Source organism: Pseudomonas sp. ASL4 (genome assembly GCF_056680395.1).
In genome coordinates this window covers 3,427,457-3,485,127 of sequence record NZ_CM155280.1, presented here as the reverse complement: position 1 = coordinate 3,485,127, position 57,671 = coordinate 3,427,457, and the positions used below count along the sequence as shown (strand labels likewise).

Annotated in this window: 47 protein-coding genes and 1 pseudogene (2 of these 48 running past the window's edge); 28 read left to right on the top strand and 20 right to left on the bottom strand. The window is 59.0% G+C overall.

Annotation, left to right across the window (positions count from 1 at the left end):
• Together AC1MEW_RS15655 and AC1MEW_RS15650 are read right to left on the bottom strand one after the other, a co-directional pair.
• Window positions 1–625 carry the 5' portion of a nuclease-related domain-containing protein gene (locus AC1MEW_RS15655; RefSeq protein ID WP_207204082.1) on the bottom strand. Its footprint begins 122 nt before the window's first position, so 625 of the gene's 747 nt are visible here — the first part of the coding sequence; the start codon lies at window positions 623–625; its stop codon lies off the left edge, out of view.
• A 428-nt stretch (window positions 626–1,053) separates the two neighbouring features.
• Entirely contained in the window at window positions 1,054–1,653 is a 600-nt protein-coding gene (locus tag AC1MEW_RS15650; protein ID WP_480426885.1) for a hypothetical protein, read from the bottom strand.
• Window positions 1,654–1,801: 148 nt separating this feature from the next.
• Between AC1MEW_RS15650 and msrA the strand changes: the two genes are divergently transcribed.
• Window positions 1,802–2,308, top strand: coding sequence for a peptide-methionine (S)-S-oxide reductase MsrA (msrA, locus tag AC1MEW_RS15645; RefSeq protein ID WP_201197187.1), 507 nt, complete (start codon window positions 1,802–1,804; stop codon window positions 2,306–2,308).
• A 65-nt stretch (window positions 2,309–2,373) separates the two neighbouring features.
• Window positions 2,374–2,757, top strand: a complete 384-nt coding sequence (locus tag AC1MEW_RS15640) for a hypothetical protein (RefSeq protein WP_201255011.1) — start codon at window positions 2,374–2,376, stop codon at window positions 2,755–2,757.
• A 33-nt stretch (window positions 2,758–2,790) separates the two neighbouring features.
• Here AC1MEW_RS15640 and AC1MEW_RS15635 read toward each other — a convergent pair whose 3' ends face one another.
• Together AC1MEW_RS15635 and AC1MEW_RS15630 are read right to left on the bottom strand one after the other, a co-directional pair.
• A complete protein-coding gene (locus AC1MEW_RS15635) occupies window positions 2,791–3,171 on the bottom strand; it encodes a RidA family protein (RefSeq protein ID WP_480426882.1) in 381 nt (126 codons plus the stop codon).
• Between the two features lie 221 nt (window positions 3,172–3,392).
• Complete coding sequence (locus AC1MEW_RS15630; RefSeq protein WP_480426879.1) at window positions 3,393–4,292, bottom strand: LysR substrate-binding domain-containing protein; 900 nt, start codon at window positions 4,290–4,292, stop codon at window positions 3,393–3,395.
• Window positions 4,293–4,507: 215 nt separating this feature from the next.
• On the opposite strand from AC1MEW_RS15630, the gene AC1MEW_RS15625 reads away from it, so the two are divergent.
• Complete coding sequence (locus tag AC1MEW_RS15625; protein ID WP_480426876.1) at window positions 4,508–5,587, top strand: extracellular solute-binding protein; 1,080 nt, start codon at window positions 4,508–4,510, stop codon at window positions 5,585–5,587.
• A gap of 8 nt (window positions 5,588–5,595) precedes the next feature.
• Complete coding sequence (gene speB, locus AC1MEW_RS15620) at window positions 5,596–6,549, top strand: agmatinase (RefSeq protein WP_323570164.1); 954 nt, start codon at window positions 5,596–5,598, stop codon at window positions 6,547–6,549.
• Between the two features lie 357 nt (window positions 6,550–6,906).
• On the opposite strand, the pseudogene AC1MEW_RS15615 reads toward speB (AC1MEW_RS15620), so the two are convergent.
• From AC1MEW_RS15615 to AC1MEW_RS15575, 9 genes and pseudogenes are all read right to left on the bottom strand, one after another.
• Window positions 6,907–8,340: pseudogene (locus AC1MEW_RS15615) on the bottom strand (IS1182 family transposase).
• 260 nt (window positions 8,341–8,600) lie between these two features.
• Window positions 8,601–8,861, bottom strand: a complete 261-nt coding sequence (locus tag AC1MEW_RS15610) for a hypothetical protein (protein ID WP_480426873.1) — start codon at window positions 8,859–8,861, stop codon at window positions 8,601–8,603.
• Between the two features lie 260 nt (window positions 8,862–9,121).
• Window positions 9,122–9,559 (bottom strand): GNAT family N-acetyltransferase, encoded by a 438-nt coding sequence (locus tag AC1MEW_RS15605; RefSeq protein ID WP_480426870.1) that lies wholly within the window; start codon window positions 9,557–9,559, stop codon window positions 9,122–9,124.
• A gap of 307 nt (window positions 9,560–9,866) precedes the next feature.
• On the bottom strand, window positions 9,867–10,205 hold the full coding sequence (locus tag AC1MEW_RS15600; protein WP_480426868.1) for a DUF7668 domain-containing protein: 339 nt from the start codon (window positions 10,203–10,205) through the stop codon (window positions 9,867–9,869).
• 178 nt (window positions 10,206–10,383) lie between these two features.
• Window positions 10,384–10,656 carry a hypothetical protein gene (locus AC1MEW_RS15595; RefSeq protein ID WP_480426865.1) on the bottom strand — a complete coding sequence of 91 codons (273 nt, stop codon included), beginning with the start codon at window positions 10,654–10,656 and terminating at the stop codon, window positions 10,384–10,386.
• 25 nt (window positions 10,657–10,681) lie between these two features.
• Window positions 10,682–15,580, bottom strand: coding sequence for a polymorphic toxin type 46 domain-containing protein (locus AC1MEW_RS15590; protein ID WP_480426863.1), 4,899 nt, complete (start codon window positions 15,578–15,580; stop codon window positions 10,682–10,684).
• Window positions 15,577–16,362: a DUF4123 domain-containing protein gene (locus tag AC1MEW_RS15585; RefSeq protein WP_207200319.1), complete on the bottom strand. Its 786-nt coding sequence runs from the start codon at window positions 16,360–16,362 to the stop codon at window positions 15,577–15,579. The genes AC1MEW_RS15590 and AC1MEW_RS15585 overlap by 4 nt, the downstream gene beginning before the upstream one ends.
• Window positions 16,307–18,349 (bottom strand): type VI secretion system Vgr family protein, encoded by a 2,043-nt coding sequence (locus AC1MEW_RS15580; RefSeq protein WP_480426859.1) that lies wholly within the window; start codon window positions 18,347–18,349, stop codon window positions 16,307–16,309. The genes AC1MEW_RS15585 and AC1MEW_RS15580 overlap by 56 nt, the downstream gene beginning before the upstream one ends.
• Window positions 18,350–18,483: 134 nt before the next feature.
• Window positions 18,484–18,999: an Hcp family type VI secretion system effector gene (locus AC1MEW_RS15575; protein ID WP_017338154.1), complete on the bottom strand. Its 516-nt coding sequence runs from the start codon at window positions 18,997–18,999 to the stop codon at window positions 18,484–18,486.
• A gap of 820 nt (window positions 19,000–19,819) precedes the next feature.
• On the opposite strand from AC1MEW_RS15575, the gene AC1MEW_RS15570 reads away from it, so the two are divergent.
• Window positions 19,820–20,584 carry a methyltransferase domain-containing protein gene (locus AC1MEW_RS15570; protein ID WP_480426856.1) on the top strand — a complete coding sequence of 255 codons (765 nt, stop codon included), beginning with the start codon at window positions 19,820–19,822 and terminating at the stop codon, window positions 20,582–20,584.
• 65 nt (window positions 20,585–20,649) lie between these two features.
• On the opposite strand, the gene AC1MEW_RS15565 is transcribed toward AC1MEW_RS15570, so the two are convergent.
• Window positions 20,650–21,423, bottom strand: coding sequence for an AraC family transcriptional regulator (locus AC1MEW_RS15565; RefSeq protein ID WP_201255015.1), 774 nt, complete (start codon window positions 21,421–21,423; stop codon window positions 20,650–20,652).
• Between the two features lie 279 nt (window positions 21,424–21,702).
• On the opposite strand from AC1MEW_RS15565, the gene AC1MEW_RS15560 reads away from it, so the two are divergent.
• The 14 genes from AC1MEW_RS15560 (at window position 21,703) to AC1MEW_RS15495 (ending at window position 36,996) form a co-directional block, all read left to right on the top strand.
• Window positions 21,703–23,349: an APC family permease gene (locus AC1MEW_RS15560; protein ID WP_480426853.1), complete on the top strand. Its 1,647-nt coding sequence runs from the start codon at window positions 21,703–21,705 to the stop codon at window positions 23,347–23,349.
• Window positions 23,350–23,379: 30 nt separating this feature from the next.
• Window positions 23,380–24,306 carry a 4-hydroxyproline epimerase gene (locus tag AC1MEW_RS15555; protein ID WP_201202773.1) on the top strand — a complete coding sequence of 309 codons (927 nt, stop codon included), beginning with the start codon at window positions 23,380–23,382 and terminating at the stop codon, window positions 24,304–24,306.
• Between the two features lie 56 nt (window positions 24,307–24,362).
• Window positions 24,363–25,310 carry a dihydrodipicolinate synthase family protein gene (locus AC1MEW_RS15550; protein WP_201202771.1) on the top strand — a complete coding sequence of 316 codons (948 nt, stop codon included), beginning with the start codon at window positions 24,363–24,365 and terminating at the stop codon, window positions 25,308–25,310.
• Between the two features lie 77 nt (window positions 25,311–25,387).
• Complete coding sequence (locus AC1MEW_RS15545) at window positions 25,388–26,977, top strand: aldehyde dehydrogenase (NADP(+)) (protein WP_480426850.1); 1,590 nt, start codon at window positions 25,388–25,390, stop codon at window positions 26,975–26,977.
• Entirely contained in the window at window positions 26,970–28,244 is a 1,275-nt protein-coding gene (locus AC1MEW_RS15540; protein WP_322268970.1) for an NAD(P)/FAD-dependent oxidoreductase, read from the top strand. The genes AC1MEW_RS15545 and AC1MEW_RS15540 overlap by 8 nt, the downstream gene beginning before the upstream one ends.
• A 399-nt stretch (window positions 28,245–28,643) precedes the next feature.
• On the top strand, window positions 28,644–29,504 hold the full coding sequence (locus AC1MEW_RS15535) for a CAP domain-containing protein (protein ID WP_480426848.1): 861 nt from the start codon (window positions 28,644–28,646) through the stop codon (window positions 29,502–29,504).
• A gap of 204 nt (window positions 29,505–29,708) precedes the next feature.
• Window positions 29,709–31,025 carry an MFS transporter gene (locus AC1MEW_RS15530; RefSeq protein ID WP_480427243.1) on the top strand — a complete coding sequence of 439 codons (1,317 nt, stop codon included), beginning with the start codon at window positions 29,709–29,711 and terminating at the stop codon, window positions 31,023–31,025.
• Between the two features lie 247 nt (window positions 31,026–31,272).
• On the top strand, window positions 31,273–32,049 hold the full coding sequence (locus AC1MEW_RS15525; RefSeq protein WP_480426846.1) for an ABC transporter substrate-binding protein: 777 nt from the start codon (window positions 31,273–31,275) through the stop codon (window positions 32,047–32,049).
• Between the two features lie 92 nt (window positions 32,050–32,141).
• Window positions 32,142–32,831 (top strand): ABC transporter permease, encoded by a 690-nt coding sequence (locus AC1MEW_RS15520; protein WP_201255999.1) that lies wholly within the window; start codon window positions 32,142–32,144, stop codon window positions 32,829–32,831.
• 16 nt (window positions 32,832–32,847) lie between these two features.
• Window positions 32,848–33,543: an ABC transporter permease gene (locus tag AC1MEW_RS15515; RefSeq protein WP_416350754.1), complete on the top strand. Its 696-nt coding sequence runs from the start codon at window positions 32,848–32,850 to the stop codon at window positions 33,541–33,543.
• A gap of 9 nt (window positions 33,544–33,552) precedes the next feature.
• Window positions 33,553–34,665, top strand: a complete 1,113-nt coding sequence (locus AC1MEW_RS15510) for a succinylglutamate desuccinylase/aspartoacylase family protein (RefSeq protein ID WP_480426843.1) — start codon at window positions 33,553–33,555, stop codon at window positions 34,663–34,665.
• A gap of 19 nt (window positions 34,666–34,684) precedes the next feature.
• Window positions 34,685–35,449, top strand: coding sequence for an ABC transporter ATP-binding protein (locus tag AC1MEW_RS15505; protein ID WP_201255996.1), 765 nt, complete (start codon window positions 34,685–34,687; stop codon window positions 35,447–35,449).
• An 85-nt stretch (window positions 35,450–35,534) separates the two neighbouring features.
• Window positions 35,535–36,443 (top strand): MurR/RpiR family transcriptional regulator, encoded by a 909-nt coding sequence (locus AC1MEW_RS15500; protein WP_201255995.1) that lies wholly within the window; start codon window positions 35,535–35,537, stop codon window positions 36,441–36,443.
• Window positions 36,444–36,471: 28 nt separating this feature from the next.
• Window positions 36,472–36,996 (top strand): GNAT family N-acetyltransferase, encoded by a 525-nt coding sequence (locus tag AC1MEW_RS15495; protein ID WP_480426840.1) that lies wholly within the window; start codon window positions 36,472–36,474, stop codon window positions 36,994–36,996.
• Here AC1MEW_RS15495 and AC1MEW_RS15490 read toward each other — a convergent pair.
• Complete coding sequence (locus AC1MEW_RS15490; protein ID WP_201255993.1) at window positions 36,984–37,727, bottom strand: SDR family NAD(P)-dependent oxidoreductase; 744 nt, start codon at window positions 37,725–37,727, stop codon at window positions 36,984–36,986. The two genes, AC1MEW_RS15495 and AC1MEW_RS15490, sit on opposite strands and share 13 nt — an antisense overlap.
• A 139-nt stretch (window positions 37,728–37,866) precedes the next feature.
• Between AC1MEW_RS15490 and AC1MEW_RS15485 the strand changes: the two genes are divergently transcribed.
• Together AC1MEW_RS15485 and AC1MEW_RS15480 are read left to right on the top strand one after the other, a co-directional pair.
• Window positions 37,867–38,760: an AraC family transcriptional regulator gene (locus AC1MEW_RS15485; protein WP_201255992.1), complete on the top strand. Its 894-nt coding sequence runs from the start codon at window positions 37,867–37,869 to the stop codon at window positions 38,758–38,760.
• A gap of 26 nt (window positions 38,761–38,786) precedes the next feature.
• A complete protein-coding gene (locus AC1MEW_RS15480; RefSeq protein ID WP_480426837.1) occupies window positions 38,787–40,193 on the top strand; it encodes a M15 family metallopeptidase in 1,407 nt (468 codons plus the stop codon).
• A gap of 185 nt (window positions 40,194–40,378) precedes the next feature.
• Here the strand turns inward: AC1MEW_RS15480 and betA are convergent, their stop codons facing one another.
• From betA to speB (AC1MEW_RS15460), 4 genes are all read right to left on the bottom strand, one after another.
• Complete coding sequence (gene betA / locus AC1MEW_RS15475) at window positions 40,379–42,067, bottom strand: choline dehydrogenase (protein ID WP_201255990.1); 1,689 nt, start codon at window positions 42,065–42,067, stop codon at window positions 40,379–40,381.
• Window positions 42,068–42,069: 2 nt separating this feature from the next.
• Window positions 42,070–43,638: a purine-cytosine permease family protein gene (locus tag AC1MEW_RS15470; RefSeq protein WP_201255989.1), complete on the bottom strand. Its 1,569-nt coding sequence runs from the start codon at window positions 43,636–43,638 to the stop codon at window positions 42,070–42,072.
• 172 nt (window positions 43,639–43,810) lie between these two features.
• Entirely contained in the window at window positions 43,811–45,319 is a 1,509-nt protein-coding gene (locus AC1MEW_RS15465; protein WP_201255988.1) for an aldehyde dehydrogenase family protein, read from the bottom strand.
• Between the two features lie 27 nt (window positions 45,320–45,346).
• Window positions 45,347–46,351, bottom strand: a complete 1,005-nt coding sequence (speB, locus tag AC1MEW_RS15460) for an agmatinase (protein ID WP_201255987.1) — start codon at window positions 46,349–46,351, stop codon at window positions 45,347–45,349.
• Window positions 46,352–46,503: 152 nt separating this feature from the next.
• Between speB (AC1MEW_RS15460) and AC1MEW_RS15455 the strand changes: the two genes are divergently transcribed.
• From AC1MEW_RS15455 to lipA, 6 genes are all read left to right on the top strand, one after another.
• The gene (locus AC1MEW_RS15455) at window positions 46,504–47,418 is read left to right on the top strand and encodes a LysR substrate-binding domain-containing protein (protein ID WP_201255986.1); all 915 of its coding nucleotides are present in this window, start codon (window positions 46,504–46,506) and stop codon (window positions 47,416–47,418) included.
• Window positions 47,419–47,474: 56 nt separating this feature from the next.
• The gene (locus tag AC1MEW_RS15450; RefSeq protein WP_323570615.1) at window positions 47,475–48,983 is read left to right on the top strand and encodes a sigma-54-dependent transcriptional regulator; all 1,509 of its coding nucleotides are present in this window, start codon (window positions 47,475–47,477) and stop codon (window positions 48,981–48,983) included.
• Window positions 48,984–49,331: 348 nt separating this feature from the next.
• Window positions 49,332–49,709 carry a glycine cleavage system protein GcvH gene (gene gcvH / locus AC1MEW_RS15445; protein ID WP_323570614.1) on the top strand — a complete coding sequence of 126 codons (378 nt, stop codon included), beginning with the start codon at window positions 49,332–49,334 and terminating at the stop codon, window positions 49,707–49,709.
• A 10-nt stretch (window positions 49,710–49,719) separates the two neighbouring features.
• On the top strand, window positions 49,720–52,575 hold the full coding sequence (gene gcvP, locus AC1MEW_RS15440; RefSeq protein ID WP_480426832.1) for an aminomethyl-transferring glycine dehydrogenase: 2,856 nt from the start codon (window positions 49,720–49,722) through the stop codon (window positions 52,573–52,575).
• Between the two features lie 154 nt (window positions 52,576–52,729).
• On the top strand, window positions 52,730–53,986 hold the full coding sequence (gene glyA / locus AC1MEW_RS15435) for a serine hydroxymethyltransferase (protein ID WP_480426830.1): 1,257 nt from the start codon (window positions 52,730–52,732) through the stop codon (window positions 53,984–53,986).
• 195 nt (window positions 53,987–54,181) lie between these two features.
• A complete protein-coding gene (gene lipA / locus AC1MEW_RS15430) occupies window positions 54,182–55,174 on the top strand; it encodes a lipoyl synthase (protein ID WP_480426827.1) in 993 nt (330 codons plus the stop codon).
• On the opposite strand, the gene AC1MEW_RS15425 is transcribed toward lipA, so the two are convergent.
• On the bottom strand, window positions 55,165–56,610 hold the full coding sequence (locus tag AC1MEW_RS15425; protein ID WP_480426825.1) for a SulP family inorganic anion transporter: 1,446 nt from the start codon (window positions 56,608–56,610) through the stop codon (window positions 55,165–55,167). The genes lipA and AC1MEW_RS15425 overlap by 10 nt on opposite strands.
• 813 nt (window positions 56,611–57,423) lie before the next feature.
• On the opposite strand from AC1MEW_RS15425, the gene AC1MEW_RS15420 reads away from it, so the two are divergent.
• On the top strand, window positions 57,424–57,671 hold the 5' portion of the coding sequence (locus AC1MEW_RS15420) for a DUF6124 family protein (protein ID WP_480426823.1). It continues 112 nt past the right edge of the window; only the first 248 of its 360 coding nucleotides appear in the window; it begins with the start codon at window positions 57,424–57,426; its stop codon lies beyond the right edge, outside the window.

Below are 57,671 nucleotides of genomic sequence, written 5' to 3'. Positions count from 1 at the left end.
GGCGCAACGCCATCGGATCACTGCGCTGCTTAAGTCGTTGCACATGTTCCCGCCCGGTCGCCAGCGTTGGCGCTCGACGCCCGGTTTGCAAGGCTAGCAGCATCGCCCTCACCTCCTCCTCGCTGAACACCGGTTGCTGGAAGGATTTGATGTAGCGGATGAAGCGCATGCCTTGGGTGACGTTGGCGGGCATCTCGGTCTTGAAGGTGCTCGCGCCGACAAAGGCAATGACCGAATGCAGATGTTCTGGCCCGATACCCAGTGCTACCTCCAATGCCTTCAAGTGCTTGTAGTTCTGCCGCGTCGGGTTCTGGAATTTGAAACGCTGCTTGAAGATCTGTTGCGTCCACTGCGCCTGGTTTTCGCTGCCAAAGATCCAGCCGCGCATGTTCTTGGTCTCCAGCACGAAGACGCCGAAAGGTGAAAGGAACACATGGTCGATCTGCGTGGTGCCATCCGGAGTGTCGAGTGTCACGTTATGCAAGCGGCGGTAGATCTGGCGATCCAGACAATAGCGTGCAAAAAAAACTACCAATAGTTCACCGAACCAGCCTTTAAACCAGGGCGTTTTCAGCAGTTTTATCAGAACCCAGATCAGCAGCACCGGCGGTAGCAGCCACTTCAGGGTGTCGAATAGCGGTTTAAAAACAACGAGGGTATTCACAGGGCCGTCCTTTGCGTTGGGGCCGAAATGGATACTTGGCCCGAGTCAGCGTCGCGTCAGCATTGTGCGCGTAAATGCAGACCCAATGCGTGTGGATCGAGTAGGACATCCCCTGTGCGGCGATTCTCTCGATGCTGATTACCGAAGCGCGCGATGTCCGATGGTCACCGGTTCAGGCCAGTCGCCACTGGCGATCTATACTATTGAGTTGGTTATCTGTGTGTCATGCAACACGTCGACACCTGTGCGCTGTGCGGCGCACCCGTGCCAATCGCCAACGTAATCAGTCCGAGCCCGTGCGTCGTGTCTCCCTGGATCAAACGACCGGCCGTGCTCAATGGCTTTGTGGCTGATGGGTTATGGAGAACATCATGAAACATAAGCTTTTTTCAGGCGTTGTATTGGCGCTCGCGGCGGCGGTGGTAATGCCCGGAGCCTGGGCTGCGCAGGCGCGAGCCTTGGCGGCGGATGGGGCTGATCATGTGGGTGCCGGGGCCGTCGCGGCAGATGGAGCCGATCATGTCGGGGCCGGCGCAGTCGCGGCGGATGGTGCCGATCACGTCGGGGCCGGGGCCGTCGCTGCGGATGGTTCCGACCATGTCGGTGCCGGCGCAGTCGCGGCGGATGGTGCCGATCACGTCAGGGCCGGCGCAGTCGCGGCGGATGGTTCCGATCACGTCGGGGCCGGCGCAGTCGCGGCGGATGGTTCCGATCACGTCGGGGCTGGCGCAGTCGCGGCGGATGGTTCCGATCACGTCGGGGCCGGCGCAGTCGCGGCGGATGGTTCCGATCACGTCGGAGCTGGCGCAGTCGCGGCGGATGGTTCCGATCACGTCGGGGCTGGCGCAGTCGCAGCGGATGGGTCCGATCACGTCGGGGCCGGCGCAGTCGCTGCGGATGGTTCCGATCACGTCGGGGCCGGTGCAGTCGCAGCGGATGGGGCCGATCACGTCGGTGCAGGCGCAGTCGCATCCGATGGCACCAATCACGTCGGATCTGCTCGTCTTGCATACTCGCGCAGTGGAATAGGTTCGGATCGGGTGGCATCCTCGCTCATGGACGGCAGTTACTCCGACCAGTTCAACAGCCCGACCATCAATCAGTAACGCGCCACTTCACTGAGGGGAATGACCATCCATGACGACGCAAACCGAAACCGCCATTTTGGCCGGTGGCTGCTTCTGGGGCATGCAGGATCTGCTGCGACGTTTCCCCGGCGTGCTCTCCACGCGGGTGGGTTATTCAGGCGGCGATGTGCCGAATGCGACCTATCGCAACCACGGTAACCACGCGGAAGCGATCGAGATCGTGTTCGACCCGCAGCAGATCAGCTACCGCCAGATCCTTGAGTTTTTCTTCCAGATCCACGACCCAACGACCAAGAATCGCCAGGGCAACGATATGGGCGCCAGCTACCGCTCTGCCCTCTTCTACCTCAGCGAGGCGCAGAAACAGATCGCCGAAGACACCGTGGCCGATGTCGACGCTTCTGGACTTTGGCCCGGCGAGGTGGTCACCGAAATCACCCCGGCCGGCCCGTTCTGGGAAGCCGAACCGGAACACCAGGACTACCTCGAACGCTTGCCCAACGGCTACACCTGTCACTTCATCCGGCCAGGCTGGAAACTGCCCAGGCGCGGGTAACCAATGAACAGAGGCGGCTCGAATGAGTCGCCTCTGGCTTTTGCGTCAACGTGGAGTGAACTCACATGACACAGATATTATTTATCGGACAGACGCCAGAAACCGTCGACTTCTCTGATCCGGCCTTACCTCCTGGCTTTAATGCCGAAAAGATACATGCAGGCATAGCGATTGGCATGGCGACCATGGAAGACCGGGGCTGGCACGCCGACCTGTGCTTGATCCCACCCGACAAAACCGCCGGGCCCTTGCTGGAGAAACAGCTGGCAACGACGACCTACGATTGTGTAGTCATCGGCGCCGGCCTGCGCCTGCCGCCAAAAAGTCTTTCACTGTTCGAAGTCGTCATTAACGCCGTGCACAAAGCTGCGCCCAACGCATCAATCGCCTTTAACACGGGACCTGAAACGACCGCCGACTCCGCTGCTCGCTGGTTAAAAGACGATTGATTGCATTCGGCAACAGCATCCCAACCCGCAGACTCAGCCCTTGGCCGCCATCGCGGTGACTTCAACACGCATACCTTCAACGGCCAGTGATGCCACGCCAACAGCGGCGCGGACCGGCCACGGCTTGGCAAAAAAACGGTTGTAAACCTCGTTGAACGCGGCGCGGTCAGCCATGTCGGTGAGGTAAATGGTCAGGTGCATGACTCGGTCCATGGAACTGCCGGCACGTTCCAACGCGACCTTCAGCGCCTGCAAGGTGCATTCGCTCTGCTCGATGATGCCGCCCAGCTCCAGACTGCCGTCGGCGCGGGTCGGGATCTGGGTGGAGACCAACAGGCCGCCGAAACCGGCGACGTCCGAGGAAATGGAATCCGCGTCAGGGTCGGGGGTGAAGGTGATGTCGTGGTTTGCCATGAGGATCTCTTGTTTGTGTTCGTAAATTGAGCGGTCGTTGCCGTTGGGGCGTTCAATGAGGCAACGCCTTTTGAGCGGTCAGTTTACAACTCCGTTGTGATCGACGGGAAATGCAGCGCGAAAGTGCGCAATGGGTCCGTTTTCAGCCGGTCACCACAGGCAGAAAACGGCCAAAAACGGTCATTCGTGAGCGCCTCCAAACGACGATCCATCGTAGATAGTCAGTTTGATGGAGTGGCCTTCGCTTGCTCAATAAGCCAGTCGATCAGCAACACGATCTCGGGAACACCTCGACTTTCTTCGTTGCAAATACAGTAGTAATCCATTGCGGCAGGGACTTTCATTGAGAACGGCTGCACCAGCCGCCCTTCCATTAAGTCCCTCGATGAGTTGATTTCATCACTCAACGCTACCCCGTACCCATCCCGCGCAGCCTGTAGCGCGATACCAAAATCTTCAAAATGGACGTCCGCGTCCCCTGGATACGGCAACCGGGCTTCAAGCAGCCAGCGTCGCCATTGCGTGCCGTCGTCTTCATGCAAGAGCCGGTGATGAATCAGATCCGATGGTTGCCGTAAGGCATGCGGGCCACGCAACAATTGCGGACAACAGACTGGAAACATATGCAAAGGTTGCAGTGGGCGCCACCAGAAACCGTCCCAGATCGGCGCGTCATAGAGCACGGCGATATCCGCTCTGCGCCAGTCCACCTCGCCCAGTTCGTCGGCGCTGATCACCCGAAGCTGTATATGAGGATGCTCGGCTCGAAATGCGAAAAGCCTAGGCATCAGCCAAGTCGCGCCAAATATCGGTTCGGTAGAAATCGTCAGCACCTTGGCCTGTGGCTCTTTGAAGTGCTCCTGCGCTATCTGGCGCACGCCTTCGGTTATTTCGTGGATGCCACGGGCCACCGAACGTTGCAACGCCAACCCGCTTTGCGTCAGCACCAAATGGCGACCCTGTTTGTAGAACAGGTCGATGCCTAACGAACTTTGCAAGGTCCTGAGTTGTTGGCTGACAGCACCGGGGGTCACATGCAGTTGGGCGGCCGCCGCACCGACATGGCCCAATCGTGCGACGCATTCAAACACTCGGAAAGCATGCAAGGGTGGAAAGGACATAGCGTTCAACCGTTTAGTTTTATTGTAAGTTTGTTCGGTAATTTATATAGATTGATTGGCGCATGGGCAACAACAACAATCGTGGGGTAGTCGAGCCAAAAAACAACAATTCAAAGAGCGCCCCCTATGAAAGTCATACAGGCACATCGAAAACATGCGATACCGCAAACAGATCAGCCTCTCCCAAACCATTATGAGTTCGGAGGGTGCCAATCATGAGGGTCACGCTTGCACTGATACTGGTCGCTTTGGCATTACCTGCGTCAGCCGCTGAACGGGTCGTCCAGTTCTATGGATGGGCGGAATACGTCGGGGTCAAAACCCTTAAGGCCTTCGAGGCGGAAACGGGAATAAAGGTCCAGTACGACACCTTTGATAGCGCCGACGTGCTGGAGACCAAGTTACTCACCGGGCACAGCGGCTATGACGTCGTCGTTCCGAGCATCGCCATGCTGGATCGGTTGCTCCAAGCCAAAGCCCTGCAACCGAGCGGCATTCAGCAGACCCAGCGACTCGGCGAACTGGACCCTGTGCTCTTGTCGCAGTTGACTACTGTCGATCAAGGCAATCTTTACGCGGTGCCCTACACCTGGGGCACCACAGGACTGGCAATCAACCGCAAGGAGATCGAGAAGCGGATCCCCGATGCTCCCTTGAACAGCTTTGACCTGCTATTCAAACCCGAATACGCAAGCAAGCTCAAAGAGTGTGGCGTTTCGATCGTCGATGCGCCGCAAGAAGTGATCAGTATGGCGCTGCACTACTTGGGTAAATCGCCGTATAGCAAGGATCGGGGAGACCTGAAAGCGGTGCAGGCGCTACTCACGCAACTGCATCCATCAGTGCGTTACATCGGCACGGGCACGCAAAGCAGTGACTTGGCCAACGGGGATATATGCCTCGCGCTGACTTACAGCGGCGATGCAGTCCTGGCTAGGATTATGGCTGAGAACGCAAAAAAACCGTTCGACATCGATTACGTCATTCCCCGCGAGGGCACCCTCAACTGGATCGATACGCTGGCCATCCCGGCCGATGCACCTCACCCGGAAGAGGCCCGGGCCTTCATCGAGTTCCTCACTCGACCGGAGTCTCTCGCCGACCTCACCAACAGCTTGTATTACGCCAACGCCAACACGGCGGCCACCCGGCTGATAGATCAAAGCATTGCCGAAAATAGCGGCATCTATCCCTCCGCTGCCGTGCGCAACACCTTATTCGGCGAAGAACCCATGGCCCTGCAACTCATGCGTGAGCGCACACGGGTCTGGTCCACCTTTCGTAGTCAACGTTGAGTATTTCCATGGAAAACAGTAATCCAACCGATCAGGCGATCACCCGTACCAGCCTGTATGGCACCGACGCAGAATCGACTTACGGCGGTATCACCAGCTTCATGCGCCGCCGCTATAGCCGGGATCTTCGTGGCGTAGACCTGGTCATCAGCGGCGTGCCTTTCGACACAGCGACCAGCAACCGACCGGGCAGTCGGTTCGGACCACGCGCCATTCGTGAGGCCTCCGTTCAATCCGCTTGGACGCGGCACTGGCCATGGGATTTTGATCCGTTTGACGTGCTGGCCTGCGTTGATTTTGGCGATTGCTCCTTCGACTATGGCCTACCTCAAGAGACGCCGGCCGCCATCAAGGCGCACGCCGATCACATTCTGGGGGCCGGCGCTGCGATGTTGACCCTGGGGGGTGATCACTTCATCAGCTATCCGTTGCTGCAAGCCCATGCCGCCAAGCATGGTCCATTGTCCATGATCCATTTTGATGCTCACCATGACACCGAAAATGATGGTGAGGAAAAGCGCATCGATCACGGTTCGATGTTCTATCACGCGGTGAGGGAAGGTCTGGTTGATCCCTCCAGATCCATCCAGATTGGCCAGCGCATGACCAACGATGATGTGATGGGCTTCCAGGTCGTGGATGCACGTCAAGCCAACACCACCAGCGCTCAAGATATTGCCCGCATGATTCGTGAGCGAGTCTGTGACCACCCGGTGTATCTGACCTTCGATATCGATTGCCTGGACCCGGCATTTGCACCCGGTACCGGCACCCCGGTATGTGGCGGTTTGTCTACGTTCCATGCCTTCGAGATTCTGCGCGGCCTTCGCGGTATCAACGTGATCGGCATGGACGTGGTTGAGGTGGCCCCTGCCTATGATCATGCCGAAATCACAGCGTTGGCGGCAGCAGCGCTCGCGATGGAAATGATCTGTCTGTATGCAGCTCGGCATAAATTGTGAGCTGACAGGAGATGCTCAAAAGCAGATGGAGAGCTTTCACCGCGCAGCACGAAGGCTTGAATAAGAGCTACCTCGGGTTGGCGTTAACCAGAACCTAGATGGCATGATCAAAGGGTGGCCGGTTGAAGCGGACGGCTTTCATAGTCCGCTCAATCGGCTTACATGAATGTCTGCTGTGGGTCCAGGCTGTGTGAAAACGCACTGAATACGTCGAAAGTTGAGAACGACGGGCGTTGTCTGCGAAACCAGCAGACGGAAGCGCGATTTGCCCTAGTCAGCTACATAGACGTTCGTAATGCTGTTTGGGCCGCGTCAGCGGCCCAAACGGCTACTAACTGGCGAGCCAAGCGGCTGGGTTCACGCCCTGATCGCCTCAAGCAGTCCTGCGATGCCGAAGATGCTCATCATTCGTTTGAGGTTGCGAGCACATGAAGGCTCATTTCGGTACTTACCCGCGGAAGCGTTTTGGTCAGGACGTGGGTGGCTCCCATCCAATATTTGAGCGTTCCAAAAGGATGCTCAACAGTCTGGCGGCGAACCTTCATCTTCCCCGGGTCATGCTCCAGCCGAACCTGCATCGCGTCGATTACCGCCTCATGTTCCCAGCGCTTCACACGGCGCTCCTTACCCGTCGTACATTGCTTTTGCATTGCGCAGGACTGGCAGCCTGAGAAGTAATAACAATGCAATAACATGCCGTCTTCCGTCGACGAATGTCGCCTGGTTAGTAACTGCCCCGCAGGGCATCGATACTCGTCCGACGCCGCAAGATAGATGAAGTCCTGCTTACCAAATCGGCCTTCGGCTTTGCTGTCCGATGTCAGGGGTTTCGGCACGAAAGTAGTGATGCCGGCTTGCTCGCAAGCGAGGATTTCCAGACCTTTGTAATAGCCTCGGTCGGCCACCACCGTTAGCGATTCAGCCTCGATTTCTTCACGCGCCTGGTTCGCCATATTGCTCAGTTGCCCACGATCATTACCAACGTTGGTCACCTCATGGGCAATGATCAGATGGTGTTTGTCGTCGACAGCCGTTTGTACGTTGTAGTCAACCGTTCCGGTGCCTCGGCCGCTCGTGGCCATTGAGCGTGCATCTGGGTCTGTGAGGGAGATCTGCTGGTCTGGGCTTTCGTGGAGCTGCGCCTCGATTTCTTTGAGTTTCTGCATCTGCTTTTTCAGTGTTTCTATCTTTTCTTTCTGCCGCTCTGCTTTGGCCTCGGCCACTTCGGGCGTTGCCCGATCCGCCGAATCCATCACCGCCAGATATCGATCAATGCTCTGTTCGATCTGCTGCATACGTGCCTTCACCTTACCCTGAGTGAAGTTGCGGTCGCGATTATTGACGGCTTTGAATTTGCTGCCGTCGATGGCGATCGATCGACTGAGAGAAGAGATTGAGGTTGCGACAAAGAACTACGAACTGGCGGCATACGCTGCGAATGGCTTTGCCGTTGTCCTTGCGGAAGTCGGCAATGGTTTTGAAGTCCGGAGCCAAACGCCCCGTTAGCCACATCAACTCGACGTTGCGCTCGGCCTCACGTTCAAGTCGGCGGCTGGACTGAATCCGATTGAGATAGCCATAGATATAGATCTTCAGCAACACCGCTGGGTGATAGGCCGGACGACCCGTTGCGGCAGGATCGACGCCCTCAAAACCAAGTGCGCCCAAGTCGAGTTCATCGACGAAAACATCGACCACGCGCACTGAATTTTCTTCGGCCACGTAATCGTCCAGACACTCCGGCAGCAAGGTGACTTGCGTCCGAGCCTCACCTTCAATAAATCGCTTCATGATCGCCCCCGCTACGATCTCGACGATCAGAAGATTAGACAATTGCGGGAGTTTTCACACAGCCTGGACCCAAAGCTGTCGATCAATACCTGGCAGATAGCGATCAGAAAGTAGCGGTAGGTGGCTTCTCTAACCTGCCAAGATCCCAAGAGCCGAAATGGTGCTCACCAAAATCGATAGGCACCATCACTCTGAGTACTTCTGCGCGCTTTCTCGTGCGTCACTGATTTAGATCACCGAACCCAACTTGAACGAACAAACTATGGTCGCTTGCTCCCAACAAAATAAAAAACAACGCTGATCACGAAGAACGCTATGCCAGCGATGATCAAACCGTACAAAAAGTAATGCTCACGGAACGTTAGATATACAACCGACCCGTGCGTATCCAGCGGGTAGATTTTTCCACTTTGAGGATCCGCTGTTCTCAGCCCGTGAGCATCAAAGTACTTCCAGACAAAAAATGAAGAAAACCAAAAGCCTAAGGCCAGTATTCCCACGACGAGTTTAAGTGAATTCATTCTCCAGCCTCCCAGATTTCCAAAGTGAAGACTTCGGCTGGGACCGTTCGTCGTCAACTGAAGAGCAGGAATGAGCCGGAGTGGGCACATGTCCAGCAAAGATTTGAGTGGGCCGTCTCACTTGGATAATGACCAATTTTGGCCGATTTCTGCCCGCCACAAAGGACAGAAAACGACCCCAAAGCGGACTCTGACCAGCATTTGGTAAAGGGGGGCTTTAGCCCGTCCCATTGAGCGAAGCGAACGGTTTGAACCAGTTGTTATGCATGTTTTACTAGACGTTTCTTTAAATGATACAGGTTACTCCCGATTGGGCGATCCTCAAGAACACCATAAATCTCATACCCATGCCGCTCATAGAACTGTTTAGCATCAACGGTTTTTAAGAATGCAACTACTGCCCCATTGTTGACACCAATCGCTTCTGCTTTTTCCAAAAGCATAGATCCTACCTTTTTACCGCGATGAGACTCCTTAACCCAAAAGGTGTCAATTTCTAAGCCATCCCAGTAACAATTACAGCTTATTGCACCGATATAGTCGCCTACTTCATTGTGTGCAACCACCATAAATATTTTATCTTCCGACTCTGGTGGTAGATTTGGATATTGAATTCGAAGATATTCTGAAAACCTATCATTCAGAACTCCTTTGTCCTTTGCTGATGGAGAACCCAATATATCAATCTTGATTTCCACTTTATCGCTCCTGAAATTAAACTTTGAGGTGCCAAACGGCTTTTGGCATAACATTCCATGTTTATGCATAACCCCTTGAGCAATCAAAAAATCGAGTCTGTAAACGCGACTTCAAGAAGGGGGGAAGCAGTATATTATTTTACACATTACTGACGTATTAGCTGCGTGTCCATGGTCTGCTTTTGGCCGATTGTTGCCTTTCGAAAGGGCAGCTTTAGGTCGATATCAGTCCTCTGTGAACGTCTGCTTATCACTATTTTGCCTTGAGTGTTGCAGCTGAAGCTGTTGAGGAACCCCATACAGGTTTTCATAGAACACGAAGATCAGCCATTTGAAACTTCGCTTTTGTTCCGTCATATATCAACTCAAGGGAAAGAGTCAGGCCGCTCATTCCTTCTCCCTCTGTCCACAGAGATACATCGAGAGCTAAGCCGGAGCCATCGCTGTACTCATAAGTATCTATCTTCTCTACGAAAGACGCTGGAGGTAATACCAATGTATTGCCGTACTCGGAGAGTCTTGCCTCAATATCATGTTTGTTGAGTCTGCCATACCAGTTTTCGGCGGAAATTTTATCAAAATCGCCATTAACTAGTGCGTCAACAAGATCAATTATTTCTAGCTCGAGCCTCTTATCAATCTTCATTTTCGTCTATTCTCTGGTATGCGAGTCGAAGTCTCCGGTTTAACATTAATAGCACTTGAAGTGCTCGTCAGTGTTTCTGATCAAGGCTTTGCATAGAGAAAAGGGGACAGATTTATTTTCGAACAAACAGAAAATAAATCTGTCCCCTTTTTGTTGGTCTCTCGCTGGACTTTACTTTTTAAACGCTTAACAGCCAAGACTCGCACTGGTTTATTTTTTCATTGTCGTCCATGGTATGAGATATTTTCTTATCAATTTCTTTGAATTTATTTGGTTCGTTTTCTTGGTAGAACATTAGCCAGCCGTCTCTACCGTCGTGCTCTATCATGTATTTTTTATTGTCTTTTCTGATGTTTAATGACCAAGATGAAAAGAAGTCTGGATGGTCCGAAAACACCGTTACCGTAAAGCCGCAACGACTTGCCATGTTATATAAATCAGTTTGATTCATTCGTAGCCTCTTAGATTTTAATAAATTATTGGGTTTTTTCAAAGTTGCCTTTAGCGCTGCTAAAGACTTGAGTGCCCCCACCTGATGACGGTTGCGTCATCCCTTTTACAGACCACGTATCATCAATCGGTTTGGCTGTCGATTTCAATACAGGCGTTTTTTCGGTCGTTCGATAAATGCCTTGCAGTTTTAGTTCCACCGTGCCTGCTGCGCGATTATCTCCGAGCGGACCAATGCCGAGCTTTGATGGGCTTGTAGCAGGGTTCAGAGAATAATAGTTGCCTTGTGGGGCTCCGGGTGATTGAAATTGATAAACCGTTTTACCTCGATTCAACGTCTCTACATTTACTGGCTGATTAAAATCGATTCCGCTCAAGTGGCCCGGAATGCTCGTCTCTTCAAAACCTTGTGTTCGATAGAACTCTGTAGCAGTCTCTTTTCTTCCACGAGCGTTGATATCGTTATTGATATCCCCTGTCCGACCGTATTTTTGATTGAGTTCAGATCGCCTGTCATCTGGGCAGTTGCTGGGAGCGCAGCTCAACCCCAATGGATCCACCCACCCCGTAGGGTTAGGCACGTACTGGTAGTTGTTCAACCCCCCAGCCAGCTTGATTGGATCTGGCGTCAGATACCGTCCAGTGCCCGGATTGTAGTAGCGATGCCGGTTGTAATGTAAGCCCGTCTCAGCATCGAAGTATTGACCCTGGAAGCGCAGCGGGTTGTCGATTTCGGCAACGTCGAGGGTGGCGAGGTTGCCATAGGCACGGTATTTCGCCGACCACATGATCTCGCCGCTGTAGTCGGTGAGTTCCTGAGGAGTGCCAAGGTGGTCAAGTTGGTAGTAGAACGGCTCAGCTTTGAGCGGGCCTTCGCCATCGAGCATTGCCAACGGTCGGAAGCTGCCCGGCTCGTAGATGTAGCTGCGATAGCGATTGTTGGCGCTTTCGGCAATTAGGCGTTCGCCTTGCCACAGGAACTCTGTGGTTTGGCCGTCGACGGTTTTGGCTATACGGCGACCGAAGGCATCGTATTTGTAGCTTGCAACGCTGCCGCCAGGAAGGCTAACGCCGACCAATCGATGCTGGCAGTCGTAACTGTATTCGGTGACGAGCTTTTGTCCTGTTCCGCGGCGCTCACGGCTCAAATTGCCAAAGGCGTCGTAGTCGTAATGTCGATCGCCCTGCATCAGCAAACGGTTGCCTTTGACATTGGCCAAGTTCGCGGTGGGTTGGTTACCTTGACCTAGAAGGTTGCCCGCCGGGTCGTGGGCAAAACTTTCCGGGGTGGCGCCTCGAACGTTGATCAAACGGTCGAGCGGGTCGTAGTGATAACTACGATTGCCTTTCCGGCTGTCATCGATGCCGGCGAGGTTGCCGTTTGCATCGTAAGCGTAGCGACGCTGGAACAGGTTGCGGTCCTGCTGGCTAACGCTGTGAGCTTGCAGGCGGCCTTGTTCATCGTATTGGTATTGGCTGAGCAACAGACCCTGTTGACGCTGCTGTTCGCGACCTGCGCTGAACTGGTGAGTGGTCAGGCGCGAACCGTTGAGGTCGATGCTGCTCAGTTGACCGCCTTGTTGGTGGCGATAATCAAGCTTGCTGCCGTCTGGGAGGCGGCAGTGTTTCAGTTGGCCTACGGTGTCGTACTCGTAACGCAGGGTTCCCCAACCTTGGTGCTCGGTGATCAGGCGGTCTTGCAGGTCGTATTCGTAAGCGAGTGGCCAGTGGCCGTCGTCGACGTTTACAAGGCGGCCAAGGGCGTCGTAGCTGTAGTGAATTTCCTCGCCATCGGCCAGGGTTTTCACCAGCAGGCGGCCAGCGGCATCGCGCTGGTACTCGGTAATCAGCTCACTGCCGTCATCGCCGAACTCGGTTTTCTTTAGCAATTGACCGTTAAGATCGTATTCGTACGCGGTACGACGACCATCGAAACCGGTTTCCTGCTGGATGAGTCCGTTCGGGTAGTAATCGAGGTGGTAGTGCTCGCCACGTTCGTTTTCGATCTCGCTGAGCAGCAGACGTGCGTTGTCGTAGCGATAGCGCAGTTGGCTGCCATCCGGATTGATACGACGGCTGACCAAGTGCAGGTTGTCGGCATATTCGTAGCGGGTGACTCGGCCCAACTCATCGCGCTCGGCGGTGACGCGGCCGTATGGGTTGTAAGTGAACGCGCGCGTAGCGCCACCGGGCAGGGTGATTTGCGCCAGGCGGTTAGCAGCATCCCATTGGTATTGGGTGATTGCGCCGCTTTCGTCCTGACGGGTGATCTGCCGACCCAACGCGTCGTAGCGGTACTTGCGCTGACCACCGTCCGGCAGTTGCTCTTCAAGCAGTTGCCCGAGATTGTTCCAGCCCAGTTGATGACGACTGCCATCCGGATGACGGATTTCTAGAAGACGGCCCTGGCGGTCATAGTTGTAGTGGGTTGAATTACCATCAGGGTCGATTTGTTCAGTGATATCGCCTTGGTCGTTGCGCCAATATATCCACTTCGACGGGCCACGATTCACCACCCGGACGTAGCCGTGGTAATACTCATAAGAGGTCGGGGTGTCTTCGGGTGGAATGACCGCGATCAGTCGGCCTGCTTCGTTGTATTGGTATTCGGTGACGGCGCCGAGTGGATCTTTTTCGGCGATCAGGCGGCCTTTGTCGTCGTAGGCCTTGAGGTGCTCCGCACCGTCCGGATCAACCTTGGCGACCAGTCGAGCCTTATCGTCGTGGGTGTAGACCTCTTCGCTGCCGTCAGCATTGGTAACCGTGACACTGCCTTTATCATCCCAGGCGTAATGCGCGTCCATCTGCGAGAAGCTTGCCCAGTGATGGATGCATCGCGCCGATTTACCTTCTTTTTCCCATTCCCAATAGAAACTGGCGCCGCCGGCGAGTTGCCGCTCAAGAATGACGTTCTGGTCGTTGTAGGCATAACGCTCGGCTTCGCCGGCGGCGTTTTTGGCTTCGATCAGGCGGTGTTGGGTGTCGTAGCTGTAGGTGACCAGGGTCTGGATGGTGCTCCAGGCGTCTTCGAGATTGTCGGCCGGGATGAACTGCTGGTAGTCGATGCCGACGATGTGCTTGCGATCGTATCGCACGAGAAGGGCACGACCGGCGCCGTTATCGACGCGTTTGATTCGCCCGTGAATGTCACGGGTGATGTGCAGGCGATTGCCGTAGTTGTCGCTGATGGCGATCAGCGTGGCGCCCTTGTTGTTGTAACGAAAGTGGTAGAACTGGGTACGTTCTCCGGCTTGGGTGAGGATCAGTTCTGAGGGATCATCACCAAGGAAAATCGCTGCTTCCGACAGGCTGTTGGTGATCGCCGGACGCTGCACACTCGGTAACGGGAACGTGGTGATACGGTTTTCGTGGTCGGTCCAGACCACCTCTTCATCTTTGACGTCCACCCGCTGGGCAAGTGCATGGCTCCAGCCGTAACCAAGGCCGCAATCAATTTCCGCGGCGCTGGTGCGGTAAAGGCGAGTCCACTCGAAAGGTAGCAGTCCATCGAGCTGACCATCGGTCAGCGTCAGTAGCTCTTCACCGGTAACCATGGAAACCGGGCAATTGTTGGTGCTGGTTTTCTCGGCACTGGTTGCGCTTTTTTTGTCGGGCGTTTTTGACTGGGCCGGAGCATCGCTGACCTTTTCCTTTGGCTCCAGGACGAATTGCTTTTCTGCTTTTTTTCGAGCAAATGCGGAGGCGTTTTTTTCCAGCAAGGCAGGTGTGTCGTTGGTGATTGGCAAAGGACCTTTTGCTGTTGCTGCGGTGGCTTGCTCGATTTTCAATGCAGCCTTTTTGGCGGCATCCATCGGTACGCCTTGCGCACTGGCCAACAGTGGTTTCACGGTTTCGCCGTGAGCCTTCAAGGCGTGTCCCTTACTCGCGGCCAAGAGTTTTTCCGCGAGCTCCTCTAGCATTTTTACCGCTGTGCCAGATTGGACCTTGGCCAAGGTTTTTGTACCAACACGAATCGCCAGCCCGAGACCGCCCGATAGGCAGATCCCCAGCACCACGTTGATCAGAAAGGAAGCGCCGATGGCCGTAATTACTTCCACACAGACTTGCGGCGGCAGCATGCCAACCCACGCGATAATGGCTGAGAGGTAGATGAACATCAGCGGTTCGTCGCTGAGAATCAGCAGTCCGGTGGCAATCGCTTCTTTCGATGCTGAATAGAGTTTCTCGATTTCTTCTTCACTCAGGTACTGAAGAAGTTTTTTCACATTTTTAAAGGGGTCGGCTAATAGTTCGAACAGGCTTTTGATGTCATCCCACAGACCCAGAAGCGCCTTCTCAAGACTATCGAGTGCAGACTGCATCAATATGAGCGAGCGACCCGCCCGGTCAGTCGCCGAGTAGCTCGCCCACTGCGGCTGGAACTTACTCGACCATTCGCTTTTCAACCAGCCGTCAAGATTGCCGATGACACCCTGGTATGAGTCGTACAGCGCTTTGACGTTGCTTTCAGAAACATTAGGGAAAAAAGTGATGCGGTACATCTGACCCGGCTTGCAGCCCTTGATAACTTCAATGCCGCTCGGGCCGATATTCGCAGGAATCACCGGGCCGACCACGTCGTATCCGCCGAACATCGCTTTTTTGACGGGTTCGAGCTTGACCGGTGTATTGCCGATGGGCACGTACCGAGCGCTCTCAAACATATGGATCAGTGTGAAATCACCCATCAACGGGCAGGTGGCAAAGGTTTCAACCGGCCCTGTCTTGGTCTTGCGCTCAGTAACGCTGACTTCGTTGCCCACCTTGAACTTCTGATCTACATCCATTGCCCAGCCAGTCCAGAAGCCGTCGGCCCAGGTCTTGTATTCGGTTAGGCAATTATTGAAGTCCTTGAGAATGACATTCACGTCTGGGGTCTTGGCGTCGAGAACTCGAATAACCAAATTACCGATGGGATCAATCATGACGTGACTTCCTTTGTCAGCTCAGCAGCAAGACGCTCTGCCATATCTTCTGTATTGGATTGTTGGCGCACGAAGCGCTCGACCTTGTGGCGCAGGTTACTTTCGGGGAAGGCGAAGAAGAGTTCCGGGCAATCCTCTCCCAACCACTGCATCAAGTTGTCGACGACGGTGGTGTGGTCTTTCTCTGCCAGTGTGTCGACTAACTTCTGCGGCACCTCCCACCACGGCCAAGCCTTGGCCGGTGGCACTCCCCTTGGCCCCACCTCCAGTTTCTGGCCATTGATCAGGTAGCGGTCGAACACTGGCAAAACCTCACCAGCTCCTGCACCCAGCCCTTCAAGAATCGGGAAGATGTGCCGCCCATCCCAGAACCGAAAAAACACCTCGGTTCCGTCAGGCATGAACACCTGAGTCAAACTGCGAAGATGTTCAAACACGACGTCCTGGGTGCTGGAGGACACCGCCAACCAACCCCAATCCTGGGCGTCGGTTTCGGCAATCCACTGAAGAAAACCGGCGTTGGGTTTCAATTCGGCGAGGTAGGGCATAACGGGCTGCCAATCGGCGTAAGGCGTGCCGCTCCAGATGGGGGTCAGTTCTGGAGCCATGTCTTGCTGGTAGAAAGCTTTGAGCGCTTCGGCATCACTGGCCGCACTAACGATCAAATACAACCGCTCACCCACCTGCAACGGCCGCTCAGCCAACCACGCCTGCGGAGTCAAAAGATCAGATCGCACAAGCACCTGCCTTGCATTTTTCACACTCTTCACAGAACGGCGCATTGCGTTTCAGCGTATTGATCTGCGCCGGGGTCAGTACCGCGCCCGCCTTATCCGCATCGGCCTGTTTCAATGCCCCCGGCATCAGCGGTGCCGCGCCCGTTCCGTTACCAGGACTGCCGCCGGAGTTCATGTTGATCACCGGCCCGCTCAGCGTGACGCCGCTGCCGTCGATCTTGATGAAGCTGCCGCCACCCTTGAGGGTCAGTTCGCTGCCAGCTTCGAGCACCACCTTCATGCCGCTGCTCAGGTGGATTTCTTGCCCCGCTTCAATGAATTGCCCGGTACCCACCTTGATGTGTTGGTTAACGCCCACGGTGAGGTGGTCGTTGGCGCGGGTTTCGACTTTGCGGTCGGCGTAGACGGTGTGGTGTTCTTCGGCCTTGAATTCGCTGTAGCTGTTTTGCTCGACAGTGTCGTGGCGTTCGTTGCCGACGCGGATTTTCTGGTCGTGCTCGACGTTTTCGTCCCAGTCGCGCTGGGCGTGCAGGAAGATTTGTTCCTGGCCCTTTTTGTCTTCGATGCGCAGTTCGTTGTAGCCGCCGCCACCCTTGGAGCTCAGGGTTTTGAAAGTGCTGCGGGTTTTGTTGGCCGGCAGGTCGTAGGGGACGACGTTTTCCTTGTGGTACAGGCAGCCGCTGATCAGCGGTTGGTCGGGGTCGCCTTCAAGGAAGCTGACCAGCACTTCCATGCCAATGCGCGGGATGGCGATGCCGCCGTAGTGGGCACCGGCCCAGGCGGAGGAGACGCGCAGCCAGCAGCTGGTCTTGTCGTCGGCCTGGCCTTCGCGGTCCCAGTGAAATTGCACTTTGACGCGGCCGTACTGGTCGCAGTGGATTTCTTCACCTTTGGGTCCGGTAACCACGGCGCTCTGGCTGCCGAGGATTCGCGGTTTGGGGTGGTTCAGTGGTGGACGGTTCGGTACGTCCCACGGGGTCGCCTGGAAACGATTGCGATAGCCTTGATGGAAGTCGTCCTTCAGCGCCGTGGTGTTACTGGTCACCGACTCTTCCAGCACTTGCGGCTGTTTGCCTTCGTGGAGAATTTCGGTGAGCAGCCACAGGTCGTTCCATTTGGCTTTCGGGTGCTCGGTCAGGGCCAGGAAGTGGCCGCTGACCAGGATCGGCTGATCGCTTCGGCCTTCGGCGAGCTGGAAGTCGCTGCGATGACGTTCGAGGGCGCGTTTGGCCAGGTGTTTGCCGCGCTCGCGGTCGATGAAGCGGCCGGGGTAGTCGTAGTCTTCGAGGTCGGGCAGGGCGTCGCCACGGTTTTCGCTTTCGAGGGTCAGGCGTGGTTTTTCGAAGTCGTAGTCGCGGCGGGTGGTGCGGCTGGTGCGGGTTTCCAGGCGCAAGTCGAAGCGCTTGATCACCGGGTTAGTCGCGACCATGCCGGAGTCTTGCTGGTAGGCCACTGGCGCGAGTTTCGGGAACACCGTCTGGTCATCGCCGAACACCAGTTTGTGGGCCGTGGCGCTGTGCTGGAAGTGGTAGTGAATACCTTCTTCCTCGCACAGGCGCTGGATGAACTGCAGGTCCGATTCATCGTATTGAACGCAATAGATGCGCTCGGGATAAATCGCCCCGACTTTGAATTCGTAGGCGTTGCTTTGAATGCCGTGCTCTTCGAGGACCATGCCGACGATTTTCGGTACGGTGAGGTTCTGGAAGATGCGTTGGTTGATGCGGTGCGCCAGGTAGGACAGTTGCGGGCGCAGGGTCACCGCGTAGCGGGTCAGGCGTTTGCCGGAATCACCCTGGGCGGCGCGATAGATCTGGCCATGAATGCCGCTGCCGCCAGGCGAGAGCTGCAAAAAGGCTGGTTTGTGCAGCAGCGTTTCGAGGTCCAGGGACGGCTGTTCACTGACCAGCTCCACCTCAAACACAAAAGGCTGGCTGATGGCTTCCCGACCTTGCAGGGCAAGCACCTGGAGATCGTTATCCAGACCTTCGATAGTCAGGGCAAAGTGAGTCTGATTGGCCGGCGCGAACATCCCTTGTTCCTCGTGCAGTGCAGCGGCGTTCGCCAAAAGCCCCAGAAAACGGGGTCAGCAGACGCAAAATTCTGGAAAGGCGTAAACAACATCGACCAGCAGAGCTGGCCGATGCGTGAAGCGGTCAGCCGCGATTAAGCGACTGGCTGACGCCAGTCATCGGAACCCGAAGTACCGGATACTTCGTGTGTCCAGGTGATTTTGCGGTAGGTGAACTGCACTTCTTCCAGGTGGGTGAAGTGGGAGTTCGACGGGTCCTGGCAGTTGTGCATTTTGTTGTTGATGGCGACGATGATCGCGTCTTCCAGTTTGGTGGTGTAGTAGTGCTCTTGGGTACCCTGAGCAGAAGTACGGAACCACTGGATAACGATTTCGCTCATGCGCTCGCCGGAAGTCAGAGCAGCTTGCAGCAGTGGCGAAGACTTGTCGTAGACCTTGGTGATCACGACTGGTTTGTGTACGCGCTGACCGGTCGGTTGGCCGGACTGCGGGTCACGCGGGATGATTACGTCGTGGTTGAAAGCCTGAACCATGACCTGGTCTTCGTGACCTTCCTGGTAGGTGTTGCCAACCGAGTCGGCGGTGAACGCGCCGGCAGTGATCAGACCTTGTTTTTCGCCAGTGACGGACATGTACGCTGGTGTAGCCATGGATGTGCTCCTTGCTAAATAAATGAGGGTGCCCGGGAGGCGAAATCGCCCGGTGGGTGCCTAACACTTATCAAGGTCCGTGCCAGAAAAGTTGAGGGCCAGGTAAACCGGGGGGATGGCCGAGGTTTTTCAATCGCTTGAGTAATTTTCAAGGGACAACACCCCACAAAGTGCGCAAGAAGTTGCGCAGTACTGCGCAACTTCTTGCGCACTCGTCTGTACAGAACGAATAACAAGACTCACAGAGATGTATCCACAGCGTTATCCACATTTGAGTGCGCAACTTCTTGCGCATCAAGGCCATACGCCATCACTCAGAAGGCTGAAGCCGATCTGCTCGACGAGTTGAGCGAAGTCAGTAGCTGTTTTTACCGAGTAAGTGCGCAACTTCTTGCGCATAATGGCATTGCGACACCAAGTGCGCCTCCCGAAAAATGCCAGTAGTTGTAAGCAGCTGGTCGCTGATATTCGTTTCTTGCTGGAAATTTAACCACGCTCTAAAAAGAAGGGGCTGACCGTCCGCTTTTGGCCGAGGCTGTGTGAAAACGCGGGTTTCGTTTTGAAGTCTGCGTTGCTATGTAAAATCTGCCAGCGTTTGCTTAGTCAGCAGACCTGAAATTTCCATAGGAGCGCGATTTACGTTTCGGTTCTGACCGTCAAATCTTCTCGAAAACGTTTTCACAGAGCCTCGGTCGATAGCTGCCTGTCGCGACCGGCAGCCATTAGCAGACACTGGGAGGTCCAATCGCGCTGAAGGAAGCGAATTGTTCCAACTTCAGCAACGCCGCATACTGGTATGTAAAGCCAATGGAGGACTTTCATGTCAACTTCCCAACCTGATTTCACTCACCGCCTTCTCTCGGATGCGGGGGTTCGTGTTGGAATGCGAGTGCTTGATATAGGCTGCGGCTCCGGGGAGGTCACCCTCCTCGCAGCAAGGCTCGTTGGACTAAACGGAACAGTTGTTGGTATCGACCAGGACGAAAATGCGCTGTCCATGGCACGTCAGCGGATACACCCGGAGGGCGCAGCGGCGACAACCTTTATACAAGGGGATCTGCTCTCAATGCCGGAGGCTCTAGGAAATTTCGATGCCATTGTGGGACGCCGGGTACTGATGTACCAGGCTGATACTGTGCAGACCGTCCGTGCGCTCGCCGCTCGACTTCGACCAGGAGGAATTATTGTATTCCAGGAGCACGACAGCACAATGGTGCCGGCCAGCCTTACACCCTTTCCGCTGCACGCCCAAGCCCAAGGCTGGATTCGAAGGATGATCGAGATGGAAGGGGCTGATCTCCACATTGGCTTCAACCTGCATCGAATCTTGACGCAAGCAGGACTGGTCGTGGAAAACGTCCGTGCAGAATGTCTGGTGCAGACGCCCAGTTCGGCCTATGGCTTAGGCAGCATTGTCCGCGCCTGCCTGCCACGAGTTGTTGCACATGGCGTCGCGACGGCAGAAGAGATTAAGATCGACACGTTGCAAGCGCGACTGGATGCGGAACAGGCACAGACCGACAGCATTTATATTGGTGATGTGATGTTTGGAGCTTGGGCACGCAAACCAATGCAGGTTCTCTAAACATCGTCTAGGTCGCAGCCCAACAGCAACGTCTTAAACGGCAAAAATCATCCCCTCACCCACCCTCACCGCCCCGTAGCCTGCCGATACTCCCGCGGACTAAAACCGGTCGATGCCTTGAACTGCCGAGTGAACGCACTGTGGTCGGTATATCCGCACTGCAACGCAACATCAGTGATCGGAATATCGGTATGGAGCAAACGATGCGCATGCTCCAGCCGAACCTTTTGGATCATCTGCCGGGGCGTCAGGTGGAACACGCGCTTGCAGTATCTTTCCAGTTGGGCCACTGAAATACCGGCAATCCGTGTCAGTTCGCCCAGGGTGACGCGACGATTGAAATTGGCACGAATGTATTCGTCGACGGCGGCCAGGCGCTGGTAGGCTGGGTGCGTGTCGCTGGCCGATTGCAGGTCAACCGAGATCCCTGCGAGGCCGATGATTACACCGTTGCGGTTGTACAGCGGCCGTTTGTGCGTCAGGCACCAACCGGGTTCTCGACTTCCGTACAAGTGCAGCTCGAGTTGGTCTTCCAGGACCAGGCCTTGCTCCAGAACACGTCGATCCTGTTCGGTATAGCCAGGCCCCAACTGCGCTGGAAAAACCTCGGCACTGGTTTTTCCGAGCAAGGGTTGCAGCTGTTTCAATCCACATCGATGAACTAGGGTGCGATTGGCCATGACGTAACGCGCCTGGGTATCTTTGATAAAGATCGCGGCATTCGGAATCACATCCAGCATGGGCAACAGCAGTGCCACGCCCGCCAGTAATTCTTCGATGGTTTCAGGGCGACTCTGATCGTTTCCCTGGCACAGGATCGCAAAGGCGTTCTGCGTCATGAATCTCACTCTCCCACTGTCCGCCAGGCGAAAGGCCGCGCCTGTGTCGAGACACCTGCCCATCAGACTGCCCCAAGGTCGACGCACTGTCGAGCTTGCAGCGATGCACCTGAGCACATGCTGAAATGCGGCAGTGTAGCTCCAGCTCGCCCGTCAAAACTGTGCCGATTTCGTCATCGACATCCACGCAAAACATCAATCGCACGCCTGCTGACGCGTTCAATCTATGGCCATTGCATGCACACCTGCCTATCCAATAACTCACAAGAAGGCGACGCTATGTCAGGCAAAGGCAAGTTCAAAAAACAACTTTCATTGATGGACCTTACGTTCATCGGATTGGGAGCGATCTTCGGTTCCGGCTGGTTGTTCGCGGCCAGTCACGTTTCCGCTATCGCGGGGCCGGCCGGGATCTTTTCCTGGCTGCTGGGCGGTTTTGCCGTCCTGCTGCTGGGCATTGTTTACTGCGAGTTGGGTGCTGCGCTGCCGCGTGCCGGTGGTGTGGTTCGCTACCCGGTTTACTCCCATGGCCCGTTGCTGGGTTACTTGATGGGTTTCATCACGCTGATCGCCTTCACCAGCCTGGTGGCGATCGAAGTTGTTGCCTCTCGCCAGTATGCCGCTGCCTGGTTTCCCGAGCTGACGAAGGTCGGTTCCAGCGATCCGACGATCATTGGCTGGCTCATGCAGTTCGCCCTGCTCTGCCTGTTCTTCATGCTCAACTATCGCAGTGTGAAGACCTTCGCCATGGCCAATAACCTGGTCAGCGTGTTCAAGTTCATCGTTCCGCTACTGGTGATTGGTGTGCTGTTCACCTTCTTCAAACCGGAAAACCTCCACGCCCAGGGCTTCGCGCCATTCGGTCTGTCGGGCGTCGAGATGGCGGTGTCTGCTGGTGGCGTCATCTTCGCTTACCTCGGGTTGACGCCGATCATCTCGGTGGCCAGTGAAGTGAAGAATCCACAACGGACCATTCCGATTGCACTGATCTTGTCCGTGCTGCTTTCCACCTTGATTTATGTGTTGTTGCAAGTGGCTTTCCTCGGCGGCGTGCCGACCGAAATGTTGGCCAACGGCTGGGCTGGCGTTGCCAAGGAATTGTCCCTGCCGTATCGCGACATTGCCCTGGCACTCGGCGTGGGTTGGTTGGCCTATCTGGTGGTCGCCGACGCGGTGATCTCCCCCAGCGGTTGCGGCAACATCTACATGAACGCTACACCGCGAGTGATCTACGGCTGGGCGCAAACCGGTACGTTCTTCAAGGTGTTCACCCGCATTGACGAAAAGTCCGGCATCCCGCGCCCGGCGCTGTGGCTGACCTTTGCCTTGTCGGTGTTCTGGACCCTGCCCTTCCCTTCCTGGGAAGCCCTGATCAACGTCGTCTCCGCCGCGCTGGTGTTGAGCTACGCCGTCGCTCCGGTGTCGGTGGCGGCACTGCGCCGCAATGCGCCAGATATGCCGCGTCCGTTCCGGGTGAAGTGGATGGGCGTACTCGGTCCACTGTCGTTCGTGATCGCCGCGCTGATCGTTTACTGGTCGGGTTGGGACACCGTGTCCTGGCTACTTGGCCTGCAGATCCTGATGTTCGTGGTCTACCTGTTGTGCGGTCGCTTCGTCCCGACTCAACACCTCAGCCTCGCCCAGCAAATCCGCTCATCCGCGTGGCTGATCGGTTTCTACGCCGTGACCATCGTGCTGTCCAAGCTCGGCAGTTTTGGTGGCCTGGGCGTGCTCAGTCATCCCTTCGACACCGTGGTCGTGGCGGCCTTCGCGTTGGGGATTTATTGCTGGGGCGCGGCGACCGGCGTGCCGGCGCATCTGGTTCGTCTGGAAGACGAGGACGATGAAAGCGAAGCCGAGCGTCCACAGACAAGCATCCCATCAGGCCAACGCCCGGTGAGTGCGCGCACCCAGGCTTCTTCCTGACATTCAGGCTCTCGTCTAAAGGATAGGTTTATGAAAAAAGTCCATGTCATTGACTCCCACACCGGCGGCGAACCGACTCGGTTGGTGATGCAAGGCTTTCCACAGTTGCCGGGCCAGACCATGGTCGAAAAGCGCGATGCCCTGCGCGATCAGCATGATCAATGGCGTCGCGCCTGCCTGCTGGAGCCCCGTGGCAACGATGTACTGGTCGGCGCGCTGTACTGCGAACCGGTCTCGCCGGATGCGACCTGCGGCGTGATCTTCTTCAACAATGCCGGCTATCTGGGCATGTGCGGTCACGGCACCATTGGCTTGGTCAACTCATTGCACTACCTGGGGCACATCGCTCCGGGTGTGCACAAGATCGACACACCGGTCGGGCCGGTCGATGCCACGTTGCATGAAGACGGCACCGTGACTCTGCGCAATGTGCCTGCCTACCGTTATCGCCAACAGGTGCCGGTCGAAGTGCCAGGACACGGCCGCGTGTACGGCGACATTGCCTGGGGCGGTAACTGGTTCTTCCTGGTTTCCGATCACGGGCAAGCCTTGCAACTCGACAACGTCGAGGCTCTCACCGAATACACCTGGGCGATGCTCAAGGCCCTGGAAGCCCAAGGCATTCATGGTGAAGACGGCGCCCTCATCGACCATGTCGAACTGTTTGCCGACGACGATCAGGCCGACAGCCGCAACTTCGTCATGTGCCCGGGCAAGGCCTACGACCGCTCGCCCTGCGGCACCGGCACCAGCGCCAAACTGGCATGCCTGGCGGCCGACGGAAAACTGGCCGCCGGTGAGTCTTGGGTACAAGCGAGCATCACCGCCAGCCAGTTCATCGGCAGTTACGAATGGGAAGGCGAGCGCGTCCGCCCGTTCATTACCGGCCAGGCTTTTATGACCGCCGACAGCACCCTGCTGATCGACGAACAAGATCCCTTCGCGTGGGGCATTTGAGCGGCCACGCGGCACTTCACCTTAAATAAATTTGAATGCTTCAAGGAGTGACAACGATGAGCGACAACATTTTCACTGGCTGCATCCCTGCACTGATGACCCCTTGCACCGCCGAGCGCAAGCCGGACTTTGACGCGCTGGTGGCCAAGGGTCGCGAACTGATCGACATCGGCATGAGTGCGGTCGTGTACTGCGGCTCCATGGGTGACTGGCCGCTGCTCACCGAAGCCGAGCGTCAGGAAGGTGTGGCACGTCTGGTCGCTGCGGGCATTCCGACCATCGTTGGTACCGGTGCCGTGAACAGCCGCGAGGCGATTTCCCACGCGGCACATGCCGCCAAAGTCGGCGCCCATGGCCTGATGGTGATTCCCCGCGTGCTGTCCCGGGGCGCCTCGCCAGCCGCGCAAAAAGCCCACTTCGGCGCCATTCTGAACGCCGCGCCAAAGCTGCCGTCGGTGATCTACAACAGCCCTTATTACGGCTTCGCCACCCGCGCCGATTTGTTCTTTGAACTGCGCCGCGAACACCCGAACCTGATCGGCTTCAAAGAGTTCGGCGGTGCCGCCGACTTGCGCTACGCCGCCGAGAACATCACGTCCCAGGACGACAACGTCACGCTGATGGTCGGCGTCGATACTCAAGTGGTCCATGGCTTCGTCAACTGCAACGCCACCGGTGCGATTACCGGCATCGGCAACGCCCTGCCACGGGAAGTGCTGCAACTGGTGGCCCTGAGCAAGCAAGCGGCCAAAGGCGATGCCAAGGCCCGACGTCTGGCCCGGGAGCTGGAATCTGCACTGGCCGTGCTGTCGTCGTTCGATGAAGGCTGCGACCTGGTGCTCTATTACAAGCACTTGATGGTGCTCAATGGCGACAAGGAATACACCCTGCATTTCAACGAGACCGATGTGCTGAGCGATGCCCAGCGTCATTACGCCGAGAACCAGTACGCGCTGTTCCGCCAGTGGTACAAAAACTGGTCGGCAGAACAGAACGTCGCCTGACCTTAGCCCGTGTTCGTGCCCGCTGCGCAACACCCCTGTTGCGCAGTTGGGCCCACCCTTTTTTCCAGGAAAGCGCCATGACTCTGACAGGGCAAATGCTGATCGGTCAGCACGCCATTACCGGCACTCGCGAAGCGATCCGGGCGATCGATCCAGCCACCGATAAACCGCTCGATCCGGCCTATCCCGGCGGCACCGACCAGCACGTCAAACAAGCGTGCGCATTGGCGTCGGCAGCCTTCGACAGCTATCGCGAAACGCCACTGGCGACCCGCGCGCACTTCCTTGAAATGATCGCCGATGAGATCGAAGCCCTTGGCGATGAATTGATCGAACGCGCGGTCGCCGAGACAGGACTGCCGCGCCCGCGTATCCAGGGTGAACGTGGCCGCACCTGCCAGCAACTGCGAACCTTTGCCCGCACCGTGCGTGCAGGCGAATGGCTGGACGTGCGCGTCGACGCGGCGTTACCGGAGCGCCAGCCGCTGCCGCGCCCGGACCTGCGTCAGCGTCAAATTCCGCTGGGGCCGGTGGCCGTATTTGGCGCGAGCAATTTTCCGCTGGCCTTCTCCGTTGCCGGCGGTGACACCGCTTCGGCCTTGGCCGCCGGTTGCCCGGTGATCGTCAAGGCCCACGGTGCTCACCCCGGCACCAGCGAACTGGTTGGCCGCGCGGTGGCTCGTGCCGTGAAAAAATGTGGCCTGCACGAAGGTGTGTTTTCGCTGTTGTTCGGCTCTGGACGCGAAGTGGGTATCGCCTTGGTCACCGACCCGCGCATCAAGGCTGTGGGCTTCACCGGTTCGCGCAGTGGCGGCATCGCTTTGTGCAAGGCAGCTCAGGCGCGGCCCGAGCCGATTCCGGTGTGTGCGGAAATGAGTTCGATCAACCCGGTGTTGCTGTTTCCGGCGGCCCTTCACACCCGAGGCGAAACGCTGGCGCAGGGCTTCGTCGCCTCCCTGACTCAGGGTGCCGGCCAGTTCTGCACAAATCCGGGACTGGTGATTGCCCGCCAAGGCCCGGCACTGGAGCATTTCATCAGGACTGCTGCGGACCTGGTTCAGCGCAGCCCGGCGCAAACCATGCTCACCCCCGGCATCTTCAATACTTATGAGGCCGGCGTGGGCGCGCTGCTCGAACATGCCCACGCCAGGGCAGCGGCTGTTGGACTTAGGGGCGAAACCCCGAACCAATGCCAGACTCATTTGTTCGTCACCCAGGCGCAGGATTTTCTCGCCGACCCAGCGTTGCAGGCGGAGATGTTCGGCTCTGCATCGTTGGTTGTGCAATGCGTCGACGACAACGAAATCCGCCAGGTTATCGAGCATTTGGAAGGCCAATTGACCGCAACCCTGCATCTGGACGACGCCGATCTGGACAGCGCCAGGGCATTGCTGCCGGTGCTCGAGCGCAAGGCCGGACGCCTGTTGGTCAACGGCTGGCCGACCGGGGTTGAGGTATGTGATGCCATGGTCCATGGCGGCCCCTACCCAGCCACTTCCGACTCACGCACAACCTCGGTCGGCACCGCCGCCATCCTGCGGTTCCTGCGCCCGGTCTGCTACCAGGACTTTCCTGACACTTTGTTGCCTGCAGCGCTCAAACACAGTAATCCGCTGCAATTGCGGCGCCTGCTCGATGGCCAAAGAGAAGCCCAGGACAATGTCTAATCACCACAGCCACGACACTGCTGACATTGCCGTGGTCGGCGCCGGGATTATCGGCGTTGCGTGCGCCCTACGGCTGGCACGCCAAGGTCTGCGAGTGGTCGTAATCGATCAGCAGGAGCCGGGTCACGGCGCCTCGTTCGGCAACGCCGGGCATCTGGCGACTGAACAGGTATTTCCCATCGCGGACCTGTCCATCCTCAAACGCCTGCCCGGCATGCTCATGGACCCGATGGGCCCGCTGCGGCTGGACTGGAAATACATGCCGCGCGCGTTGCCGTGGTTCACGCGCCTGTTGTTGAACCTGCGTCCGGCGCCCTTCCAACGCACCGTCGCCGGCCTGCGCGCACTCAACGAGAGCAGCCTTAGCGCCTGGCAGCGGTTGTTGGCGGACATTGCTCGCCCCGATTTGCTGAGAGAAGACGGCTCTTTGCTGGTGTTCGAGCGGCCCGAATCGCGTCAGGCGATCGAAGCACTGCAAGCACGTATGCGCCAACAGGAAGTTCCGGTCGACTACTGGCAGGCCGAGGCCATCCGCGCGAAGGCCCCGCAACTCAGCGAGCGGGTCCAGGGCGGACTGTTCTATCCGAGCACAGGGCATTTTCTCGATCCCTACCGGGTGGTCTGCGAACTGGTACACGCGGCCAAGGCCAGCGGCGTGGCGTTTTTGAAGCAACAGGTCCAGGGCGGACGCCTGCATGAGCGCGGTGTGTCGCTGACGACAGAACAAGGCAATTTGACGGCCCGCCAGGTACTGATCGCTTGCGGTGCCCACTCGGCGAAACTCACCGCTGCGTTGACCGGCAAGAAGGTCCCGCTGGACACCGAACGCGGCTATCACCTGATGCTGCCGCATGAGCATGATCGATTGCCTTTCGCCGTCACCTCGCTGGAACGCAAATTCATCATGACGCCGATGACCGATGGCTTGAGGCTGGCAGGCACCGTCGAGTTCGCCGGCCTCGAGCGTCCTGCGACCATGGAGCGTGCGTGGCAGTTGCACCGCCTGAGCAAAGGCCTGTTCAGTCGCGACTTGAACGCTGAAGCCGCCACGCCCTGGATGGGCTTTCGCCCGTCCTTGCCGGATTCCCTGCCGATCATCGACCGGGTGTGCGACGGCAAAGTCCTGCTCGCCTTCGGCCATCAACACCTGGGCCTGACACAGGCGGCCGTCACCGCCGAGCTTGTTGCACGAATCGCGTCACCTGCGACCGTCACTTCATCACAGGAGTTGCCGGCGATGGAGCCCTACAGGCTGGATCGTTTTTAAAAGACGTCGAGACTGACGACAATCAACCCTGTGGGAGCGAGCTTGCTCGCGAAGAGGCCATCACATCCAGCATCAATGTCGACTGACACACCGCCATCGCGAGCAAGCTCACTCCCACCCTGGATCGGTGTCAGGCGCATAAACTCCGGTCAACACCACCCCCCTGTGGGAGCGGGCTTGCTCGCGATGAGGCCAGCACATCCAGCATCAAAGTCGGCTAACACTCAACCATCGCAAGCAAGCCCGCTCCCACCCGAAATTTGCCGCAGTGCCACCATGAACCAGAATTCAAACCCGCAGTCATAGACCTGCCCTGAAATACGCTCGCCCCCCCCGCCAGCGCATCCTCAGCCCCATGGTCGTCAGTACCGTCGTCATCTCATCAGAGCCATTCGCCCCATGCGCCAAGCCGTCCTGTCCTTTCGCGTTGCTTCGCTCTGCCTCATGCCTTTGCTTCCCCTGTTTGCCACGTCCGCCCATGCCAGCGAGGAGCGGCAACTGGTGTCGGACATCAACAACTACCGCGCCCACCCTGGCCGCTGCTCGGTACGTCCGCCCCAATCTCTGACACCCCTAGCGCTGAAATCGAACCTGGCCTTGCCGATCGGTTACGGCGGCCCGTTGCGCGAGGGTTTGAAGCAGAACGGCTATCAAGCGGTGAGCGTGCGCACCATCCGCCTGGTCGGTGCGCAAGATGCCGAAGAGGCGTTCGACATGCTGCAGGGCCGCTACTGCGGGGCGCTGCTCGATGGGCAGTATGCCGACATCGGTATCAGTCGCGCCCGCAGCGAGTGGCAAGTGGTGCTGGCGCAGCCGTTGCTCGACAGTCGCATGGGCGACCCGCGAGCCGCGAGCAAGACCTTGCTGACCGAGGTCAACGCCGCACGGGCCAGGCCGCGGATGTGTGGTCGCCAGCGTTTTGCCGCCGCCCGGCCGCTGAGCTGGAATGCCGCGTTGGGCGCCGCCGCGCAGGGCCACAGCAAAGCCATGGCCTACGGCAATTACTTCGCACACCAGGACCCCGACGGTGATATGCCGGCAGACCGCGCCAGGGCCGCTGGCTACCGTGGCCGGCAAATCGGCGAGAACATCGCCGCCGGCCAGGGCTCACCGAGCAAGGCGATGGCCGGTTGGCTAGCCAGCCCCGGCCACTGCGCCAACTTGATGAACCCGATGTTCACCCAGGTCGGCGCAGCCTTTGCCACCGATACGCGCAGCAGCGAGGGCGTCTACTGGACGATGTTGTTCGGGGCAAAATGACGCAACAGCCGTCTACAGAAGCGCAATGGATTTAGGTAGAGTGAGGGCCTTGCGCAGCGCCTGCACACGGGGAGTCGGGAAAATGATCAATCAACAGTTGGGCGTGGTCCTTCCCGGCTTGGCCAGTCAAAACTCATGACTCAGCCAGCCTCGAATCTGCCAGCCGCCACTCCCGGCAAACTCACCTCCCGTGAACTCCGTGGGTTGGTGGCGATTCTGGTGTCGATTGCCCTCGCGGTACTCGACACCGCCATCGCCAACACCGCGCTGCCGACCATTGCCGCCGATTTACACGCGTCGCCCGCCGCGTCGGTGTGGATCATCAACGCCTACCAACTGGCGGCCGTGGCCACCCTACTGCCGTTCGCCTCGCTGGGCGGGATCATCGGGCACCGCAAGGTGTTCCTCGGTGGCATCATCCTGTTCGTGGTGGCTTCGGCGTTGTGCGCGCTCGCCTGGTCGCTGCCGACCCTGACCATCGCCCGAGTCCTCCAAGGCGTCGGCGCCAGTGCGATCATGAGCGTGAATGCCGCGCTGATCGGCTTGATCTTTCCCCCGGAACGCCTCGGTCGCGGCCTCGGTTTAAACGCATTAGTGGTCGGCACCTGCTTCGCCGCCGGCCCGACCATCGCCTCGCTGGTGTTGTCGGTCGCCAACTGGCCGTGGCTGTTTTTGATCAATCTGCCACTGGGCCTGTTTGCCCTGACCTTCGCCTGGAGTTCCTTGCCGACCAGCACACTCAAAGCCCAGGTCTTTGACCGGCCAACAGCCGTGCTCAATGCCATCACCTTCGGTGCGTTGATCTTCGCGTTGAGCCAGGCCGCGCAGTTGGGCTCAATGAACAGCGTGTTGATCGCCCTCATGGTATTCCTGGTTGCCGGGGCCTTGATGTTGCGCCGAGAATCCGGGCGTCCGGCGCCGATGTTCCCGCTGGATTTGCTCAAGCGCCCGATGTTCGCCTTATCGGCGCTAACCGCGTTCTGTTCCTTCGCCACTCAAGGCTTGGCCTTCGTCTCGCTGCCCTTCTTCTTCGAAACAACCCTGGGCCGCGACCCGATCCAGACCGGATTCTTGATGACCCCGTGGTCCATCGTCGTGGCGCTTATCGCGCCGGTGGCCGGGCGTCTGTCCGACACCTACCCGCCCGGCCTGCTCGGCGGGATCGGGCTGGCCATTCTCAGCGCCGGCATGGTGTCCCTGGCCTTAATGCCGAGTGATCCCGGCGCAATCGAGATCGTGGTCCGCATGATCATTTGCGGCATCGGTTTCGGTTTCTTCCAGGCCCCGAACCAGAAAGCCCTGATGACCAGCGCACCTCGGGACCGCTCCAGCGGTGCCAGCGGCACCATTGCCATCGCCCGACTGATCGGCCAGGCGACCGGTGCCGCGTTGGTCGCCTTGAGCTTCGGGATATCCGGCACCCACGGCCCGGTGCTGGCGCTGAGCATCGGCGCAGGGTTTGCTGCGGTTGGCAGTGTCGCGAGTGCGTTGCGGTTGGTGACGCGTAATACCAGCACCTGATCCTGACCGACGGTACCAACTCACGCGAACCGCTCTGGAAAGCAGTTCCGAACAAACAGCAGAACCCAAAATCCCGGCATGCCCGGGATTTTTCACGCCTCAATCTGACACGTTTATTTTCACACTATTGATTAATGAAATAATACGTGTCATTTATAGCCCCACAAAATCATCAGGACTGCTCCACCGCGCCAACCGGACGGCTCGCACCTGCACCACCCAACGCCCCCTCCAAGGAGTCAACAATATGAACAAGACAGAACTTCTAGGTGCCCTGGCACTGTGCGCTTTCAGCTTTTTGGCTCACGCCGACGACGACAGCCTGCGCATCGGTATCGAAGCCGCTTACCCGCCCTTCTCCTACAAAACGCCGGAGGGCAACGTCAGTGGTTTCGACTACGACATCGGCAACGCGCTGTGCGAAGAAATGAAGGTCAAATGTGAGTGGGTGATCCAGGAATTCGACGGCATGATCCCGTCGCTCAAAGTGCGCAAGATCGATGCCGTGTTGTCGTCGATGTCGATCACTGAAGACCGGATGAAGTCGGTCGACTTCAGCAAAAAGTACTACCACACGCCGGGCAAGTTCGCGATGAAGGCCGGCAATGTGATCAACGACCCTCTGGTGGATCTCAAGGGCAAGAAAGTCGGCGTGCAACGCTCCTCGACTTACGACCGTTTCGCCACCGAGCAGCTTGAAAAAGCCGGGGTCGACGTGGTGCGTTACGGCTCACAAAACGAAGCCTTCCTCGACCTCGCCTCGGGTCGTCTGGACGCCACCCTCGCCGACATCGTCAACACCAACGAAAGCTTTATCAAAACCCCGGCAGGCAGCGGTTTCGCCCTGGTTGGGCCGGACATCAGCGACCCGAAATACTTCGGTCGCGGCGCCGGGATTGCGGTGCGCAAAGGCGACAGTGTGACCGTCGCGCGCCTCAACACCGCGATTGATGCGATCCGTGCCAACGGCAAGTACCAGCAAGTGATGGCCAAGTACTTCGCGTTCGATATCTACGGCGAATAAGCCCTTACCTGTGACCCTGGCGTCGCCCCGCTAAAGGCGCTGCGCCGGGTTTGTGTCGCGCGCCATTCGGCGCTCGCTTGAGGAACTTCATCATGCTTCACGGCTACGGATCGAGCATTCTCGATGGCGCCTGGCTGACCATCAACCTGGCCCTGACCTCCATGGCCATGGCGATTGCCCTCGGCCTGATCGGTGCAGCGTTTCGCTTGTCGCCGCTCAAATGGCTGGCGATGCTCGGCGAAAGTTACACCACCCTGATTCGCGGTATTCCTGACCTGGTGCTGATCCTGCTGATCTTCTACGGCGGCCAGGACCTGGTGAACCGCCTCGCCCTCGCGTTCGGTTACACCCACTACATCGACATCAACCCGTTCATTGCCGGCGTCTGCACCATGGGCTTCATTTTTGGTGCCTATCTCTCGGAGACTTTTCGCGGTGCGTTCATGGCGATCCCCAAAGGCCAGGCCGAGGCTGGCGCGGCGTATGGCATGAGTGGCGCGCAAGTGTTCTGGCGGATTCTGGTGCCGCAGATGATCCGCTTCGCCATTCCGGGCTTCACCAATAACTGGCTGGTGCTGACCAAATCCACCGCATTGATCTCGGTAATCGGCCTGCAAGACATGATGTTCAAAGCCAAGAACGCGGCGGACGCGACCCACGAGCCGTTTACGTTTTTCCTCGCGGTGGCGGCGCTGTACCTGATGCTCACCAGCGTGTCGTTGCTGGTGCTGCGCTATCTGGAAAAACACTACTCGGTCGGCATCAAAGCCGCCGAACTGTGATTGGGAGCAACCTTTGATGCTCGACTACAACCTGATCTGGGAAAACCTGCCGCTGTATTTCAACGGCGCCTTGTTGACCCTCAAAGTGCTGCTGATTTCCCTGGCGTTTGGCCTGATGCTGGCGATCCCGTTGGCACTGATGCGTGTGTCCCGCTCACCGCTGCTCAGCTTCCCGGCCTGGCTCTACACCTACGTGATTCGCGGCACGCCGATGCTGGTGCAATTGTTCCTGATCTATTACGGCCTGGCGCAGTTCGCCGCCGTGCGTGAAAGCGCGCTGTGGCCGTACCTGTCCAGCGCGACCTTTTGCGCTTGCCTGGCCTTTGCGATCAACACCAGTGCCTACAGCGCGGAACTGTTGGCCGGCAGCTTGAAGTCCACGGCCCACGGCGAGATCGAAGCGGCCAAAGCCATGGGCATGTCGCGCTTCACCCTGTACCGACGGATTCTGCTGCCATCGGCCTTGCGCCGGGCGCTGCCGCAGTACAGCAACGAAGTGCTGATGATGCTGCAAACCACCAGCCTGGCGTCGATTGTCACCCTGGTGGACATCACCGGCGCGGCGCGAACAGTCAGTTCGCGGTTCTACCTGCCGTTCGAGGCGTTCATCACCGCCGGCCTGATCTACCTGGCCCTGACCTTCATTCTGGTGCGTCTGTTCAAGCTGGCCGAGCGCCGCTGGCTGGCGTATCTGGCACCGCGCAAGCACTAAGGAGCATTTATGGAGCACATTGAATACTTGTTGCCGTGGAGTGCATCGGGCACTGAACGGCGTCTGTCGCTGTTTCGCTTTGGCAGCGGGCCGCGCAAGGCTTACATCCAGGCTTCCCTGCATGCCGACGAGCTGCCGGGAATGCGCGTGGCGGTTGAACTCAAGCGACGCCTGCGGGTGCTGGAAGAACAAGGTCGGCTGAACGGGACCATCGAGCTGGTGCCGATGGCTAATCCCATCGGCATCGCCCAGATGTTCCAGGCCACCCATCAGGGGCGCTTCGAGTTCAACAGCGGCAAGAACTTCAACCGCGACTTCCCGGAACTGGTGGAAGCCGTGGCAGCGCTGGTGAAAGATCAACTGAGCGACGATGCCGACCTCAACACCGTGCTGATCCGCCGCGCCATGCTCGATGTCCTCGCCGACATGCCGCCCGCGACATCGGAACTCGATGGCCTGCGCCGGCTGTTGCTACAACATGCCTGCGACGCCGATGTGGTGCTGGACCTGCACTGCGATTTCGAGTCGATCATGTTGCTTTACGCCATGCCGCAAAACTGGCCGCGCCTGCGCTCGTTGGCCGCTCGACTCGGTGCCGGCGCCGCTCTGCTGGCCGAAGATGCCGGCGGCAGCGCCTTCGATGAAGCCTGTGCGATTCCTTGGCTGCGGTTGGCCGAACTGTTTCCTGAAGCCGCTATTCCGCTGGCCTGCGTGGCCACCACCATCGAGTTGCGCGGCATGGCCGACACCGAACGCGAGCAATGTGTCGACAGCGCCGAAGCCATTCTCGGTTACCTCGCCGAACAAGGCTTGATCAGCGGCGACTGGCCGGACGCGCCACCGAGCGGCTGCGAAGCAACGCCTTTCGCCGGCGCGCAATACGCCTATGCGCCGCACCCCGGCGTGGTGAGTTTCCTGCAACCGCTGGGCGCCCGGGTCAGGGTCGGCGATCCACTGTTCGAAGTGCTGGATCCGCTGACCGACCGCCACAGCATCGTGCGCGCCAGCACCGACGGCATCCTCTATGCCCGCGAACGCCTGCGTTTTGCCCAACCCGGTTTGTGGCTAGCCAAAGTCGCCGGCTCCCGCCTTATTCGCCAGGGTCGCTTGCTCAGCGACTGACTCCAGAAGAGTGAACAACATGTACAAACTTGAAATCCAGAACCTGCACAAAAGCTACGGCTCACACGAAGTACTGAAGGGTGTGTCCCTGGAAGCGAAGGCCGGCGATGTGATCAGCATCATCGGCTCCAGCGGTTCCGGCAAAAGCACCTTTTTGCGCTGCATCAACCTGCTGGAGCAGCCCAACGCCGGCAACATCGTGCTCAACGGCGAACAACTGAAACTGGTGAGCAACAAACTCGGCGGGCTCAAGGCTGCCGAACCCAAGCAGTTACAACGCATGCGTTCGCGACTGTCGATGGTGTTCCAGCATTTCAACCTCTGGTCGCACATGAGTGCGCTGGAAAATGTCATGGAAGCCCCGGTTCACGTGCTGGGCATCAACAAGAAAGAGGCACGGGAAAAGGCCGAGCATTACCTGAACAAAGTCGGCGTGGCCCATCGTATGGACGCCTGGCCGGCACACATGTCCGGTGGCGAGCAGCAGCGGGTGGCGATTGCCCGCGCGCTGGCGATGGAGCCGGAAGTGATGCTGTTCGACGAACCGACCTCGGCCCTCGACCCGGAACTGGTCGGCGAAGTGCTCAAAGTCATGCAGGACCTGGCCCTCGAAGGCCGGACCATGGTGGTCGTGACCCACGAAATGGGCTTCGCCCGCGAGGTCTCGAACCAATTGGTGTTCCTGCACAAGGGCCAGGTCGAAGAGCGTGGAGACCCGCGTGAGGTGCTGGTCAATCCGCAGTCCGAGCGCCTCCAGCAATTTCTGTCCGGCAGTTTGAAATAGTCGGTCAAACCCGCGCTGCGCACCGACGGTTGGCTTCGGATACACTCCAGCCAACCTTATGCCCTCAGGATCTGTTGAGCCGCACATGCCGACTTCATCGAAAAACACCACGGTCTATGCCGCGCCGGTCATGCGCAAACTGGCGGAAATCGTTGCCGATTTGCCGCCGTCGCTGCGCAAGGTCGCAGATTTTATCCTGCGTCACCCATTGCGGGCGGCAACGCTGACCATCGAAGAGATGGCGCACGAGACGTCGACTTCACCCGCGGCCGTCAACCGCTTGGCCAAGGCCATGGACCTGGGCGGTTACACCGGGATGAAGGCCGAACTGGTCGCAACGTTGCAGCAGATGGTCTCGCCAGTCGACAAACTGCGCAACGAACTGGCTCATCGGCCCGGTGGCGCGTTTGGCCTGCATGAGCAAATCCAGAGCGCCAGCAGCAACCTCGCCACGGCGGCGACCAACAATCATGCCGACACCTTCGAAGCGTTCGTCACCCGACTGACCACCGCGCGCAAAATCTACATCCTCGGCTTTGGCAACAGCGTCTACTTCGCCGGCCTCGCCGCCTCGACCCTGATGCCGTTCTGTGCCGACGCCACCGCGATCAGCATGGAAGGTGGTAACGAAAACGCCGCGTACCGACTGGCGGCGATCACCGATCAGGACGTGTTGCTGGCGATCTCGCTGCCGCGCTATTCCCTCGACACCCTGCAACTCGCGCGCTTCGCCAACGAACGTGGCGCCTCGGTACTGGCGATCACCGACTCCCCCGCCTCGCCGCTCACCAGCATCGCCGAACACACGCTGTTTGCCCCCGCCGACCACCCCGTGTTGACCAGTTCCAACATCGCCGTGCTCGCGTTGATTGAAGGCTTGGTCGCGGGCGTGATGGCGCGCAATAAAGAAGCTGTGAAACTGGCGACCGAACTGACCGAAAGCGTGATGGCTTACCTGCACATCCCTACCAGCGGTAAAACCCCGAAAAAATAATGCCGCTCCGACAAGGACTGACCGGACCATGCACAAAACCACCGCGCGATTGATCTTGAGGCCGCCAAAAACCGAAGATCTGGCTCGCCTGTTTGAGATCTACGGCGACCCGGCGACGAATCAGTTCAACCCGGCAGGGCCGCTGGCCGACGCTCGTCAGGCCGAAGTGTTGCTGCAAGGCTGGCTCCATCACTGGGGTAAAAACGGCTACGGCCAATGGGCGATTTCAACCAGTGGAGCACCGGAGCAGGTGATCGGTTTCGGCGGCATTGCGTTGTACAACTACCTCAACGTTGAGCGACTGAACCTGGGCTATCGGTTTGATGCCGCCGCGTGGGGCAAGGGCTATGCGACGGAGTTGGGCTGCGCAGCGCTCGAATTCGCCTTTACTGACCTGGAGGTCGAACAGGTTTATGCGTTGGTCAGGCCTGCCCACTCGGCCTCCATCGGTGTGCTGGAAAAAATCGGCATGCAACCCTTCGGTGAGCTGGATGATGTACCGGGGCAACCGCAGAGCCTGGTGTATAAGGCTGAGCGCCTTCAGATGATATAACCGCCAGCAACCTCGATGTTCTGCCCGTTGATCCAGCCACTGTCCTCGGACAACAGCATGGCGATGACCCGCGCGACATCGGCCGGTTCGCCGACGCGACCGAGGGCGGTTTGCGAAGCGAGCAATGCTTCGAATTCATCGTTCAGGCCACCACCCAATTCCGTGCGGATCGCGCCGGGTGAGACGGCATTGGCGCGGATACGCCGCTCACCGAATTCCTTGGCCATGTAGCGGGTCAGCACTTCCAGGCCACCCTTGAACGCGGCGTACGGGGCTACGCCGGCAGTGGCCACGCGGGTGGTCGCGCTGGTCAGGTTGACGATGCCCGCGCCCTCCTCCATCAGCGGCAACAGGGCCTGGGTCAGGAAGAACGGGCCTTTGAGGTGGACGCCCATCAGGCTGTCGAACTGCGCCTCAGTGACCGTCTCGATCGGGTTGAACAGGCCATGTCCGGCGTTGTTGACCAAGCCTTTCAGGGTCGCCTTCTGCCAGGTCGATTGCAGCGCACGCCGTACCGCCTCGACAAACACACCAAACGAGCCGACATCCCCTACGTCCAGTTCCAACGCCACGGCCTTGCCGCCTTCAGCGTTAATAAGCGCCACGACCGACTCGGCCGCCTGGCGGTTGCTGTTGTAGGTCAGGATGACGCCCATGCCGTGCCGGGCACATAACTGGGCGGTGGCGGCGCCGATGCCGCGACTACCGCCGGTGATCAGGATGACGTTCATATGTTTGCTCCGTTGTGAATGAGGTAAGCCACCACGGTAGCGATAGACCTGCCGGCGAGCGCAGCCATTCCTACTCGAAACCTGCCTGTTTCTGCTTTTTGCTTGCGCCGTGGGTGGTCATGGGATCAGATGTCTCCCCATGAACAATCAGCTGAATGAACTTAGAACCCTCGCTGCCAGAGCGGAAAACCGCCGTACCGAGACCGGCATCCCACGGGTGGCAATGGTTCAGGGCGCAATCCCGGAACACCTGCTGGCCGCGGTCTACGAGCCGATGATCAACCTGATACTGACGGGCAGTAAATCGATGACCGTTGGCGACCGCACGCTGCGCTATGACCCGGCGACGTACTTCGTCATGTCCATCGAACTGCCGGCGGTGGGCCAGGTGCATCCGGCCGCGACCGGCGAGCCTTACCTGGCCGTCAGCCTGACGCTCGACCCTGCGGTGGTGGCGAATCTGCTGGCGGACCTTCCCCCGGCGGCCGGGCGCCATGAACAGGAAGCCGGTTTCTCGGTCGCTGCAGTCACACCCGAGCTGATGGACGCCTGGGTACGGATGCTGCGATTGATGGATCGGCCGACGGATATTGCGGCGTTGAGCCCAGTCTACGAGCGGGAGATTCTCTATCGGGTGTTGCAGGGCCCCCACGGCGGGATGCTGCGGGAAATCGCCGCGCCCGATTCGGCAATAGCGCGGGTGAGTCTGGCCATCCAGTGGATCCGCCGCGACTTTGCCGAGCCGCTACGGGTGGAGGCGTTGGCGCAGAAAGCGGCGATGAGCGTGTCGGCCTTCCATCGGCACTTCAAGGCCGTAACCAACTTCAGCCCCTTGCAGTATCAAAAGCGCGTTCGACTGCTACAGGCCCGGACGCTGTTGGTGGCCAACGCTAAAAGCGTCACCAGCACAGCCTTCGATGTCGGCTATGAAAGCGCCACCCAGTTCAGTCGCGACTATGCTCTCGTATTCGGTTTACCGCCGGCGCGAGATGCGGCGCGGATCCTGGCCGATATCCGAGGTGCGATCCGCTGAATATGGACTCTTTATGGAGGCATCCCATGCCCGCGCTGAGCAAAATCCTGGCGACCCTGTGCCTTGTCGTGCCGGGCATGGCCAACGCCGAACCACGGCCCGAGCACATGGTTTATCTGCGCACAATCGCCCCCAGCATCGAGCAAGACATCCGCTACGCCACGGCCCACAACTTCACCGGCCACCCGCTCGACGGTTACGAGGCGCCTGAATGCCTGCTGTCGGTGGATGCGGCCAAAGCCCTCGCCCGGGTTCAAACCGCACTGCATTCCCAAGGCTACGGGTTGAAGGTTTTCGACTGCTATCGCCCTGCTCGCGCGGTCGCCGATATGGGCAATTTCGCCAAAGTGCCGGGTGATCCGACCAAAGCCGAATTCTATCCGCGCGTGGACAAGCAAGACTTCTGGCACCTGGGCTACGTGGCGCGGGTGTCGAATCATTCCAAGGGCAGCACCGTTGACCTGACGCTGACCGGCCCAACCGCCCTGCCCGCCGCCACCTGGACGCCGTCGGCCAGGCAAGTCGATTGCACCGCGCCTTATGACCAGCGCTTTGCGGACGGTGCGCTGGACATGGGCACTGGCTTCGATTGCTTCGATGAGCCGGCACACACCGACAGCACGGCAATCAACGCGACCGCCAAAGCCAATCGCCAGCGACTCACCAGCGCGCTGGAGAAAGAAGGGTTTGTCGGTTATTCGAAAGAATGGTGGCACTTCACCTACACCGGCAATCCGGCGTTGAAGCAGGTGATGGATTTCCCGATTACCCCGCTGGCACTGAGTACCAGCAACCAATTGATTATCGTCACTACCAAAAACTGGACCGACATTCAGGGCAGCGCCCAGCGCTATGAACGCCATGGGCCAACCTTTGAAAAATACGGCGAGCCGTTTGCGGTGGTGGTCGGTAAAAGTGGACTGGCCTGGGGCAAGGGACTGACCGTCGTCGACCAACGCGAGGGGCCGGTCAAGCGTGAAGGCGATGGCAAAGCCCCGGCGGGGATTTTCAAACTGGGCACAGCGTTTGGCTACGCCAACTCGGCGGACACCAAATTGCCCTACCTGGCGCTGACCTCGACCGAGGAATGCGTGGATGACAGCCAATCCAAACGCTACAACCAACTGGTCGACGGCGCGACGGTAAGCAAGGACTGGAACAGCTCCGAACAGATGCGCCGCGACGATGACATGTACCGAAATGGGATCTTCATCGAGCACAACACGCCAGCGTCTGTTGGTGCAGGGTCGTGCATTTTCTTCCATATCTGGCGTGGGCCGACTTCGCCGACGTTGGGGTGTACGGCCATGGACCCGGCTAATATTGCGAAGTTGTTCAGTTGGCTCGACCCGCGGCAGGAGCCGTTGCTGGTTCAGTTGCCGGAGTCAGAATATGCGCAGCTGCGTGAAAGCTGGGATCTTCCAGAACGCTGATACCCGTCAATCAAGCCTGACACCGAACCTGTGGCGAGGGAGCTAGCTCCCGCTGGGCTGCGAAGCGGCCCCGCTCTATCCAAAAAGCTGGGGCCTGCTGCGCAGTCCAGCGGGAGCAAGCTCCCTCGCCACAAGTAAGCTTCTTTCTCCTCAAGGACAGTGTTCTCAAGTGAGCCTGAGTTAAATCACACCCTGACGTTCCGCGCCGGCAACGAGGTCCGCTGACTGGTCTCCCAATCCTCAACACGCCCCACCGCCGCTTCCGACGCCGGCAGCATCTTGCGTCCGCGAACCAGATCCGAAGCCCGTTCGGCCAGCATAATGGTCGGCGCATTGAGGTTGCCATTTGGCTCAGTCGGGAACACCGACGAGTCAATCACCCGCAACCCGGCGATGCCATGCACCCGCAGTTCCGAGTCCACCACCGCCCCGTCGTCCTCACCCATGCGACATGAACCGCACGGATGGTAGGTGCTCTCGAGGTTTTCCCGCACGAACGCATCGATCTCCTCATCGCTATTCACCAACGGCCCTGGCGCGATCTCGCCGTCACGGAAGCGGTCCATCGCCGGTTGGCCGATGATCTCCCGGGTCAGGCGGATGCAGCGGCGGAAACCTTCCCGGTCCTGCTCGCTTTGCAGGTAGTTGAACTGGATCAGCGGATGCTCGTAAGGGTCGGCCGAGCGGATGCGTACATAGCCGCGACTTTTCGGTTTGTTCGGCCCGGTGAGCACCATGAAGCCATGGCCCTTGATCGGTTTGTTGCCGTCGTAGCGCATCGCCGCCGGCAGAAAGTGGAATTGAATGTCCGGCCAGCGCAAACCCTTCTCGGAGCGAATAAAACCGCCGGCCTCGAAATGGTTGGTAGCGCCGAGTCCGTCCTTGAACAGCAACCAGCGCAGGCCGATCAGCAGTTTGCTCAGCGGATCCATTTTGCTGTTCAGCGTCACCGGTTCCTTACAGCCAAACTGGATGTAGACCTCGGCGTGATCCTGCAGGTTTTCACCGACGCCCGGCAGGTCATGCCGGACCTCGACCCCGGCCTTGCGCAACACTTCCGCCGGGCCGATGCCGGAGCGTTGCAGCAGGTGCGGCGAGCCGATCGGCCCGGCGGAAATCAGCACCTCGCGGTTGCAATACACCTCATGGGTCTGGCCGTCGTGGTCGTAGGCGATCCCCACGGCGCGCTTGCCTTTGAGGATGACGTGACGGGTCATCGCCTTGGTGACCACCGTCAGGTTCGGGCGGTTCATGGCCGGGCGCAAATAGGCGTTGGCCGTGGAGCAACGCACGCCATTCTTGACCGTCATGTGCATCGCGCCGAAGCCTTCCTGCATAAAGCCGTTGCAGTCATCGGTCTTGATGTAGCCCGCTTCGGCTCCAGCCTCGACCCAAGCGCCGTAAAGCGGGTTTTTCATGTGGTTGCCGTTGGTGGTGTGCAGCGGCCCGGTTTTACCCCGGTAGTTGTCGCCGTCACCTTCGTAGTGCTCTGCCCGTTTGAAGTACGGCAGGCAATTGCGGTAGCCCCAATCCTTGGCACCGAGCGACTCCCATTCATCAAAGTCACAGGCGTGACCACGGATGTAGACCAGGCCATTGATCGACGATGAGCCCCCCAGCACCTTGCCGCGCGGGCAGTGAATACGGCGTCCGTTGAGGTAAGGCTCGGGCTCGGTTTCGTAGCGCCAGTTATACTTCTTGGTGTTCATCGGGATCGAAAACGCGCTCGGCATCTGGATCACCACACTGCGATCACTGCCGCCGAATTCCAGCACCAGCACCGAGGTGGCCGGGTCTTCGCTCAAGCGGCTGGCCAACACACAACCTGCCGAGCCGGCGCCGATAATGATGTAGTCGTATTTTGGGGTAGTCATGGTTATCTCCCGACCGTCGATTCGTTGAAGACCGGTGACGAGTGTTTGGTCAGCGTGTCGCCGGTGGTGTATTGCGGGCAGGTTTTCTCGATCTGCTGGATCACCGCTTCTTCGCGCTTGAGGTCAATCGAGCGGCTGAACCAGTAGTAGACCAACCCGGAGACGATCAGCCCGACCAGCCAGGCGATGTCGATGCTGCCGAGCGCTCTGGCGAGCGGGCCGACGTAGACTTCGCGCTGTTCGACGCCGTCGTAGATGTAGAAAAACGGGATCATCGAGATGAAGCCGATGGCATACGCGGCGATACCGCGCAGGCCCCAGCTGCCGTAGATATTGCCGTGGGGCATGAAGAAGTGCGGGATGGCGTAGCGACCCTTGCGCACGAAAAAGTAGTCAGTGAGGTTGACCGAGGTCCAGGGCACCAGGAAGTACAGCATCACCACCAGGTAGATCCCCAGCACCGACAAACCTTTGCCGGAACTCTGGATGCTCAGGGCCACGCCCAGTTGCAGCAGGATCACAAAACCAATCGCCAGAATCCGCGCCTTGCGGGTCGGTTCGATGTGTTTGATGGAGTCGACGCAGGTCAGCGTGGTCAGTTTCGCGCTGTAGATGTTCATCGCAATGACCGGCAGGAACGCCAGGATCGTGACCACCACCACCGCCGTGCCCATCAGTGGCGAGACGGTGTTGCCGACTTGCCCGAGCGCCACCAGTACGTCAGTGGAATGCAGGTGATCGGCCAGCCAGCCACCGACGGAAATCATCCACGCACCGGACAACGAAGCGCCGAGGAAGACCACCGCGATCAGCTTCCCGCTGGAGGTGTTTTTTGGCAGATAACGCGAGTAGTCGGACACATACGGGGCATAGGCGATGTTGTAGCTGGCGGCCGCCGCGAACTGAGCGATGAAACCGGTCCAGTTGAAACCCAATGGCGCCGGGGCGACTTCACCGGGGGCCAGTACCGGCATCGCGGCATCGGGCACCCAGCCCATAATCACGGCCAACGTCACCAAGCCGTATAGCGGCAGCGACAGGTACAACGCCCATTTGAAGCTGCGGTGCATCCAGTCATGGCCGAGGATCGCCAGGACCGCCGCCGGTATCGTCACTGCCACAGCGATCACGGCGGGGTTGAAGCCAAACAGCGTGTGCAGCCCTTGCATCATCAACACCAGGTTGACGATGTTGAACCCGGCGAACACAAACAGCGTCGCCAGCAACACCAAAATCACACCGCGATAACCGAACTGCGCCCGCGACTGGATCATTTGCGGCAGCCCGAGGTGTGGGCCTTGCGAACCGTGAAACGCCATGAACAGCGTGCCGAACATGATGCCCAGCGTGCCAGCGAGCGTGGTCCACAAAGCGGTCAGACCGACGCTTGGGCCGACGAAGCCAATGGTCATGGTGAAGAAGGTGAAGTTGCCGAGAAACCAGAACGGGCCCTGGCTCGACAGCTTGTCGGTGCGCTCGTTCTCCGGGATGAAATCAATCGAATGGCTTTCGACGACGGGTTTGTCATCGAGGACCGACACGCTCGGGGCGGACTTGGCGTTAGTGTTCATGACGTACTCTTATTGTTGGAAGATCATGACGAAATAACCGCATCCTTACGGGGGAACGCCTCTGTGGGAGCGGGCTTGCTCGCGAAAGCGGTGTATCAGCCGACATCCATGCTGGATGTGCCGACCTCTTCGCGAGCAAGCCCGCTCCCACAGGGTTTGAGTCAACAATGACTCAGGGCAGCGTGATCCACACGGCCTTGGTTTCGAGCAAGTATTCGAGCTGCTCCGCACCCAGGTCCTTGCCGAATCCAGACTGCTTGTAACCACCGAACGGCATCGACGGGTCGAGGGTGCCGTGGGCGTTGACGTAGACCGAGCCGGCGCGCAATCGCGGGATCAGGCTATGCACTTTTCCAAGGTCATTGGAATACAGCGCGGCCGCCAGGCCGTACGGCGAGTCATTGGCCAGGGCCAACGCCTCCTCTTCATCGTCGAACGGCGCGGTCACCAGCACCGGGCCAAAAATCTCTTCCTGAACGATGCGCATGTCGTTGCGGCAATGGGCAAAAATCGTCGGTTCGACGAAGAACCCAGGCCCTTCGACCGGCTGGCCGCCGTAGACCAGTTCGGCGCCTTCCTGTTTGCCGGTTTCGATGTATTCCGTCACGCGGGCCTTTTGCAACGCCGAGACCAACGGGCTGATAAAGCAATCTGGATCCAGCCCCGGTGCCATCTTCAAGGTGCGGGTATAGGCGATCAGTTCGCGGAGGAATTCGTCGTAGACACTGCGATGAATATAGGCCCGCGTACCGGCATCGCACACCTGGCCGGAGTTAAAGAACACGCCATTGGCAATCGCTTGGGCGGCGGCCGGCACGTCGGCATCGGCGAGGACGATTACCGGCGATTTTCCTCCCAGTTCGAGGGTTAGTCGCTTCATTTCATCCAGCGCCGCGCGGCCGACGGTACGACCGACCGGCGTCGAACCGGTGAAGGTCAGTTTGTCGATACCAGGGTGCGTCGCCATTGCCGCGCCAACCACACTGCCGCGCCCGGTGACGATGTTGATCACGCCGTCCGGAATCCCGGCTTCTTGCACCAGTTCGGCGAAGCGCAAGGCCGACAGCGAGGTCAGTTCGGCGGGTTTGACCACCACGGTGCAACCGGTCGCCAGTGCCGCGCCGAGCTTCCAGGCCATGGTTTGCAGTGGAAAATTCCACGGCACGATGGCGCCGACCACGCCCACCGCTTCCTTGCGGGTATAGGCCAGGTAGTTGCCCGGCAGCGAAGGCTCGACGGTGCGGCCGTGGATTTTCGTCGCCCAACCGGCGAAGTAGCGCAGGGTGTCGACCGTGCCCTGAATATCGACATCCTTGGCAAACGCCACGGACTTGCCCATGTCGATGGATTCGATCTCTGCCAATTCAGCGGCGTTTTGTTCAATCAGATCCGCCAGCCGCTGCATCAGCCGTTCGCGTTCCGCCGGTTTGGCCTGACGCCAGGCGCCGCCGTCGAACTGGGCACGGGCGGCTTGCACAGCGCGGTCCAGATCCTCGGTGGTGCCCATCGGAATGCGGGTGATCAGGCCTTCGGTCGACGGTTCGATCACATCGGACGTCTGCCCGTCGCTGGCCTCGACAAAGGCGCCACCGATGAACATTTTCTGCACTTTGCTGAGGAAGGTTTGGGTGGCTTCCGAGACGCCGAATTTCTGCAGGTATTGCTTAACGATTGTGTCCATGTTCATACCCTCTGTGCGGCGGTCAAATCACGCCGTGGCCGTGGTGGATTCGCTCATCGCGTGCCGCGCCTGAGCCCGCTCGTGGAAGATGAAACCAATGCTGTTAAGCAGCAGTTGCGCCGCCAGAATCGAGGTCATGCCGGTCGGGTCATAAACCGGTGCCACTTCCACCAGGTCCATGCCGACGATGTTGCCTTGGCTGCGTTTGGCCAGGGCCTGGATGATTTCCAGCACTTCGTAGTAGAGGAAGCCGCCATGGCTCGGCGTACCGGTGCCAGGGGCAATGGACGGGTCGAAACCGTCGATGTCGATGGTGATGTAGTAGTTGATGTTCTGCGGGATCAGCGCCAGTACACCTTCGACACCGAGGCGACGGACGTCGCGCACCGAAAGGATTTTCGAACCCGCCGCGTGGGCCGCTTCGTAGTCATCACGATTGGACGACGATACGTTGCGGATGCCCATTTGGGTCATGCCGACGATGTGGTTCATTTCCGAAGCGCGGCGCAGCGGGTTGCCGTGGCCGTAGCGAACGCCGTGCCGCTCGTCGACGAAATCCAGGTGCGCATCGAAGTGAATGATGTGGATCGGGCCACGCCCCTCGAAGGCCTTGATTACCGGGGCGTGGATCGAGTGATCGCCGCCGAGCACCACCGGCATGACGCCCGCATCGAGAATCTTGCGCACGGCGTATTCGGTGTTCTGGTTACTGGTGACCATGTCGGTGTGGACGATATCGGCATCACCGACGTCAACCATGCGCACGTCCGCCGCGGTCAAGTACATGACATCATCTTCGTGGTCGTAGGCGCCGGCATGACCGAAGGAAAACAGCGTCGATGCCTCACGAATACCCCGTGGTCCGAAGCGTGCGCCGGAGCGCCATTGGGTGCCCATGTCATTGGGTGCGCCGAGGATCGCCACGTCGGCATCCAGCGCGTCCCAATCGGTGCATACCGGGGATTTGGCGAACGTACAGTGCCCTACGAACGGCAAGTTCAGGCGACCGGATTCATAACCGTTGTTCGACATTTCAGGCTTCTCCAATTCTTGTTATCGACTCAGCGGAGGTGGAAGGTGACCGCTGTTGAAATGACTATGAGCGCAGGTTTTCGTGGAAAAAATGCCAAACATCAGATACTCATATCGGCATTACCGATGCATCTACACGCGGGAGGTCCAAGGTGATTCAGCTGCACGATGTCGATCTGAAACTGCTCAGGGTGTTTGCCACGATTGTTCGGTGCGGCGGGTTTTCCGCAGCGCAGGCGGCGCTGAACGCCGGCCAGTCGACCATCAGCGAACAAATGACTCATCTGGAAACTCGCCTGGGGGTCAAACTCTGCCAGCGCGGGCGCAGCGGCTTTCGCCTGACCGAGCAAGGCGTGGCGATTCATGAGGCGACCCAGCGCCTGCTCTCGGCGGTAGAAAACTTCTGCATGGACGCCGACGTGCTCAAGCAGCACATCAGCGGCAAGCTCAACCTGGGGATCATCGACACCACGATTACCGACCCCGACTCGCCGCTGCCGCGCACCACCCAACGCTTCGTCTCCCGGGGGCATGACGTGCACCTGAACGTGTACGTCGGCACCCCCGCCGAACTGGAGGAACGCGTGCTCGACGGCCGACTGCACCTGGCCATCGGACACTTCCCGATCCACGTGCCTGGCCTGCTGCACTCGCCGCTGTATCAGGAAGCCTTGGGCTTGTACTGCGGGCGGCGGCATCCGCTGTATGGCAGCCAGGCCGAGAGCGATGAACTGCTCGAAGAAATTGGCGCGAGCCGGATCGTCGTGCGCGGCTACATGCAGCAATACGACCTGGAACACCTGGGCGTCAGCAAGGCGGCGGCCACCGTCGACAACATCGAAGCACTGGCGATTTTGCTGATATCCGGTGCTTACCTGGGCTTTTTGCCGATGCACTTTGCGGCCCAGTGGATCAAGACCGGCGAGATGCACCAACTGGCGCCGACCAGCATGCGCTTGATGTCGCCGTTCGATGTGATCACCCGGCGCGGCACCGCCCCGCCGCCGATCCTTCAGGCGTTCCTTGAAGACCTGGCGGCGTGTTCGCGTAAAACCACCAGCACCTGACAGACCCGGCATGTGCCGGGCATACTCATTTCGTTCGCCAACCTTGCAGGCACTCCATGCGCATCCACGTCACCTTCATCGACCGCGTCGGCATCACCCAGGAAGTGCTGGCCCTGCTCGGTGGGCGCCGGTTCAACCTGGACGCGGTCGAGATGGTCCCGCCGAACGTCTACATCGATGCGCCGACCCTCGGCGCCGAGGTGCTGGAAGAATTGCGCGAGGCGTTTCTCGGAGTCCAGGGCGTGCAAGCGGTGACGATGGTCGACATCCTTCCGGGGCAACGCCGACGCCTGCAACTCGATGCTTTGTTGGCGGCCAGTACCGACCCGGTGTTGGCGGTGGATGAGCGCGGCTACGTGTTGCTGGCCAACCCGGCGCTGATTTCACTCTGTGGCCGTGAACCGGCGGGTGAGCCGCTGACCGCGCTGTTTGATGATGCGGATTTACAAAGCACCTTGATCGAAAACGGTTACCGCTTGCCGATGCGTGAAGTCAGCCTCGGTGGCCAGACCTTGCTGCTGGACGCAATGCCGATCACCGACGCTGGCGCCCTGCTGACCCTGTATCAACCGAACCGCATCGGCGAACGCCTGTCAGCGCTGCACCACGATCATGCCGAAGGTTTCGATGCCTTGCTCGGCGAATCCCCGGCGATCCGCACCCTCAAGGCCCGCGCCCAGCGGGTGGCCACCCTCGATGCGCCGCTGCTGATTCAGGGCGAAACCGGCACCGGCAAAGAGCTGGTAGCGCGGGCCTGCCATGCCATCAGCAGCCGTCACGACTCACCGTTTTTGGCGTTGAACTGCGCGGCATTGCCCGAGAGCCTGGCCGAGAGCGAGCTGTTCGGCTATGCGGCCGGCGCCTTCACCGGCGCCCAGCGTGGCGGCAAACTGGGTCTGCTGGAACTGGCCGATCAGGGCACGGTGTTTCTCGATGAAGTCGGTGAAATGTCGCCGTACTTGCAGGCGAAACTGCTGCGGTTTTTGAGCGACGGCTGCTTCCGGCGGGTCGGGGGTGATCGTGAGGTCAGGGTCAACGTGCGGGTGCTCAGCGCCACCCACCGCGACCTGGAAAAAATGGTCGCCGAAGGCAGTTTTCGCGAGGACCTGTTCTACCGCCTCAACGTGCTCAACCTGCAAGTGCCGCCGCTGCGTGAACGCGGCCACGACATCCTGCTGATGGCCAACCACTTTATGCAGCAAGCCTGCGCGCAGATTCAACGACCACCGTGCCGACTGGCCCCCGGCACCTTTGCGGCGCTGCTCGGCAACCGCTGGCCGGGCAATGTGCGGCAACTGCAAAACGTGATCTTTCGGGCGGCGGCCATTTGTGAGAATCCGTTGGTGGACATCGACGACCTGGACATCGCCCGCACCGCTGTCGAGCGCAAAAACGATGGCGAGGTTGGCAGTCTGGAAGATGCGGTCGAAGGGTTTGAAAAGGATCTGTTGGAACAGCTTTATCGCAGCTATCCGTCCAGTCGTTTACTGGCGGCGCGATTGCAAACCTCTCACAGTGCAATTGCGGTTCGGTTGCGTAAATACGGGATTCCCGGCAAACCGTAAGCCTTGCTCGATCAAAATGTGGGAGCGAGCAAGCCAGCTCCCACAGGGATTTGCGTTGTGGCTGAATAGCCGTATTAAAATCAATACACCGTATCGATTTCAAGACAATACCTTCTCGACGCCTCTGGCCCGGACTTCACGCCCTCCTCTCACGACTCCCGTATTGACTTCAATACAGCCGCGCTCTCTCCATTCGACTAAAAACCTCTCAACCCATTGATTTACAACGCCTAACCAACATTGGCACCACCCTTGCTATCAACCCTCAAGCCACGCTCGTCACCAACACGAGCCTGTAAACGTCATCCGCCACCAGCAGCGGATGAGTCAGAACAATGAGGAGTTGATATGAGCGAATTGCGTTTTACCGTCGATCACGAATGGCTACGTCTTGAGGCCGATGGCCTGATCACCGTGGGCATCACCGCTTACGCCCAGCAGGCGCTGGGGGATGTGGTGTTCGTTCAGGTGCCGGAGTTGCGTGCATTCGGCGCTGGCGATGAAGTCGCTGTGCTGGAGTCGGTGAAAGCCGCCAGCAGCGTGTACATGCCGCTCGACGGTGAAGTGGTCGAGGTCAATTCAACGCTGGAAAGCTCCCCGGAATTGATCAACGAAGACGCGCTGGGTGAAGGCTGGTTTTTCCGCATGCGCCCCAGCGACGCCAGCGCCATGGACGCCCTGCTCGACCAGGCCGCTTACGAGCGCCTGACCCACGAAGACGCTTGAGGACTTCTGTATGACCCTGCGCCTCGACACCCGCAACGAATTCATCGCTCGCCACATCGGCCCGCGCTCCGGCGACGAGCAAGCGATGCTCAACAGCCTCGGTTTCGACTCCCTCGAAGCCCTGAGCGCCAGCGTCATCCCGGACAGCATCAAGGGCACCAGCGTGCTCGGCCTCGAAGATGGCCTGAGCGAAGCCGATGCCCTGGCGTTGATCAAGTCCATCGCCAGCAAAAACCAGCTGTTCAAGACCTACATCGGCCAGGGTTACTACGGCACCCACACGCCGTCGCCGATCCTGCGCAACCTGCTGGAAAATCCGGCCTGGTACACGGCTTACACCCCGTACCAACCGGAGATTTCCCAGGCTCGTCTCGAAGCGCTGCTGAATTTCCAAACCTTGATCAGCGACCTGACCGGCCTGCCGATTGCCAACGCCTCGCTGTTGGACGAAGCCACTGCCGCTGCCGAAGCGATGACCTTCTGCAAACGCCTGAGCAAGAACAAAGGCAGCCATGCGTTCTTCGCTTCCGTGCATTGCCACCCGCAAACCCTCGACGTGCTGCGCACCCGTGCCGAGCCGTTGGGCATCGACGTGGTGGTCGGCGACGAGCAAACACTGACCGACGTGACGCCGTACTTCGGCGCGCTGCTGCAATACCCGGCCAGCAACGGTGACGTGTTCGATTACCGCGAACTGACCGAACGCTTCCACGCCATCAATGCCTTGGTCGCGGTGGCCGCTGACCTGCTGGCCCTGACCGTACTGACCCCGCCGGGCGAGTTCGGCGCTGACGTGGCCATCGGCAGCGCACAACGCTTCGGCGTGCCGCTGGGTTTTGGTGGTCCGCACGCGGCGTACTTCTCGACGAAAGATGCGTTCAAGCGCGACATGCCGGGCCGTTTGGTCGGCGTCTCGGTGGACCGTTTCGGCAAGCCGGCCCTGCGCCTGGCGATGCAAACCCGCGAGCAACATATCCGCCGCGAGAAGGCCACCAGCAACATCTGCACGGCGCAGGTTTTGCTGGCCAACATCGCCAGCATGTACGCCGTTTATCACGGCCCGAAAGGCCTGACGCAGATCGCCAACCGCGTGCATCACCTGACGGCGATTCTGGCCAAAGGCTTGAGCGCACTCGGTCTCACGGTTGAGCAGGAAAACTTCTTCGATACGCTGACGCTGAACACTGGCGCCAACACCGCCAAGCTGCACGACAAGGCTCGCGCCCAGCAGATCAACCTGCGTGTGGTCGATGCTGAACGTCTGGGCCTGTCCCTCGACGAAACCACTTCGCAAGCTGATGTTGAAACCTTGTGGGCGCTGCTGGCTGACGGCAAAGCGCTGCCAGATTTCGCGGCATTGGCTACAAGCGTTCAAAGCACCATCCCAGCTGAACTGGTTCGCCAATCGCCGATCCTCAGCCACCCGGTGTTCAACCGTTACCACTCGGAAACCGAGCTGATGCGCTACCTGCGCAAGCTCGCCGACAAGGACCTGGCACTGGATCGCACCATGATCCCGCTGGGTTCCTGCACCATGAAACTCAACGCCGCCAGCGAAATGATCCCGGTGACCTGGGCTGAATTCGGTGCCCTGCACCCATTCGCCCCGGCCGCGCAAAGCGCCGGCTATCAGCAACTGACCGACGAACTGGAGGCGATGCTCTGCGCCGCCACCGGTTACGACGCGATCTCGCTGCAACCGAACGCCGGTTCCCAGGGTGAATACGCTGGCCTGCTGGCGATCCGCGCCTATCACCAGAGCCGTGGCGAAGATCGTCGCGACATCTGCCTGATCCCGTCCTCGGCCCACGGCACCAACCCGGCGACCGCCAACATGGCCGGCATGCGCGTGGTGGTGACCGTGTGCGATGCCCGTGGCAACGTCGACATCGAAGACCTGCGCGCCAAGGCCATCGAACACCGTGAACACCTCGCTGCGCTGATGATCACTTACCCGTCGACCCACGGCGTGTTCGAAGAAGGCATCCGCGAAATCTGCGGCATCGTTCATGACCATGGCGGCCAGGTCTACATCGACGGCGCCAACATGAACGCGATGGTCGGCCTCTGCGCACCGGGCAAGTTCGGCGGCGACGTCTCGCACTTGAACCTGCACAAAACCTTCTGCATCCCCCACGGCGGTGGCGGCCCGGGCGTTGGCCCGATTGGCGTGAAATCGCACTTGACCCCGTTCCTGCCGGGCCACGCCCAGATGGAACGCAAGGAAGGCGCGGTCTGCGCCGCACCGTTCGGCAGCGCAAGCATTTTGCCGATCACCTGGATGTACATCCGCATGATGGGCGGCGCCGGTTTGAAGCGTGCTTCGCAACTGGCGATCCTGAATGCCAACTACATTTCCCGTCGCCTCGAAGAACATTACCCAGTGCTCTACACCGGCAGCAACGGCCTGGTCGCGCACGAATGCATCCTCGATTTACGCCCACTGAAAGACAGCAGCGGCATCAGCGTCGATGACGTCGCCAAACGCCTGATCGACTTCGGCTTCCACGCCCCGACCATGTCGTTCCCGGTGGCCGGCACGCTGATGATCGAGCCGACCGAAAGCGAATCCAAGGAAGAACTGGACCGCTTCTGCGACGCCATGATCCGCATCCGCGAAGAAATCCGCGCAGTGGAAAACGGCACGCTGGACAAGGACGACAACCCGCTGAAAAACGCCCCGCATACCGCGGCGGAAATCGTGGGCGAGTGGACGCATCCGTATAGCCGTGAGCAAGCGGTTTACCCCATCGAAACCCTGATCGACGCCAAGTACTGGCCACCTGTAGGGCGTGTCGACAACGTGTTTGGCGACCGCAATTTGATCTGCGCCTGCCCATCAATCGCCGACTACCAGGACGCCTAAAAACACCGTCTCGAAAAAACACACAACCCTGTAGGAGCTGCCGAAGGCTGCGATCTTTTGATCTTCCGTATCAAGAGCAAGATCAAAAGATCGCAGCCTTCGGCAGCTCCTTCGGGTGTACGTCAGACATCCAAGAACAACAGAGGACTTCACCATGTTCACCAAGCACGACCAGATCAAAGGCTATGACGACGATTTGCTGGCAGCGATGAACGCCGAAGACGCACGCCAGGAACACCACATCGAGCTGATCGCTTCGGAAAACTACACCAGCCAACGGGTGATGGAAGCGCAAGGCAGCGGCCTGACCAACAAGTACGCCGAAGGCTATCCGGGCAAGCGTTACTACGGCGGTTGCGAACACGTCGACGTGGTCGAGCAACTGGCGATTGATCGCGCCAAGCAACTGTTCGGCGCCGACTACGCCAACGTCCAGCCGCACTCCGGCAGCCAGGCCAACGCAGCGGTTTATCTGGCGTTGCTGCAGGCTGGCGACACGGTGTTGGGCATGAGCCTGGCCCACGGCGGTCACCTGACCCACGGCGCCAAAGTGAGTTTTTCCGGCAAGCTCTACAACGCCGTGCAGTACGGCATCGACACCGCGACCGGGCTGATTGATTACGACGAAGTCGAACGTCTGGCCGTCGAGCACAAACCGAAAATGATCATCGCCGGATTCTCGGCGTATTCGAAGACCCTGGATTTCCCACGCTTCCGTGAGATTGCCGACAAGGTCGGCGCTTACCTGTTTGTCGACATGGCCCACGTGGCCGGGCTGGTGGCGACCGGGCTGTACCCGAACCCGATCCCGTTTGCCGACGTGGTGACCACCACCACTCACAAAACCCTGCGCGGCCCACGCGGTGGTTTGATCCTGGCCAAGGCCAATCCGGAGCTGGAGAAAAAACTCAACTCCGCCGTTTTCCCCGGCGGCCAGGGCGGCCCGCTGATGCACGTCATCGCGGCCAAAGCCGTGTGCTTCAAAGAAGCGTTGGAGCCGGCGTTCAAGACCTATCAAGCGCAAGTGATCCGCAACGCCCAGGCGATGGCTAAGGTCTTCATTGACCGTGGCTACGACGTGGTGTCCGGTGGCACCGATAACCACTTGTTCCTGGTCAGCCTGATCCGCCAGGGCCTGACCGGCAAAGACGCCGACGCCGCCCTCGGCCGCGCCGGGATCACCGTGAACAAAAACGCCGTGCCCAACGATCCACAATCGCCGTTCGTGACCTCGGGCCTGCGCATCGGCACACCGGCGATCACCAGCCGTGGTTTCAAGGAAGCCCAAAGCATCGAATTGGCTGGCTGGATCTGCGACATCCTCGATCACCTTGGCGATGCCGACGTCGAGGCAACCGTCGCCCGCCAAGCCGCTGCGATGTGCAGTGATTTCCCGGTTTATCGCGACTGATCCAGAGCAGTCAAACCTGACGCTGAACCTGTGGCGAGGGAGCTTGCTCCCGTTGGACTGCGCAGCAGTCCCCTTCTTTTTGGGAAAGAGCGGGCTGCTTCGCAACCCAGCGGGAGCAAGCTCCCTCGCCACAGGTTATGCGTCGCCCGCGCTATTTCAGCTGACGGCCCCGTTCCCGCATAAGGACAAAAGCATATGAGCACACTGGCGCAATCGCCCGTAAAAGCCCCGGTAAAAATGGAAGTCGGCGTCAAATTGCGTGGCGCCGAGAAGGTTGCGCGGATTCCGGTAAAAATAATCCCGACCGATGAGTTCCCACGCAAACCCGACTGGATTCGCGTGCGTATCCCGGTTTCCCCTGAAGTCGACCGCATCAAGGCCCTGCTGCGCAAACACAAGCTGCACAGCGTCTGCGAAGAAGCGTCCTGCCCGAACCTGGGCGAGTGCTTCTCCGGCGGCACCGCGACCTTCATGATCATGGGCGACATCTGCACCCGTCGCTGCCCGTTCTGCGACGTCGGCCACGGTCGTCCGAAGCCACTGGATGTCAACGAGCCGCAAAGCCTGGCCATCGCCATCGCCGACCTGAAACTCAAGTACGTCGTAATCACTTCGGTGGACCGCGACGACCTGCGTGACGGCGGTGCCCAGCACTTTGCCGACTGCATCCGCGAGATCCGCAAGCTGTCGCCGAACGTGCAGCTCGAAACCCTGGTCCCAGATTACCGTGGGCGCATGGACGTGGCGCTGGAAATCACCGCCACCGAGCCGCCAGATGTGTTCAACCACAACCTGGAAACCGTGCCGCGCCTGTATAAGGCTGCGCGTCCGGGTTCGGATTACCAGTGGTCGCTGACCCTGCTGCAACGCTTCAAGCAGATGATGCCGCACATTCCGACTAAATCCGGCTTGATGCTGGGCCTGGGCGAGACCGACGAAGAAGTCATCGAAGTCATGAAGCGCATGCGCGAACACGACATCGACATGCTGACCCTCGGCCAGTACCTGCAACCGTCCCGCAGCCACTTGCCGGTGCAGCGTTTCGTGCACCCGGACGTGTTCGCCTGGTTCGCCGAAGAAGGTTACAAGATGGGCTTCAAGAACGTGGCGTCCGGCCCGTTGGTGCGCTCGTCGTACCATGCCGACGAGCAAGTTCAAGGCGTGAAAGACACCACACGTCAGTCGTGACGCTCGCCCGCGCGTTTGAGCATCTGCTTGCAGCGCTCCGACAGGTGAAACACCCGCAGATGCTTGCCGGCCTTGGCGTAGCGTTCACGCAAAGTCTTCAGCGCGGCGATGGCTGAGTAGTCGACGAAGCTCAAGTGACGGCAATCGAGGGTCACTTGAGCGGGATCGTTGGCCGGATCGAACTGGTTGAGAAACGGCGCCGTTGAGGCGAAAAACAACGTGCCGTGCAAACGATAGAGTTTGCTGCCGTCGGTTTCCAGATGCGTGTCGGCGTACAGCTCACGGGCCTGCTGCCAGGCGAAGTTGAGCGCGGCAATGATGATCCCGCAGAGCACGGCGGTGGCCAGATCGGTGAACACGGTGATGGTGGTCACGGCGATGATCACCAACACATCGTTGAGCGGCACTTTGTTGATCACCCGCAGCGAGGCCCAGGCGAAAGTTTGCTGCGACACCACGAACATCACGCCGACCAATGCCGCCAGCGGAATGCGCTCGATCAGCGGTGACAGGAACAGCACGAACAGCAGAATCATCACCCCGGCGACCACGCCGGAAAGTCGACCACGACCGCCAGAACTGAGGTTGATCACGGTCTGGCCGATCATCGCGCAGCCGCCCATGCCGCCGAACACACCCGACACCATATTCGCCGCGCCCAGCGCCACGCACTCGCGATCCGGGTAGCCGCGACTCTCGGTGATTTCGTCGGTGAGATTCAGCGTCAGCAGGGTTTCCAGCAGGCCGACCAGCGCCATCAAAATCGCGTAAGGCGCGATGATGCGCAGGGTTTCAAGGTTCCAGGGAATGTCCGGCAGCGCGAAGCCCGGCAAGCCGCCGGCAATGTGCGCCATGTCCCCCAATGTGCGCGTCGGCAAGCCAAGCAAGTAGACCGCCAACCCGACGCCGAGAATCGCCACCAGTGCCGGCGGCACCGCGCGGGTCAGGCGCGGCAGCAGGTAAACGATGGCCATCGTCAGCGTCACCAAACCGCTCATCACGTAAAGCGGTGTGCCGCTGAGCCAGGTGTCGCCACTCTTGAAGTGCTCCAGTTGTGCCAACGCAATAATGATCGCCAGGCCATTCACAAAACCGAGCATCACCGGGTGCGGCACCATGCGCACCAGTTTGCCCAGCCGCAGCAGCCCGAACGCCATCATGATCAATCCGCCGAGCAACACCGTGGCCAGCAAATACTGCACGCCGTGCTGCACCACCAGCGCAACGATCACCACCGCCATCGACCCGGCCGCACCGGACACCATTCCCGGCCGACCGCCGAACAAAGCAGTCAATGTGCAAATGATGAATGCGCCGTACAGCCCCATCAGCGGATTGAGGTGGGCGACCAGGGCGAAGGCGATACATTCGGGTAGCAAGGCGAAGGATGTAGTGAGCCCGGCCAGGGTATCGGCGCGTAGACGTTGAGGTTTCATGGCTTACCTGAAATGCGGGCCGGTGAAATGGGCCGCGGGGAGTTGCGGGGGAAATAGGGTTGCGGATGTTACGGAATTGGGGATGGTTGGGCCAGTGATTGGAGGATTGCGGCGGCATAACTCTAAAAGCCAGCCAGATGTGGCTAATGCCTGTCAGTCAAGGATGTGAACACTGCACTCCTTGTGGGAGCGAGCCTGCTCGCGATAGCAGTCTGTCTGACACATCGATGTTGAATGTGCCGCCGTCATCGCGAGCAGGCTCGCTCCCACAGGGGATTTTCTGTGATTGCACGTTTTGTGAACGACACAGATCAAATGTGGGAGCGGGCTTGCTCGCGAATGCGGTGGGTCAGGCACCAGCACTGTCGACTGACACGGCCTCTTCGCGAGCAAGCCCGCTCCCACAAGGGATCTGTGCATCTGCCAGATATTTCCTCATTTCTATTTGGACGTTAAACGGCTTTTTTGCCATGCGTTTAAAGACACTCAGTGTTACGTCCCAAAGGCTACAACGCCTTGCGCCGTTGCCTACAGGTACGCCAGAATCCGCCGGCTTGTGCGTCTTGGGTGTCGCCGGTAACTTGGTTCGCATCACTGATTGCCAGTGATCGGGTTTAGTAGCCCGTCGCAGTCAAGTCGCATATGTCTCTATCAGTCAGGTATCCATTCCTGCACTTGATGGTGGCTGTGCGCAGGGCGCCCTCGGGCGCGCCGATTTCTTGGCTCATCGGTCTACTAACCTGTGCACAGCTGCCTCCCTTTCGTATTAGTAGCGAAATGGTTGCAGCCTCACTCATGTAGAGGTTTGAGCCAATGTATAAAATTACGCCTAATCCACCGGACACTGATCCGATCCCGCACGACCCTGCCCTCGATCCCAAGAAGCCAAAAGAGGCCGCCGACCGGGCACTCAATTACTACCTCAACCCATCAGCCCTCAAAGAAACCCCACGCAAACCCAGCACCATCTTCACCATCACGGCGGGTGTCGATAACGAAACCCTGCTGACCAATGCCTGCGAATCGATGGCGTCGGCCAGTGTCATGGCCAGTGATTTCGC

Excerpts from the sequence above, each read along its gene's own strand:
- AC1MEW_RS15610 (WP_480426873.1), bottom strand. The coding sequence starts at position 8,861 with ATGAATTCACTTAAACTCGTCGTGGGAATACTGGCCTTAGGCTTTTGG.
- AC1MEW_RS15480 (WP_480426837.1), top strand. The coding sequence starts at position 38,787 with ATGCCCGCGCTGAGCAAAATCCTGGCGACCCTGTGCCTTGTCGTGCCG.
- AC1MEW_RS15545 (WP_480426850.1), top strand. The coding sequence starts at position 25,388 with ATGACTCTGACAGGGCAAATGCTGATCGGTCAGCACGCCATTACCGGC.
- AC1MEW_RS15490 (WP_201255993.1), bottom strand. The coding sequence starts at position 37,727 with ATGAACGTCATCCTGATCACCGGCGGTAGTCGCGGCATCGGCGCCGCC.
- AC1MEW_RS15525 (WP_480426846.1), top strand. The coding sequence starts at position 31,273 with ATGAACAAGACAGAACTTCTAGGTGCCCTGGCACTGTGCGCTTTCAGC.
- AC1MEW_RS15635 (WP_480426882.1), bottom strand. The coding sequence starts at position 3,171 with ATGGCAAACCACGACATCACCTTCACCCCCGACCCTGACGCGGATTCC.
- AC1MEW_RS15565 (WP_201255015.1), bottom strand. The coding sequence starts at position 21,423 with ATGACGCAGAACGCCTTTGCGATCCTGTGCCAGGGAAACGATCAGAGT.
- AC1MEW_RS15510 (WP_480426843.1), top strand. The coding sequence starts at position 33,553 with ATGGAGCACATTGAATACTTGTTGCCGTGGAGTGCATCGGGCACTGAA.
- speB (WP_323570164.1), top strand. The coding sequence starts at position 5,596 with ATGGAAAACAGTAATCCAACCGATCAGGCGATCACCCGTACCAGCCTG.
- AC1MEW_RS15520 (WP_201255999.1), top strand. The coding sequence starts at position 32,142 with ATGCTTCACGGCTACGGATCGAGCATTCTCGATGGCGCCTGGCTGACC.
- AC1MEW_RS15625 (WP_480426876.1), top strand. The coding sequence starts at position 4,508 with ATGAGGGTCACGCTTGCACTGATACTGGTCGCTTTGGCATTACCTGCG.
- AC1MEW_RS15580 (WP_480426859.1), bottom strand. The coding sequence starts at position 18,349 with ATGTTCGCGCCGGCCAATCAGACTCACTTTGCCCTGACTATCGAAGGT.
- glyA (WP_480426830.1), top strand. The coding sequence starts at position 52,730 with ATGTTCACCAAGCACGACCAGATCAAAGGCTATGACGACGATTTGCTG.
- AC1MEW_RS15505 (WP_201255996.1), top strand. The coding sequence starts at position 34,685 with ATGTACAAACTTGAAATCCAGAACCTGCACAAAAGCTACGGCTCACAC.
- AC1MEW_RS15560 (WP_480426853.1), top strand. The coding sequence starts at position 21,703 with ATGTCAGGCAAAGGCAAGTTCAAAAAACAACTTTCATTGATGGACCTT.
- AC1MEW_RS15595 (WP_480426865.1), bottom strand. The coding sequence starts at position 10,656 with ATGAATCAAACTGATTTATATAACATGGCAAGTCGTTGCGGCTTTACG.
- msrA (WP_201197187.1), top strand. The coding sequence starts at position 1,802 with ATGACGACGCAAACCGAAACCGCCATTTTGGCCGGTGGCTGCTTCTGG.
- AC1MEW_RS15500 (WP_201255995.1), top strand. The coding sequence starts at position 35,535 with ATGCCGACTTCATCGAAAAACACCACGGTCTATGCCGCGCCGGTCATG.
- AC1MEW_RS15495 (WP_480426840.1), top strand. The coding sequence starts at position 36,472 with ATGCACAAAACCACCGCGCGATTGATCTTGAGGCCGCCAAAAACCGAA.
- AC1MEW_RS15575 (WP_017338154.1), bottom strand. The coding sequence starts at position 18,999 with ATGGCTACACCAGCGTACATGTCCGTCACTGGCGAAAAACAAGGTCTG.
- AC1MEW_RS15640 (WP_201255011.1), top strand. The coding sequence starts at position 2,374 with ATGACACAGATATTATTTATCGGACAGACGCCAGAAACCGTCGACTTC.
- AC1MEW_RS15630 (WP_480426879.1), bottom strand. The coding sequence starts at position 4,292 with ATGTCCTTTCCACCCTTGCATGCTTTCCGAGTGTTTGAATGCGTCGCA.
- AC1MEW_RS15535 (WP_480426848.1), top strand. The coding sequence starts at position 28,644 with ATGCGCCAAGCCGTCCTGTCCTTTCGCGTTGCTTCGCTCTGCCTCATG.
- AC1MEW_RS15550 (WP_201202771.1), top strand. The coding sequence starts at position 24,363 with ATGAGCGACAACATTTTCACTGGCTGCATCCCTGCACTGATGACCCCT.
- AC1MEW_RS15450 (WP_323570615.1), top strand. The coding sequence starts at position 47,475 with ATGCGCATCCACGTCACCTTCATCGACCGCGTCGGCATCACCCAGGAA.
- AC1MEW_RS15570 (WP_480426856.1), top strand. The coding sequence starts at position 19,820 with ATGTCAACTTCCCAACCTGATTTCACTCACCGCCTTCTCTCGGATGCG.
- AC1MEW_RS15470 (WP_201255989.1), bottom strand. The coding sequence starts at position 43,638 with ATGAACACTAACGCCAAGTCCGCCCCGAGCGTGTCGGTCCTCGATGAC.
- AC1MEW_RS15515 (WP_416350754.1), top strand. The coding sequence starts at position 32,848 with ATGCTCGACTACAACCTGATCTGGGAAAACCTGCCGCTGTATTTCAAC.
- AC1MEW_RS15465 (WP_201255988.1), bottom strand. The coding sequence starts at position 45,319 with ATGGACACAATCGTTAAGCAATACCTGCAGAAATTCGGCGTCTCGGAA.
- speB (WP_201255987.1), bottom strand. The coding sequence starts at position 46,351 with ATGTCGAACAACGGTTATGAATCCGGTCGCCTGAACTTGCCGTTCGTA.
- AC1MEW_RS15585 (WP_207200319.1), bottom strand. The coding sequence starts at position 16,362 with ATGCGCCGTTCTGTGAAGAGTGTGAAAAATGCAAGGCAGGTGCTTGTG.
- AC1MEW_RS15425 (WP_480426825.1), bottom strand. The coding sequence starts at position 56,610 with ATGAAACCTCAACGTCTACGCGCCGATACCCTGGCCGGGCTCACTACA.
- AC1MEW_RS15485 (WP_201255992.1), top strand. The coding sequence starts at position 37,867 with ATGAACAATCAGCTGAATGAACTTAGAACCCTCGCTGCCAGAGCGGAA.
- betA (WP_201255990.1), bottom strand. The coding sequence starts at position 42,067 with ATGACTACCCCAAAATACGACTACATCATTATCGGCGCCGGCTCGGCA.
- AC1MEW_RS15590 (WP_480426863.1), bottom strand. The coding sequence starts at position 15,580 with ATGATTGATCCCATCGGTAATTTGGTTATTCGAGTTCTCGACGCCAAG.
- AC1MEW_RS15600 (WP_480426868.1), bottom strand. The coding sequence starts at position 10,205 with ATGAAGATTGATAAGAGGCTCGAGCTAGAAATAATTGATCTTGTTGAC.
- AC1MEW_RS15540 (WP_322268970.1), top strand. The coding sequence starts at position 26,970 with ATGTCTAATCACCACAGCCACGACACTGCTGACATTGCCGTGGTCGGC.
- gcvP (WP_480426832.1), top strand. The coding sequence starts at position 49,720 with ATGACCCTGCGCCTCGACACCCGCAACGAATTCATCGCTCGCCACATC.
- lipA (WP_480426827.1), top strand. The coding sequence starts at position 54,182 with ATGAGCACACTGGCGCAATCGCCCGTAAAAGCCCCGGTAAAAATGGAA.
- AC1MEW_RS15555 (WP_201202773.1), top strand. The coding sequence starts at position 23,380 with ATGAAAAAAGTCCATGTCATTGACTCCCACACCGGCGGCGAACCGACT.
- gcvH (WP_323570614.1), top strand. The coding sequence starts at position 49,332 with ATGAGCGAATTGCGTTTTACCGTCGATCACGAATGGCTACGTCTTGAG.